61 protein-coding genes, 2 tRNA genes and 1 pseudogene (1 of these 64 cut by a window edge) are annotated in these 54,758 nt (G+C 53.8%); 34 read left to right on the forward strand and 30 right to left on the reverse strand.

Annotated features, from left to right (window positions below):
- Window positions 1-28 precede the first annotated feature (28 nt).
- Together OEZ10_01515 and OEZ10_01520 are read left to right on the forward strand one after the other, a co-directional pair.
- Window positions 29-985, forward strand: coding sequence for an E3 ubiquitin ligase family protein (locus OEZ10_01515; protein MDH5631653.1), 957 nt, complete (start codon window positions 29-31; stop codon window positions 983-985).
- 33 nt (window positions 986-1,018) lie between these two features.
- The gene (locus tag OEZ10_01520; protein ID MDH5631654.1) at window positions 1,019-1,306 is read left to right on the forward strand and encodes a hypothetical protein; all 288 of its coding nucleotides are present in this window, start codon (window positions 1,019-1,021) and stop codon (window positions 1,304-1,306) included.
- A gap of 55 nt (window positions 1,307-1,361) precedes the next feature.
- On the opposite strand, the gene OEZ10_01525 is transcribed toward OEZ10_01520, so the two are convergent.
- Both OEZ10_01525 and OEZ10_01530 read right to left on the reverse strand, forming a co-directional pair.
- Entirely contained in the window at window positions 1,362-2,648 is a 1,287-nt protein-coding gene (locus tag OEZ10_01525) for an HD-GYP domain-containing protein (GenBank protein ID MDH5631655.1), read from the reverse strand.
- 137 nt (window positions 2,649-2,785) lie between these two features.
- Window positions 2,786-3,985: an NnrS family protein gene (locus OEZ10_01530; protein MDH5631656.1), complete on the reverse strand. Its 1,200-nt coding sequence runs from the start codon at window positions 3,983-3,985 to the stop codon at window positions 2,786-2,788.
- Between the two features lie 423 nt (window positions 3,986-4,408).
- On the opposite strand from OEZ10_01530, the gene OEZ10_01535 reads away from it, so the two are divergent.
- The 3 genes from OEZ10_01535 (at window position 4,409) to OEZ10_01545 (ending at window position 9,067) form a co-directional block, all read left to right on the forward strand.
- Window positions 4,409-6,859, forward strand: a complete 2,451-nt coding sequence (locus OEZ10_01535; protein ID MDH5631657.1) for a transporter substrate-binding domain-containing protein — start codon at window positions 4,409-4,411, stop codon at window positions 6,857-6,859.
- Between the two features lie 24 nt (window positions 6,860-6,883).
- Window positions 6,884-7,264: a hypothetical protein gene (locus OEZ10_01540; GenBank protein ID MDH5631658.1), complete on the forward strand. Its 381-nt coding sequence runs from the start codon at window positions 6,884-6,886 to the stop codon at window positions 7,262-7,264.
- Window positions 7,265-7,354: 90 nt separating this feature from the next.
- Entirely contained in the window at window positions 7,355-9,067 is a 1,713-nt protein-coding gene (locus OEZ10_01545) for a glutamine--tRNA ligase/YqeY domain fusion protein (protein MDH5631659.1), read from the forward strand.
- A gap of 93 nt (window positions 9,068-9,160) precedes the next feature.
- Here OEZ10_01545 and OEZ10_01550 read toward each other — a convergent pair whose 3' ends face one another.
- Window positions 9,161-9,406 carry a hypothetical protein gene (locus OEZ10_01550; protein MDH5631660.1) on the reverse strand — a complete coding sequence of 82 codons (246 nt, stop codon included), beginning with the start codon at window positions 9,404-9,406 and terminating at the stop codon, window positions 9,161-9,163.
- A 307-nt stretch (window positions 9,407-9,713) separates the two neighbouring features.
- Here OEZ10_01550 and OEZ10_01555 point away from each other — a divergent pair, with 307 nt between their 5' ends.
- A complete protein-coding gene (locus OEZ10_01555) occupies window positions 9,714-10,076 on the forward strand; it encodes a hypothetical protein (protein MDH5631661.1) in 363 nt (120 codons plus the stop codon).
- Between the two features lie 49 nt (window positions 10,077-10,125).
- Here OEZ10_01555 and OEZ10_01560 read toward each other — a convergent pair whose 3' ends face one another.
- Together OEZ10_01560 and OEZ10_01565 are read right to left on the reverse strand one after the other, a co-directional pair.
- Window positions 10,126-11,919 (reverse strand): ATP-binding protein, encoded by a 1,794-nt coding sequence (locus OEZ10_01560; protein ID MDH5631662.1) that lies wholly within the window; start codon window positions 11,917-11,919, stop codon window positions 10,126-10,128.
- 61 nt (window positions 11,920-11,980) lie between these two features.
- Window positions 11,981-13,309, reverse strand: coding sequence for a DEAD/DEAH box helicase (locus OEZ10_01565; GenBank protein MDH5631663.1), 1,329 nt, complete (start codon window positions 13,307-13,309; stop codon window positions 11,981-11,983).
- Between the two features lie 484 nt (window positions 13,310-13,793).
- On the opposite strand from OEZ10_01565, the gene OEZ10_01570 reads away from it, so the two are divergent.
- Window positions 13,794-13,997 carry a cold-shock protein gene (locus OEZ10_01570; protein ID MDH5631664.1) on the forward strand — a complete coding sequence of 68 codons (204 nt, stop codon included), beginning with the start codon at window positions 13,794-13,796 and terminating at the stop codon, window positions 13,995-13,997.
- A 541-nt stretch (window positions 13,998-14,538) separates the two neighbouring features.
- On the opposite strand, the gene OEZ10_01575 is transcribed toward OEZ10_01570, so the two are convergent.
- The gene (locus OEZ10_01575) at window positions 14,539-14,694 is read right to left on the reverse strand and encodes a hypothetical protein (protein ID MDH5631665.1); all 156 of its coding nucleotides are present in this window, start codon (window positions 14,692-14,694) and stop codon (window positions 14,539-14,541) included.
- A 159-nt stretch (window positions 14,695-14,853) separates the two neighbouring features.
- Here OEZ10_01575 and OEZ10_01580 point away from each other — a divergent pair, with 159 nt between their 5' ends.
- From OEZ10_01580 to OEZ10_01595, 4 genes are all read left to right on the forward strand, one after another.
- Complete coding sequence (locus OEZ10_01580; protein ID MDH5631666.1) at window positions 14,854-15,261, forward strand: thioredoxin family protein; 408 nt, start codon at window positions 14,854-14,856, stop codon at window positions 15,259-15,261.
- A gap of 52 nt (window positions 15,262-15,313) precedes the next feature.
- Window positions 15,314-15,727 (forward strand): polymer-forming cytoskeletal protein, encoded by a 414-nt coding sequence (locus tag OEZ10_01585; protein MDH5631667.1) that lies wholly within the window; start codon window positions 15,314-15,316, stop codon window positions 15,725-15,727.
- An 89-nt stretch (window positions 15,728-15,816) separates the two neighbouring features.
- Window positions 15,817-16,908, forward strand: coding sequence for a hypothetical protein (locus tag OEZ10_01590; protein ID MDH5631668.1), 1,092 nt, complete (start codon window positions 15,817-15,819; stop codon window positions 16,906-16,908).
- Window positions 16,909-16,984: 76 nt separating this feature from the next.
- Window positions 16,985-17,416 (forward strand): DUF411 domain-containing protein, encoded by a 432-nt coding sequence (locus tag OEZ10_01595; protein MDH5631669.1) that lies wholly within the window; start codon window positions 16,985-16,987, stop codon window positions 17,414-17,416.
- 30 nt (window positions 17,417-17,446) lie between these two features.
- On the opposite strand, the gene OEZ10_01600 is transcribed toward OEZ10_01595, so the two are convergent.
- The 3 genes from OEZ10_01600 to OEZ10_01610 form a co-directional block, all read right to left on the reverse strand.
- Window positions 17,447-17,839: a hypothetical protein gene (locus OEZ10_01600; protein ID MDH5631670.1), complete on the reverse strand. Its 393-nt coding sequence runs from the start codon at window positions 17,837-17,839 to the stop codon at window positions 17,447-17,449.
- Window positions 17,840-18,160: 321 nt separating this feature from the next.
- Window positions 18,161-18,892, reverse strand: coding sequence for an SDR family NAD(P)-dependent oxidoreductase (locus tag OEZ10_01605; protein MDH5631671.1), 732 nt, complete (start codon window positions 18,890-18,892; stop codon window positions 18,161-18,163).
- Window positions 18,893-19,127: 235 nt separating this feature from the next.
- Window positions 19,128-20,024 carry a glycosyltransferase gene (locus OEZ10_01610; protein ID MDH5631672.1) on the reverse strand — a complete coding sequence of 299 codons (897 nt, stop codon included), beginning with the start codon at window positions 20,022-20,024 and terminating at the stop codon, window positions 19,128-19,130.
- 109 nt (window positions 20,025-20,133) lie between these two features.
- Between OEZ10_01610 and OEZ10_01615 the strand changes: the two genes are divergently transcribed.
- Together OEZ10_01615 and OEZ10_01620 are read left to right on the forward strand one after the other, a co-directional pair.
- A complete protein-coding gene (locus OEZ10_01615; GenBank protein ID MDH5631673.1) occupies window positions 20,134-20,616 on the forward strand; it encodes a YkgJ family cysteine cluster protein in 483 nt (160 codons plus the stop codon).
- A gap of 15 nt (window positions 20,617-20,631) precedes the next feature.
- Window positions 20,632-21,015, forward strand: a complete 384-nt coding sequence (locus tag OEZ10_01620) for an MbcA/ParS/Xre antitoxin family protein (GenBank protein ID MDH5631674.1) — start codon at window positions 20,632-20,634, stop codon at window positions 21,013-21,015.
- Window positions 21,016-21,023: 8 nt separating this feature from the next.
- Here the strand turns inward: OEZ10_01620 and OEZ10_01625 are convergent, their stop codons facing one another.
- Together OEZ10_01625 and yrfG are read right to left on the reverse strand one after the other, a co-directional pair.
- A complete protein-coding gene (locus OEZ10_01625; GenBank protein MDH5631675.1) occupies window positions 21,024-21,260 on the reverse strand; it encodes a hypothetical protein in 237 nt (78 codons plus the stop codon).
- A gap of 178 nt (window positions 21,261-21,438) precedes the next feature.
- The gene (yrfG, locus tag OEZ10_01630; protein MDH5631676.1) at window positions 21,439-22,092 is read right to left on the reverse strand and encodes a GMP/IMP nucleotidase; all 654 of its coding nucleotides are present in this window, start codon (window positions 22,090-22,092) and stop codon (window positions 21,439-21,441) included.
- Window positions 22,093-22,220: 128 nt separating this feature from the next.
- On the opposite strand from yrfG, the gene OEZ10_01635 reads away from it, so the two are divergent.
- Both OEZ10_01635 and OEZ10_01640 read left to right on the forward strand, forming a co-directional pair.
- A complete protein-coding gene (locus tag OEZ10_01635) occupies window positions 22,221-22,766 on the forward strand; it encodes a thioesterase family protein (protein ID MDH5631677.1) in 546 nt (181 codons plus the stop codon).
- 35 nt (window positions 22,767-22,801) lie between these two features.
- A complete protein-coding gene (locus OEZ10_01640) occupies window positions 22,802-23,695 on the forward strand; it encodes a sulfurtransferase (protein ID MDH5631678.1) in 894 nt (297 codons plus the stop codon).
- A gap of 15 nt (window positions 23,696-23,710) precedes the next feature.
- Here the strand turns inward: OEZ10_01640 and OEZ10_01645 are convergent, their stop codons facing one another.
- On the reverse strand, window positions 23,711-24,058 hold the full coding sequence (locus tag OEZ10_01645) for an STAS/SEC14 domain-containing protein (GenBank protein MDH5631679.1): 348 nt from the start codon (window positions 24,056-24,058) through the stop codon (window positions 23,711-23,713).
- 85 nt (window positions 24,059-24,143) lie between these two features.
- On the opposite strand from OEZ10_01645, the gene nudE reads away from it, so the two are divergent.
- From nudE to OEZ10_01660, 3 genes are read left to right on the forward strand one after another with little or no spacing between them, the layout of a single operon-like run.
- A complete protein-coding gene (nudE, locus tag OEZ10_01650; protein ID MDH5631680.1) occupies window positions 24,144-24,704 on the forward strand; it encodes an ADP compounds hydrolase NudE in 561 nt (186 codons plus the stop codon).
- Window positions 24,705-24,731: 27 nt separating this feature from the next.
- Window positions 24,732-25,562 carry a 3'(2'),5'-bisphosphate nucleotidase CysQ gene (cysQ, locus tag OEZ10_01655; GenBank protein ID MDH5631681.1) on the forward strand — a complete coding sequence of 277 codons (831 nt, stop codon included), beginning with the start codon at window positions 24,732-24,734 and terminating at the stop codon, window positions 25,560-25,562.
- The gene (locus OEZ10_01660; GenBank protein ID MDH5631682.1) at window positions 25,543-27,009 is read left to right on the forward strand and encodes an FGGY family carbohydrate kinase; all 1,467 of its coding nucleotides are present in this window, start codon (window positions 25,543-25,545) and stop codon (window positions 27,007-27,009) included. The genes cysQ and OEZ10_01660 overlap by 20 nt, the downstream gene beginning before the upstream one ends.
- A gap of 6 nt (window positions 27,010-27,015) precedes the next feature.
- On the opposite strand, the pseudogene OEZ10_01665 reads toward OEZ10_01660, so the two are convergent.
- From OEZ10_01665 to OEZ10_01675, 3 genes and pseudogenes are all read right to left on the reverse strand, one after another.
- Window positions 27,016-27,561, reverse strand: a pseudogene (locus OEZ10_01665) (DUF2238 domain-containing protein).
- Between the two features lie 159 nt (window positions 27,562-27,720).
- Window positions 27,721-28,887 carry an FAD-dependent oxidoreductase gene (locus OEZ10_01670; GenBank protein MDH5631683.1) on the reverse strand — a complete coding sequence of 389 codons (1,167 nt, stop codon included), beginning with the start codon at window positions 28,885-28,887 and terminating at the stop codon, window positions 27,721-27,723.
- A 31-nt stretch (window positions 28,888-28,918) separates the two neighbouring features.
- Window positions 28,919-29,653, reverse strand: coding sequence for a glycerophosphodiester phosphodiesterase family protein (locus OEZ10_01675; GenBank protein MDH5631684.1), 735 nt, complete (start codon window positions 29,651-29,653; stop codon window positions 28,919-28,921).
- A gap of 135 nt (window positions 29,654-29,788) precedes the next feature.
- Here OEZ10_01675 and OEZ10_01680 point away from each other — a divergent pair, with 135 nt between their 5' ends.
- Window positions 29,789-30,931, forward strand: coding sequence for a c-type cytochrome (locus tag OEZ10_01680; GenBank protein MDH5631685.1), 1,143 nt, complete (start codon window positions 29,789-29,791; stop codon window positions 30,929-30,931).
- 12 nt (window positions 30,932-30,943) lie between these two features.
- On the opposite strand, the gene OEZ10_01685 is transcribed toward OEZ10_01680, so the two are convergent.
- The 8 genes from OEZ10_01685 to OEZ10_01720 all read right to left on the reverse strand — a co-directional run bounded on the left by OEZ10_01685 (window position 30,944) and on the right by OEZ10_01720 (window position 35,926).
- Entirely contained in the window at window positions 30,944-31,525 is a 582-nt protein-coding gene (locus OEZ10_01685) for a c-type cytochrome (protein MDH5631686.1), read from the reverse strand.
- A 294-nt stretch (window positions 31,526-31,819) separates the two neighbouring features.
- Window positions 31,820-32,071 carry a hypothetical protein gene (locus OEZ10_01690; GenBank protein MDH5631687.1) on the reverse strand — a complete coding sequence of 84 codons (252 nt, stop codon included), beginning with the start codon at window positions 32,069-32,071 and terminating at the stop codon, window positions 31,820-31,822.
- Between the two features lie 30 nt (window positions 32,072-32,101).
- Window positions 32,102-32,177, reverse strand: a tRNA-Phe gene (locus tag OEZ10_01695).
- Between the two features lie 101 nt (window positions 32,178-32,278).
- Window positions 32,279-32,545 (reverse strand): oxidative damage protection protein, encoded by a 267-nt coding sequence (locus OEZ10_01700; protein ID MDH5631688.1) that lies wholly within the window; start codon window positions 32,543-32,545, stop codon window positions 32,279-32,281.
- On the reverse strand, window positions 32,538-33,599 hold the full coding sequence (gene mutY / locus OEZ10_01705) for an A/G-specific adenine glycosylase (protein ID MDH5631689.1): 1,062 nt from the start codon (window positions 33,597-33,599) through the stop codon (window positions 32,538-32,540). Before mutY ends, OEZ10_01700 begins: the two co-directional genes overlap by 8 nt.
- The gene (locus OEZ10_01710) at window positions 33,596-34,153 is read right to left on the reverse strand and encodes an SRPBCC family protein (protein ID MDH5631690.1); all 558 of its coding nucleotides are present in this window, start codon (window positions 34,151-34,153) and stop codon (window positions 33,596-33,598) included. Before OEZ10_01710 ends, mutY begins: the two co-directional genes overlap by 4 nt.
- Window positions 34,153-35,832, reverse strand: a complete 1,680-nt coding sequence (locus tag OEZ10_01715) for an AsmA family protein (protein MDH5631691.1) — start codon at window positions 35,830-35,832, stop codon at window positions 34,153-34,155. Before OEZ10_01715 ends, OEZ10_01710 begins: the two co-directional genes overlap by 1 nt.
- Window positions 35,833-35,852: 20 nt before the next feature.
- Window positions 35,853-35,926, reverse strand: a tRNA-Gly gene (locus OEZ10_01720).
- A gap of 59 nt (window positions 35,927-35,985) precedes the next feature.
- On the opposite strand from OEZ10_01720, the gene OEZ10_01725 reads away from it, so the two are divergent.
- From OEZ10_01725 to OEZ10_01765, 9 genes are all read left to right on the forward strand, one after another.
- On the forward strand, window positions 35,986-36,990 hold the full coding sequence (locus OEZ10_01725; protein MDH5631692.1) for a GGDEF domain-containing protein: 1,005 nt from the start codon (window positions 35,986-35,988) through the stop codon (window positions 36,988-36,990).
- Between the two features lie 87 nt (window positions 36,991-37,077).
- Window positions 37,078-37,278 (forward strand): sulfur carrier protein ThiS, encoded by a 201-nt coding sequence (thiS, locus tag OEZ10_01730; protein ID MDH5631693.1) that lies wholly within the window; start codon window positions 37,078-37,080, stop codon window positions 37,276-37,278.
- Between the two features lie 2 nt (window positions 37,279-37,280).
- Window positions 37,281-38,099, forward strand: coding sequence for a thiazole synthase (locus tag OEZ10_01735; protein MDH5631694.1), 819 nt, complete (start codon window positions 37,281-37,283; stop codon window positions 38,097-38,099).
- 9 nt (window positions 38,100-38,108) lie between these two features.
- Window positions 38,109-38,813 carry a tRNA (guanosine(46)-N7)-methyltransferase TrmB gene (trmB, locus tag OEZ10_01740; GenBank protein MDH5631695.1) on the forward strand — a complete coding sequence of 235 codons (705 nt, stop codon included), beginning with the start codon at window positions 38,109-38,111 and terminating at the stop codon, window positions 38,811-38,813.
- Window positions 38,814-39,010: 197 nt separating this feature from the next.
- Window positions 39,011-40,321 carry a diguanylate cyclase gene (locus tag OEZ10_01745; GenBank protein MDH5631696.1) on the forward strand — a complete coding sequence of 437 codons (1,311 nt, stop codon included), beginning with the start codon at window positions 39,011-39,013 and terminating at the stop codon, window positions 40,319-40,321.
- 114 nt (window positions 40,322-40,435) lie between these two features.
- Window positions 40,436-40,777, forward strand: coding sequence for a GIY-YIG nuclease family protein (locus OEZ10_01750; GenBank protein MDH5631697.1), 342 nt, complete (start codon window positions 40,436-40,438; stop codon window positions 40,775-40,777).
- The gene (locus tag OEZ10_01755; protein MDH5631698.1) at window positions 40,777-42,690 is read left to right on the forward strand and encodes an ATP-binding cassette domain-containing protein; all 1,914 of its coding nucleotides are present in this window, start codon (window positions 40,777-40,779) and stop codon (window positions 42,688-42,690) included. Before OEZ10_01750 ends, OEZ10_01755 begins: the two co-directional genes overlap by 1 nt.
- Before the next feature lies 1 nt (window position 42,691).
- Window positions 42,692-43,489: a ferritin-like domain-containing protein gene (locus tag OEZ10_01760; GenBank protein MDH5631699.1), complete on the forward strand. Its 798-nt coding sequence runs from the start codon at window positions 42,692-42,694 to the stop codon at window positions 43,487-43,489.
- Between the two features lie 174 nt (window positions 43,490-43,663).
- On the forward strand, window positions 43,664-44,044 hold the full coding sequence (locus OEZ10_01765) for a PilZ domain-containing protein (GenBank protein MDH5631700.1): 381 nt from the start codon (window positions 43,664-43,666) through the stop codon (window positions 44,042-44,044).
- A gap of 177 nt (window positions 44,045-44,221) precedes the next feature.
- On the opposite strand, the gene OEZ10_01770 is transcribed toward OEZ10_01765, so the two are convergent.
- From OEZ10_01770 to OEZ10_01785, 4 genes are read right to left on the reverse strand one after another with little or no spacing between them, the layout of a single operon-like run.
- Window positions 44,222-45,319 (reverse strand): hypothetical protein, encoded by a 1,098-nt coding sequence (locus OEZ10_01770; protein MDH5631701.1) that lies wholly within the window; start codon window positions 45,317-45,319, stop codon window positions 44,222-44,224.
- A 24-nt stretch (window positions 45,320-45,343) separates the two neighbouring features.
- Window positions 45,344-46,315: a hypothetical protein gene (locus OEZ10_01775; protein MDH5631702.1), complete on the reverse strand. Its 972-nt coding sequence runs from the start codon at window positions 46,313-46,315 to the stop codon at window positions 45,344-45,346.
- 26 nt (window positions 46,316-46,341) lie between these two features.
- Window positions 46,342-46,578, reverse strand: a complete 237-nt coding sequence (locus OEZ10_01780; GenBank protein ID MDH5631703.1) for a transcriptional antiterminator, Rof — start codon at window positions 46,576-46,578, stop codon at window positions 46,342-46,344.
- Window positions 46,568-46,756, reverse strand: a complete 189-nt coding sequence (locus OEZ10_01785) for a CPXCG motif-containing cysteine-rich protein (protein MDH5631704.1) — start codon at window positions 46,754-46,756, stop codon at window positions 46,568-46,570. The genes OEZ10_01780 and OEZ10_01785 overlap by 11 nt, the downstream gene beginning before the upstream one ends.
- A gap of 113 nt (window positions 46,757-46,869) precedes the next feature.
- On the opposite strand from OEZ10_01785, the gene lexA reads away from it, so the two are divergent.
- Together lexA and OEZ10_01795 are read left to right on the forward strand one after the other, a co-directional pair.
- Complete coding sequence (gene lexA / locus OEZ10_01790; GenBank protein MDH5631705.1) at window positions 46,870-47,466, forward strand: transcriptional repressor LexA; 597 nt, start codon at window positions 46,870-46,872, stop codon at window positions 47,464-47,466.
- A 64-nt stretch (window positions 47,467-47,530) separates the two neighbouring features.
- On the forward strand, window positions 47,531-48,508 hold the full coding sequence (locus OEZ10_01795) for a hypothetical protein (GenBank protein MDH5631706.1): 978 nt from the start codon (window positions 47,531-47,533) through the stop codon (window positions 48,506-48,508).
- On the opposite strand, the gene OEZ10_01800 is transcribed toward OEZ10_01795, so the two are convergent.
- Entirely contained in the window at window positions 48,451-49,269 is an 819-nt protein-coding gene (locus OEZ10_01800) for an undecaprenyl-diphosphate phosphatase (GenBank protein ID MDH5631707.1), read from the reverse strand. The two genes, OEZ10_01795 and OEZ10_01800, sit on opposite strands and share 58 nt — an antisense overlap.
- A gap of 164 nt (window positions 49,270-49,433) precedes the next feature.
- Between OEZ10_01800 and OEZ10_01805 the strand changes: the two genes are divergently transcribed.
- The 3 genes from OEZ10_01805 to OEZ10_01815 all read left to right on the forward strand — a co-directional run bounded on the left by OEZ10_01805 (window position 49,434) and on the right by OEZ10_01815 (window position 51,813).
- Window positions 49,434-50,168, forward strand: a complete 735-nt coding sequence (locus OEZ10_01805) for a DUF3108 domain-containing protein (GenBank protein MDH5631708.1) — start codon at window positions 49,434-49,436, stop codon at window positions 50,166-50,168.
- 104 nt (window positions 50,169-50,272) lie between these two features.
- Window positions 50,273-51,505, forward strand: a complete 1,233-nt coding sequence (locus OEZ10_01810; protein ID MDH5631709.1) for a flagellar hook-length control protein FliK — start codon at window positions 50,273-50,275, stop codon at window positions 51,503-51,505.
- Complete coding sequence (locus OEZ10_01815; protein ID MDH5631710.1) at window positions 51,502-51,813, forward strand: EscU/YscU/HrcU family type III secretion system export apparatus switch protein; 312 nt, start codon at window positions 51,502-51,504, stop codon at window positions 51,811-51,813. The genes OEZ10_01810 and OEZ10_01815 overlap by 4 nt, the downstream gene beginning before the upstream one ends.
- A 21-nt stretch (window positions 51,814-51,834) precedes the next feature.
- On the opposite strand, the gene OEZ10_01820 is transcribed toward OEZ10_01815, so the two are convergent.
- A complete protein-coding gene (locus OEZ10_01820) occupies window positions 51,835-52,716 on the reverse strand; it encodes a lysophospholipid acyltransferase family protein (protein MDH5631711.1) in 882 nt (293 codons plus the stop codon).
- Window positions 52,717-52,751: 35 nt separating this feature from the next.
- Window positions 52,752-54,239, reverse strand: a complete 1,488-nt coding sequence (locus OEZ10_01825; GenBank protein MDH5631712.1) for a radical SAM protein — start codon at window positions 54,237-54,239, stop codon at window positions 52,752-52,754.
- A 138-nt stretch (window positions 54,240-54,377) separates the two neighbouring features.
- Here OEZ10_01825 and OEZ10_01830 point away from each other — a divergent pair, with 138 nt between their 5' ends.
- Window positions 54,378-54,758 carry the beginning of a fatty acid desaturase gene (locus tag OEZ10_01830; GenBank protein MDH5631713.1) on the forward strand. It continues 633 nt past the right edge of the window, so only the first 381 of its 1,014 coding nucleotides appear in the window; the start codon lies at window positions 54,378-54,380; its stop codon lies beyond the right edge, outside the window.

Below are 54,758 nucleotides of genomic sequence, written 5' to 3' on the forward strand. Positions count from 1 at the left end.
CTTGCGCCGCCTATAGCAGAACAGCCGGATGCTTGAAGCGTTTATTCTGGCCCTTGAGCCTGGCGAGGCGGTAGCCGCGATGATCGTGGCAGCCGTTTTATCCGCAGTGACGGCGTACAGGAGCTACCGGAATATCCATAACGCTCGCCTGATTGAAGACCACCCTACCAGTACCGCCCGTTCGGCCCACCAGGGTTATGTAGAGCTTGAAGGAACCGGGCACTTTATTGACGATACAAGATTGCGCGCGCCGTATTCGGGCAAGGAATGTCTGTGGTATCGATATGTTGTCGAGGAGGCCGTACAAACCAGGAATGGACGGCGCTGGAAGGCGGTTGAGCGCGGCGAAAGTTCCGACACGTTTCTCTTGGTGGACTCAACAGGCCAGGTGGTTATTGATCCCGATGGCGCAGAGGTGGTGCCGGTTCAGCATCATCGATGGACTTCATCGCTGGGAATGAAATATGCGGTCGGGCATCAAAAGACACTGGCAGCTGTAGCGGGACTGCTGAGCCTGTCATCCGGCAGGTTTCGTTATACCGAGGAATACCTGTTTCCGGGAATGGCCGTCTATGCAATTGGCCTGCTGAAGAATTTGCAGTCCCATGTGGGCTCGATCTCGCTGCGTGACCGAGTTGCCGAGGTCCTGCGTCAATGGAAGCTCGATCAGCAACAGCTTGTCAATCGCTTCGATCTTGACGGAGACGGCAAAATAGATGACAAGGAATGGATGCTGGCCAGGCAGGAAGCACGACGGGAAGCGGCAAGAATTCAGCAGGAGGAGTTCAAGCAATACAATGACGGACTGAACATTATGATAAAGCCTGCGGAGACCAGGAGACCGTATATCATATCCGGCATACCGCCGCGCAAACTGGTATCCCGTTATCGCTGGCGTGGCGCATTTGCCCTGGCGGCATTTTTTGCATGCGGCGCGCTGGCAGTATACATTTTCAATTTGCGTGTAGCAGTGATGATCCAATAACCGGGCTCGCCCCGATCGGAGCAAGTTGCAGTGATGAAGTACAAGTGTAGTAGCGGGCTGGCCATATCGATAATTGTACTGTTGCCTGCCTGTTCTTCCATGTTACCCATGTCGGACCAGCAGCGTTGTGACAGCCTCATTGAAACAGCCTGGAATGAGCTGACTGAGGCCAGGTTGTCCAGCCTGAGTGAGGGCTGGCGCCTGACAAAAGCGTCAAAGTTTCTGGCGCAGGCCAAGGTCAGGCAGGAAACCGAGCGCTTTGAGTCCTGCGTGGAAAAGGCAAACATTGCGCGCGACCTGATTGCCGGCAAATCTGACTAGCTGGCTGCGGGCATGACCGACGATGCACCGTGGCCCGCCCGTGATGTAGTCGGGGCTAGAGTGTGACCAGGTGATCCATCGGGTTGATACTGTGCGTACCAACAGGCAGTACGCGATTGATCTTGATATCGTCTTCACCCAGTACTCGTGCCGACAGGTCGATAATGGATCGATGGGTTAATGGTGTCTTGTTGGCCGTCAGCACCAGGGCCACTTTGGGTTTGAGGCGACGTGACCGGTTGATAGTGACGACGACGCCAATGGCGCCGGTGCTGAGTTCGACCAGGCTGCCGATAGGGAATATGCCCATGCAGCGAATAAACTCTTCAATCAGTTCACCGTTAAAATCCTTGTCACGCCACTCGTACATTTTTTTCAATGCTTCCTCGGCAGACATGGGATCACCATAGGTTCGCTCACTGGTAACGGCATCGTATACATCCACGATTGCGCCAATCGAACCGAACAATGTAATGCGGTCTTCTATCAGCCTGTTGGGATAACCTGTGCCGTCCCAGCGTTCATGATGTTGCGTGGTAATTTCCTGGACTATTCCTGAAACACCGCCGGACTGCTCCAGAATGCGCAGGCTCCAGGCAATGTGGCTCTCCATGATCTTGAATTCCTTTTCGTCCAGCGGGCCGTTCTTGTCCAGGATCCTTGGGGGCAGCATCGCCATCCCAACGTCATGCAGCAAAAGGCCCATGCCCAGTTCAATCAGTTCGTCTCGTGGCAGCACCAGGTGCCGGCCAAAGGCCAGCCCGATAATTGCGCAACGTATGGAATGCAGCGCGGTGTATTCGCTCAGTTCCTTGAGCTGACTGAGACACATGAGCGCATCCGGGTTGCGCAGCACGCTGTCGGCCATGTTGGTAATGACTTTTCGCGCAGCTTCCAGGTTGATGGTTTTTCTGTTGCGTATGCTTTCAAGCGCAGCGCGAATGGCGACACGGGCATCGGACTCGATTTTTTTTGCCGTTGCCAGCTCTTCTTCAAAGCTTTTCTTGTCTACATATGGCTCGGTTTTTGGCAGGTTATACCGTTTTGGTTTGACCTTGGTCTCCGAGATCAGTTGATCAAACTTTTTGTTTAAGGTCTTTTCCTTTTCCTTGAGTACCTGCATCCGTTGCTGGAAACCGGAATTGGCTTGTGTTGGCGAGACATCTTCACCGAGTTCTATGTCAATATAAACATAGGTGCAACGTTTGCGAAGTTCGTTGATCTGGTTGTCGTTGGTGATCTTGAAGCCCTGGAACAGAAATGGAGTTTCAGTCCACGGGCGATCAAGCTCCGATATATACATGCCCGTGGTGACATCTTCGACCGGAATTTGTTTTTTCATTGTACTTGTTAGACCCCCAGTTACTGATTATTCCGTGCGCGCACCCGGCATTCCTGGCGTGGGCAGCATGACTTATCTTAGCCGAAATTCCGTCTCAAACCATCTATTGAGACAATATTTTAACAAAAATTTTACTGTTATCCGTGGCGCCCGTCTACGCGTGGCTTGATCAGGATGGGCATGTACATAGCACTAAAAATAGCAAAGGCCGTGATCCATAGAGCCTGGGAAATACCGATAAGCAGCAGGTACTGGCCGCTGAGGATTGCGGGCAATAGTGAGCGAGTAATTGCGCCGATCAGCAGCAGCGAAAATGCCAACGTCAGCAGGGGCCTGGACTCATAGATATCCCGACCGGTGTGACCAAGAGCGACGCGTGCCATCATGCCCAATGTAATCATGCCAATAGCGCCGTAGCTGAGCGCATGCAAGCCCAGATTGGGGTCCAGCCACACGGAAAGTGCGTGCAAGCTGAATCCGGCCGGAATCCAGCTGTAACCGACATATAACACCCATAGCATTGGTGTTTTGTGGATGCCGTGGGCATACCAGCCAAAAAGCCTGGTTCCGTGGGTGACTGCCAGCAGGCCGGCTGTTGTCATGGAGATTTCAACGTAATCACCCATTACCATCAAAATCCCGTGTAGCGGCATGAGGATCAGGTTGGTTATGTCCACCCAGCGCCAGTTTTTGACCAAAACCGGCGCTGGTGAGGCCGGGTTATAGAGACCTTTTTCGATAAAAAACGGGATAACCCGGCGACCCATCAAGGTGATTAACAATATTATAGTGTAGAGGCCTAAAGTGACGGCATCGCGACTGGTGCCATGGTTGGTGATCGTTGCCAGGTAAAACCAAAAATTGGCGCCGGTTAGTACGATCAGGCAAGCCCAGATGCCCAGTTGTTTCCATTGCCTGACGCGCGCGATCGGCCGAAAAACAGCCGCTACCAGAAGCAGGTCGAAACCGATATCCAAAAATGCCATAAGAATCAGCGCGTTTGAAACTGGCAATGCCGGCATTATCCGGGCCGCAGCCCAGGCAGCCGCCAAAATGAGCAGCCTCCAGCCATTCGTGGTCTGGACGCCGGTCCAGTTTTTTACCGCTGTCAGCAAAAAGCCGGCTATCACCGCGAAGCCGAAGCCGAAAACCATTTCATGACTATGCCATTGCGCGGGCGATAGCTTGATTGCCGGAAGATCGGTGCCCTGGTGATACAGCCATGCCCAGAAAATGACCGAAATGCAGGAGAATAATCCCGCCATCATAAAAAAAGGGCGAAATCCCAGGTGCAAAAAGGAGATTCGATACGGCTTTTGTTCGTCTATATTAAGCATAGTTCTCTGGTTCCCGGGAGCGGTGCTGATATTTTAGTCGTCTGCGCAATGGTTGGCGATGAGGAGCCGATCCGATCCGGGACACCGGTGCAAACGATTTTCATCGGCATCGGTTTAGTGGACTGAGCTCCGGTACAGCCAAAATCTTTAGTTATTATAAGGTAAAAACCGAAATATTTGGCGAGCACTTTGTGATGTTTGTTGACATTTGTTCACCGCATACCGTGTCGCAATCTTCGATCTCTTGCTAAAGTTGATGAAATCGGGGCCCGCGAGGTACCCAAAAAACATAATACAATTAAAATCCATCAAGGAACGGTTGAAGTGCGAGGTCGCGAACATTATTGCCTGAGCAGAGCCCGAAGGTCCTGGACTCTACGGGTAATCCGTAGCCTGCTGGTATTCGGGTTGCTGGTGTTTGGTTTGACGGAATCTGACCTGCTCAGGGCAGATCTTCAAATGGCGCGCGTCGCCTCATCCAATAACTTCCCCCCGGTAAACGTACTCGATAACAATAATAATCTGACCGGGTTTGGCGTCGAGCTTTCAGATGCTGTATTTGCGGAAATCGGGCTGCGTGTCAGTCGTCGTCATTCATCATCCTGGGTTCAGGTGCAGGACTGGCTGCAGAGCAACAGCGTTGATGTCATTCATGATGTAGGCTATTTGCGGGAGCGGGACGAGACGATGGATTTTTCGTCACCGATTCTGGAAATGCGTGAAACCATTTTTGTCCGGAACCGGCAACAAGGCATCGATAGCCTGAAGGATCTTGATGGCAAAACCGTAGCGTGCGTCAAGAATCATATCAGCCACTTGTACCTCAAGAACTATCCCGGCATAAAATGCAAAATCGTTGATACGCCACTGGCAGGTCTTTACGAGTTGATTCGTGGAGAAGTGGACGCGTACATCTACCCCGACGCCATTGTCTATTATTATCTTCAGGAGCTCGGGCTTGAGCGAAAAGTAAAGGTCGCCGGTAAAAGCTTGCGCACGCTTTGGTGGGGTATGGCGGTCAGGAGTGGAAACCGCGAGTTGCTGGAACGCATCAACCAGGGAATTGCCAGGACAAAGGATAGCGGTCGCTACCAGGAAATCTACCAGAAGTGGTTTGGCCGGGCGCCGTTTTCAGGTTATTCGAGAGAGCAGTATTTCAGCGCCCTGGGTATTGCTGTGGCTGTCACCCTGCCACTCGGCATTATCATGGCATTGCTGTTTTACAACCGACGATTGCGCCGGGCCAGGGACGAGCTTACCGAGGCAATCATGGAGCTGCGCAGGACACGGGTGGACCTGAACGAAGCATCCGGTCAGTTACAGGAACTTGCCGCAATGATTCCCGGTGCCTTGTACCAGGTAGTTGTGAAGTCGGATGGATCAAGCCAGTTGACCTTTATTACCGATGGCGTAACCCGGTTGACCGGGCTGCCACCGGCAACAATGATTGAGCAAAGCGAACTGGGGCGTTCGGCGATATATATTGATGATCAAATGCTGGTTGAGCAAACACTGCTGGAACATACAAGGACCGGGGAAGACTGGTCATTCGATTTTCGTTATACCAATGTTTTGACCGGAAAGGTTTCCTGGGCACGCACCACCGCTACCGCCCACACGAACGAACACGGGGAAACGGTCTGGAACGGAATTCTTCTGGATATTTCGGAACTCAAGTCTGCGCAAATCAAGCTGAAGTCAGCTTATGATGAAATGGAGCGCATAGTCGAAAGACGTACACAGCAGCTGTACGAAGCGAACGAACGGTTGCGCGAAGAGGTGCGCATCAGAAAGCAGGCGGAGCGCGAAGCAACTGACAATGCACAGCGAACCCGTGCCATCGTTGACAGCACCCTGGACGCCATTATCACTATCGACAGTCAAGGAATCATTCAGTCAGCCAACCAGACCACTGTTACAATGTTCGGGTACGAAATGAACGAATTGCTCGGTAGCAGTATCCATATCTTTATGGAAAGTGACTTTGCCGGGCATCATGACAGGTTTATCAAGGACTATCACGACTCCGGTGTATCCGAGATCATGCGCAATTCGCTGGAGATAAAGATGGTAACCAAGTCCGGAAACAAAATCCCGGTCGAAATCACGGTAACCGAAATGAGTCTTGATGACGGCGTCAATTTTGTCGGCGTGATAAAGGATATTCGTGAGCGCAAGCGCATTGAGAAGATGAAGGATGAATTCATCTCATCAGTCAGTCATGAGCTGCGGACGCCATTGACTTCCATCCAGGGTGCGCTGGGTATTATCAAGGGCGGGCTTGTGGGCGAGGTGCCCGAGGAATGGTCCGAGCTTCTGCGCATCGCTGATAACAACAGCGTCCGCCTCGGCAAGCTGGTGAATGATATTCTGGATATCGAGAAGCTGGAGCTTGGCAAGATCCGGTTTACATTCAACAAGGAAGATATTGTCGAGGTGGTCGGCCGGGCTATTGCTGACAATGCCATGTATGCCGATGTTCACGGGGTCGGCGTTTCATTTGAGCCGGCAGTGGAGCACGCCATGGTCAACCTGGATGCCGAGCGTTTTGGCCAGGCGCTGGCCAACCTGCTGAGCAATGCCGTCAAGTTCTCGAAAACAGGTACAATGGTCAGGGTGAGTGTTGCCTGTATTGATGAAAAGGTGAGAATTTCGGTCAGCGACAAGGGCCCTGGTATTTCGGAAGCCTTCAGATCGCGTGTGTTCCAGAAGTTTGCCCAGGCTGACGAAGTTTCTGCTTCGGGAATCGGTGGTACCGGTCTCGGGCTTAGCATCGTGAAGGCTATCGTCGAGAAGCACGGTGGCCAGGTAGGCTTTGACAGTGAAGTCGGCAAGGGCGCAACTTTCTACATCGAACTGAAACAGGTTGATTAGGGCCGACCCCCGGCGCATCGAATAATGAGCCACACACTGTATTCCATTGTCGAATCACCCGTTCACCCGAATTTCTCCATGCTGTATCGCAACCTGGGGCTGTCCGAGCGCCGTTTCAACTCCATGCGCAAGGCAATCAGTGGTCTTCGGCAGGCTGTGCCTGATTGGGTTGTGGCGGAGTTCTTTTACGGGTATGGCAATAATTATGCCGGCATCAACCTCAGTAACCTGGATGTGTTTCTGCGCAGCCTGCAAAAATACGCCCCGGCCGCAAAGGTTGTAGTGCTTGTGGACAAGGCGGAGCGTGTGTACGTGGACCGTCTTGCCGAACTGTTCCCATTGCACGCGGTGTTGATTCACCCGGTCCTCGAGCAGGACCTGGCGGCAATTCTGGTTTCCGCCTGATCGCGCAAGGATACGCATCGCCGGAACTCTGGGGTAGAATCCGTCTGCTAATGAATCAACCCGGCCCTGCAGCCCTTTCTACGGATTTTTATGAGCGACGACAAGAAAACCAATTTCATTCGCCAAATCATCGACGCCGATCTTGCCGCTGGCAAAAACGAAGGCAAGGTAGCCACGCGTTTTCCGCCCGAGCCCAATGGTTACCTGCACATCGGTCATGCCAAATCCATTGTCCTGAATTTTGGCGTTGCCAGGGATTATGATGGCACTTGCAACCTGCGTTTTGACGACACCAATCCAGGAAAGGAGGACGTGGAGTTTGTCGAGTCCATCAAGGCTGATGTCCACTGGCTCGGTTTTGACTGGAATGAACGACTGTATTTTGCCTCTGATTATTTCGAGCAGTTGCATGATTTTGCCGTGGAACTTATCAGAAAAGGAAAGGCCTATGTTGACGACCTCGGTGCCGAGGAAATCCGCCAGTACCGTGGCACACTGACGGAGTCTGGCAAGGACAGTCCCTACCGCAACCGCACGGCGGAGGAAAACCTGGATCTGTTTGCGCGCATGCGTGCCGGCGAATTTGCCGACGGCGAAAAGGTTCTGCGCGCGAAAATCGACATGAGCTCAGCCAACATTAATATGCGTGACCCGGTTATCTACCGGATTCGCCATGGCGTACATCATCACCAGACCGGCGCCGAATGGGTCATCTACCCGATGTACGATTTTACCCACTGCCTGTCAGATATGATTGAAGGCATCACTCACTCGTTGTGCACGCTGGAATTCGAGGATCATCGGCCACTGTACGACTGGGTGCTGGATGTGCTGGAGACCCCGTGTCATCCGCAGCAAATCGAGTTTTCGCGGCTGAACCTGGAATACACGGTCATGAGCAAACGCAGGCTTACCGAGTTGGTGGACGAAGGTTATGTAGAAGGCTGGGATGATCCGCGCATGCCGACCATCGCCGGTTTGCGCAGGCGCGGGTATACGCCGGCGTCGATTCGCGATTTCTGCGACCGCATTGGTATTACCAAGTCTGACAACATTGTCGAAATGGCGGTGCTGGAGGACTGTGTGCGTAACGATCTCAATGAAAACGCACCGCGGCGTATGGCGGTGTTGCATCCCTTGAAGGTTGTAATCAGCAATTATCCCGAGGACAAAATCGAGAACCTGAAAGCGCCAAACCATCCCCAGCGCGAGGACCTCGGCGAGCGCACCATTCCGTTTACCCGCGAAATCTATATCGATCGTGATGATTTCATGGAGCAGGCCCCCAACAAGAAATTCAAACGATTGGTAACAGGCGGAGAAGTGCGGCTGCGTAATGCTTATGTCATCCGTTGTGACGAGGTGGTTAAGGACGGCCAGGGTGAAATTATCGAGCTGCATTGCAGCTATGATCGGGATACCCTGGGTGCCAACCCCGAAAACCGGAAGATCAAGGGCGTAATCCACTGGGTGTCTTCAAGCCTGGGGGTGCCGGCCGAGATTCGTCTTTATGACCGGTTATTTGCCGTGGCCAATCCCGGCGCCAAGGGCGCTGACTATCGTCAACAGCTTAACCCGGATTCATTGCGCACCCTGACTCACTGTTTTGTCGAGCCAGCACTGGCTGACGCGGAACCGGGCGAGGGCTTCCAGTTTGAGCGTGAAGGCTATTTTTGTCTGGACCCGGTCCGGCAGGTGGGGCATGACTCGGGTTCCGATCGGGCACAAATGGCGGTTTTCAACCGAACCGTCACCTTGCGCGATACCTGGGCCAAGATCTCGGCCAAATCAGGGGACGAATAGGATCGGTTCAATACCGCCAGGCGATATTGCGGCAGCGGCACGTCGGTTCATGCATCGCGGACCCGGACAGGTTTCCGATAATCTTTTTTCTGATTATACCGAGACGTGACGATAGTTGGGGCGCAGCGCATCGGCCATGTCCAGCCGATCCGAGAAATACTGGGCAATTGCGCGGCCTTGTACCCGATCCAGGACCTGGTAGCGGTAATTCATGCCAAAATGCCCCGGTTTGCAAAACAAGGCCTGTACTTCGTCTATCTGGCTGGCAAGGCGGGTGTCGCACACCAGGTCGTATTGGTGTGACCCGGGGTCGTAGGCGTTGATGGTGACCATTAACATAGTTCTGTCCAAATCCGGTTTGACCAAAGTTTGCAATATTGTAAACAGAGGGGTTGAGACCTTTCTGAGTACATTTATAGTCTAATCTTAGACAATCTGCCGGCATTGTCGTCCAAAATGTCGACATCCTGTCTGTAATTTGTGTCCGGTCATCGACCATGACATGTCCCTGTCACGGGTTACAATCAGCTCTATCGACGGATAAAGAATTCCAGTGCCCGTCGCATGTTTTGAGCTGGTAGACTTCGCCGCCCTGACGTCCAGTAACCCTGCGGTCCCGAGACTGCGCTTTGACGGGAGTATGAATATGAGCAGCCAGAGTACAGAAACGAATCAGCAAGTACCGGCCGACAACGAGGTGCCGGCGTGCTCAACCGGTCGCAGCCTGGGCATAAAGTGCGCCGTGATTTCCTGGGTGGCACCGCTGCTGGCAGTGATCATGCTTTACATCGGGTTGCGCTTTCCGGTGCTGAGTGTATTCAATATTGTCGTTGTTGGTTTTGGTGTCATGGCAATGATCCGCTCGGTAAACCATATTCGCCGGTTTGGTGCCTGCGGCCTTGGCGGCCATATCGTCATTGGCGGTATTCTCAACGCCGCTATCCTGGTGCTGGTATTTATCTACGTATACACCTCGGGTGACCCCCTGGGTATTCGCGTGCCATCCTGACCGGTCCCGGGATCTGTATTGATAAAAAATGGCGCCCGTGGCGCCTTGTTTATGCGACTGGCAACGTAAAACTGAAGGTACTGCCTCGCCCCGGCGCGCTTTTGACTTCGATGGCGCCATCCATCAGTTCGAGCAGCCTCCGGGTAATGGATAGTCCGATTCCGTAACCGTCAACGCCGGAGTTCTCGGCACCGGCACGTTCGAATGGCTGGAACAGTTTTTCAAGTTGTTCTGGCTCCAGTCCGATACCGGTATCAATTACCGATACCTTTACCCGGCCGTCAGCAACCGATTCACATGTCAGTGTTACGGTTCCGCTGTTCCTGTTGTACTTGATTGCATTGGATATGAGATTGAGCAATACCTGTTTCAGACGAAACGGATCAGCCAGGCAGTTGATGCGGGAATCCGTAATGCGATTGTCGATTACCACGCTGTTTCTTGCGGCAAGGTTATCGTGAAGCATGATGCAGTTATTGACCAGCGTGATAAGTGACACAGTTTCCCTGTTGATCGTGATCTGGCCAGAATCAATTTGTGAAAGCTCCAGCACCTCGTTTACCAGCTGCAGAAGGTGTTCACCGGCCTGCAGAATTTCTTGAATCGACGACTGATGGTTATCGCCCATCATTTCGTCCATTTCCAGAAGCTGTGCGTAGCCAAGTACGGCATTGAGAGGTGTGCGTAACTCGTGACTCATGCGTGACAGGAATTCGGTTTTGGCGTTGTTGGCCTGTTCGAGCTGATTCTGCGCCTGGTTCAGTTTTTCAATAAACTGAATGCGCTCAATAACCGGGGCAAGGTGCGCCGCCATTTTTTGCATGATTCTCAACTGGCGTTCATCCGGTGGTCGCACCCCTTCGTTGCCGATGGTGCCCGTGCACAGCGTTCCGAAGTTCTTTCCCGCCAGGCGGATTGGAATATTGATTACAGTCCAGATATCCAGCGCCTTGACGATTGCCTTGTCCGTCCGCGGGTCTTCGTACATGTTGTCCACCACCAGTGGTACATCACTGTTGATAACGTCAACCATGAACGGATCACCGGATATTTGCAGAGTCGGGTAGCTGCTGGAAATATTGTCGGCAATCGTGCCACTGGCACTAATCAGCTTGACATAGTCATCCTCCTCGTTGGCGAGGATATACATAAGCGCATAGGAGTAGCCGACCTGTTTCTGCATGGCGTCTGATGTCGCCGCCAGTGCATCGTCGTAGCTTGTCACATTCTGCAGCCGCCTCGACCATTCAAGCAGGAAGCGATTTTCTTCCTCCAGTGCCTGCAATTGCTGTTCCGCTTCCATGGTTTTGCTGATATCCCAGCAGTAGCCGAGATAGCCAATAAACTCGCCGTCACTGTTGTATCGGGGAATGCCGGTATCCAGGATCCAGCCGTAACTGCCATCAGCACGACGTAACCTGAATTCCATCTGGAATTTCGCGCGCGCAGCAAATGCAGCGTTGCAAGCTTCAATGGCGCTGGTGAGATCGTCAGGATGAACGCATGTCGCCCAGGCGGTACCCAGTTGCTGTTCCATCGGCAGCCCGGTGTAGTCGAGCCATGCATTGTTAAACCAGATTCCGTCATTATTGGTATCGGAAATCCAGATCATTGCAGGCGCCGCGCAAGCCATATTGCGGAAGTCTTCGTCAGACAACTGTTTGCAAAATTCGCTGGCAAGTGAAGAAGAGGTAGTCAAGGTAATTATGGCTATGAATATTGTTGGACGAAATTCCCGTTTAGATAATAGGCAATAGTGCCCCGTATGTAACGCGCCCCATGTTAAACAATTGTTATCAACTGTTAAATAATCAGTATTCCCACAAATAAAACGCCGTAACACACCGTCGTGATCAGACGGGTGTTACGGCGTGAGCCAGTCAGTATTTCAGTGTCAGTAGTGGCTAGGCTGCCGAGCGGTTTTGCTGACCTGAAAACGTGCGACGTTTTTTGTTTCCAGTGGCGGCCTTGCCATCACCGCGCCTCGGTCGATAGCTGGAGCCTGTAGATTCCTGTTTGTCCCGGTACTGCGCTTTTTTCTTGAAGCCACCGGTATTGCGACGACGTTTCGCGGGGTCGGCGGCTTCGCGAACCGGCGCATGTTTGGGTTCAAATCCTTCCAGGGTGTCCGTCTGAATACGGGACTTGATCAGTTTTTCGATTTCCCTGAGACGAGAGAACTCGTGATTGCCAATCAGGGAAATCGCCGTTCCCTTCTTGCCGGCACGGCCGGTACGGCCAATGCGGTGGACATAGTTCTCAATATCATCCGGCAGTTCGTAGTTGACTACGTGCGAAAGCTGGTTGATATCGATACCGCGGGCGGCGACATCGGTCGCCACCAGGGTTCTGACCTTGTTCTTTTTGAACATGGCCAGTGCCCGGTTACGTTGACCCTGGCTCTTGTCACCATGAATGGCCGCGGCACGAATGCCCTTGCCGTCCAGTTGCTTGGCCAGTCGATCGGCGCCTCGCTTGGTGCGAGTAAATACCAGAACCTGTTCCAGGTCGTGCTGGTCGAACAGGTGTGCCAGCAAGTCGGTCTTGCGATCGTTGTCGACCTTGTAGGCGGTCTGGGTAATATTTTTTGCCGTGGCGTTGGGCTTGGCTACCGAGACTTCTTCCGGGTTGGACAAGTAACTGCCAGCCAGCCCGCGAATGGTGCTTGAGAAGGTGGCGGAAAAAAGCAGCGTCTGGCGTTTCTTGGGAATGGCGCGGAATATCCGCTCCATGGCCGGAGCAAAACCCATATCCAGCATGCGATCGGCTTCATCAAGAACGATAAATTCCACCGCTGACAGGTCAATGGAGCCGCGCTCAAGGTGATCGATAAGTCGTCCAGGTGTCGCCACCAGGATATCCACGCCACGGCGAAGTGCCTTGAACTGTGCTGTCATACTGACACCACCGTAAATCGGCGTTGATTGGATGGACAGGCCTCTGCCGTATTTGACAACGCTGTCGTTGACCTGGCCGGCCAGTTCCCGGGTTGGCGTCAGCACCAGGGCGCGTACCCTGGGCTTGCCCCTGGATTCGGTAGCAGACAGCAGGTCAAGCATCGGCAGGGTAAAGGCAGCGGTTTTGCCGGTACCGGTTTCGGCGCTGGCCATGACGTCTTTGCCTTTGAGGATAACCGGAATTGCTGCTGCCTGGATGGGTGACGCAGTGGTATAGCCGGCCTTGTGAATGGTCTGGAGAAGCTCGGCGCGAAGGCCAAGTGAATCAAATGACATAAGTACTCCTGATCACGTGACGTGATCGGTTGTTGCGCTGGCATTGGCCAGGGCAACCGGTTTTACGACGCAGCTGCGTCGTATTTGGACAATGCGGTGATGATCCCGGAAAGCTAGATGGACACATGAACCGCGCAGGGTTTGAAGCTACCCGCGACGGAGAGATTGGGGCTGAACTAGCAAAGTCGATCGTGTTGATCAGACCTGCATCAGTACCTGAAGTTCCACGAGGTAATTGGCGCTGTCGGTCGGTGTAGACCGGGCGCCTGACTGCAAACGCGCGCGGAGCCTAACACAGGGCGGCGTGAATCCCCAGTGCTTATTGTGTGTATGATGAAAAAAAGTTGGCCTTTTTAAAAATGGGGGTGTAGAGTGATGTTTGCTGCAGAGTCGCAGCGGCGTTTTGGTTTACCTTTTTTTGGCCCACCGAATCCACCGTTCTATCCTGCAGTGACAATTCTGTTTAATTATAAAGGTAAAGATCATGTCTACAGGTACAGTAAAGTGGTTCAATGAAGCCAAAGGTTTCGGCTTTATAGCCCAGGATGATGGTGGAGCAGACGTATTCGTTCATTTCAGCGCTATTCAGGGCGACGGCTTCAAGACCTTGTCTGAAGGGCAAAAGGTATCCTTCGATATTAATGAAGGACCTAAAGGCCCACAGGCGGCCAACGTCGTTCCTCAGTAAGCTGGTTCCGGGGTATCGATCTCCAGGAATGATTTTCAAAGCCCTGCCTCCCGGCAGGGCTTTGTTTTAGCTTCTACTCTTAAAGGCTGGGTTCCGTTGGGGTCCAGACCGTCGGTAGTCATTGCCATTTCTCATGGAATCTGAGCGATCTATGGCTGGTTGATAAAGATCCCAGTCGGGCAGGATTGTTTTTCCGGTCGGCACGTTGTCCGGGAACGCTTTTATTATTGGACGATTGTCAGAGAATACAATGTTATATCTGTCGCCTTGGTATTCTCTATTTCCCTGAATTGAACTTCCGGTCCTGACCCGGTTGTTTATCCGTGGGGAATGTCGGTGACTCGAAATATTGCATATCTGGTACAGGTTTCAATTTGCCAATCCAGGCCAGGTGATTCCACCGGGTTTCCAAAGCCGGCCAATCATGACGGCCACTGCCCGGATTTCTTTGTGCCTGGGGAGCAAGTCGCTGCGCAGCGTAAAAGCAGCCACCGGAACCCGCTCTGGCGGTTTTGGACAGTTTTCCTTGATCTACCCGTGGTCAATGCAGGAATCCGGGGTAAATCGACATGCGTATCAGTGACGTGGCAACGAGTCCCCCGGCAGCCATGTGATCGGCGAGTGCATACCAGTTGCCGCCGCTATGGCTGTTTTCGACCAAAGCTTGTCGGGAGTTCCAGTGCCCGGGCGCATACATATCAGTGTCCTGGTGCCTTAAAACCATCCTAAAAAGCGGGTAGAGGTATGATTTGGGTGCAGACAGGTCACGAAAAAGTCAGTATATTGATTCTCAGTTACACAGTCCCGGCAACAAAATTAGACGCCAGTCAAACAGGAGGAGCGGGTTGTGGAGAATATGGCGCTGATATTCGGCACGGCGTTGGTCATTTATCTGTTATGGCCAAAGATTCAGTCGTGTTTTTTGTTCCAGAAGCAGCGAGACCTTCCCATTCGTGGTCTTGAGGAAGTTGTCGGTCGGGACAAGGTCGATTCGACCATGCTGCTGTATTTTTACAGTCCCAACTGTGGGCCTTGTCGGAAAATGAGCCCCCGTATTGACAAGTTGTGTGCCGATGGTCTGCACATCCAGAAAATTAATGTGCTTGAGCATCGCGAATTTGCGGTCAAGGCCGGTGTCGTTGGCCTGCCTTCGGTTATGCTCGTGCAGCAGGGATTATTGAAACGCAAGATCCTGGGTTCGGCCTCGGAGCGTAGACTGCGTCACCTGCTTTCCAGTTCAGAAGATGTAACCCAGGCAGCCTGATACCCGGATTGCCTGCCAGGCTTATCCCTTAAAATTAACCAGTGAGCACCTTATGTTTGGTGGTGAGCAAAAACGCCGCTCCATGGATGATGTTGTCGCCTACTCGACACGCATTGGTCCGGATGCCCAATTCCAGGGAGAGTTTTCCGGTGCCGGTGACTATGCTGTTGCCGGTCATGTAAATGGCCAATGTCATATTGACGGTGTGTTGTATATTGAGCCCACGGGTAGTTGGCAGGGTGATATTCAGGCCGGTACCGTAGTTATCGCCGGAACGGTTAACGGCAATGTTCATGCAATTGAAAAACTTGTGCTGGAAAAGGGCGCCATTGTTAAGGCCAAGCTTACCGCCAAGGCCATTGCTATTAGTGAGGGCGCGTGCTACCAGGGCAAGATTTCCATGACTGGAACAAGTAATATTACTCGATTTTCGGAGAAACGATCATCAGGTCATAAAGAAGATTGATTGTGTCAATCAAGCAGCAGACGTGGGTTTGTTTCGCTGGCCGGAAACCTTACACTGTAGAGTCACCCAGATAACCCAGGCACACTTCATTGGACCCATTGCAGCTTGATGATATTCGTGAGCGCAACAACACCCGACTCCTGCCATTGCGTGAGCAGATTCGCGCCGGCCAGCACTGTGATCTGTTAATACCCTACGCCAAGGCTTACCTTGGGCTCTTCCTGAATCTTGATAACAGGCTGCCGCCAGATGAACGTCTTGCCAGCTTTGTTGACCAGGGTCTGCTGCCGGATATCTACCAAGGGTTTGAGGCATCCGTTGATGCAGCCTCGTTCCCGACGCCGGAGCAGTTCTCTTCACCGGGGCAGCCCGGCCAACTAGAACGTTGCTGGGTGTTGTTGGCCTGTTTCAGGCGCGGCATTGACCATCTGGGCGATGCGTTTTTTGATAGGGTTTCATCATCTGTACGCCAGAGTGCTTTTTGTTTTGTTATGACGCTCGAGCAGGGTGAGCGACCGGACTGGCCGGAGCGGTACCTGGTCAGGTATCAGCAAGAGGCCGAGCAGGCGCTGATGGCATCCTGGAAGGGCAGTCGAGCGGCCACGGCGGATGTTTTGCCGGGCATGGATTGGTATTTTGGCCAACCGGTGACCCCCAGCACCGAGCTCATATACTGGATTATGGCTAACTGGCGCCACCTGAGTTATGGCAACTGTTACGCATTGCTATACACGGCGTGCCGCTTTGGTGAGCCTGACCGGCTGGCGGAGTTGGCAGATGCCGCGTTGCAGGAAGACTTCCCGGTTCGTACCCGCATGCTATGGTGCGGAGTGGCCTTGGTGTCTGACCCGAGGCGTCATGCTCAGGCGCTGCAGGGCCTGTGCGGGTTTAACAAGGAAAAAATTGTTCCCTTGCTGGATTTCTGTGTATCCGTGCTGGAATTTATACCGGAGCCGGAACGGCGGGCGCGAATCAGTGCCGCGTTAATTCGTATTGCCGGCCCCAAGTTTCCGCCTTTCGATGACAGTGACCCCATTGTCGCCAAGCTGGCTTTGTTGTTGAGTGTCTTGGCGGACGGTCCGGTCACCGTAAAGCGGGAACTGATTGAGACCCTGGACAAGGTCAGGGTGCTGCGCGCCTATCGGCCAGCGTTGAGAAAAATCAACATTCCGGAAAAATGACCCCTTGATGACGTTTTTGCCCGAATCGACCGTTAACAGGATCGAATGGCAAAATTGTCGGGATTTGGAGAGCAAGATGAGAAAATTGACTTTATTCGTACTGGTGACCGCGATGCTGTTTGTATTGAGTCCCGGCCATGCTTCTGAGATTACCGTGTACAAGGCGGCCACATGTGGCTGTTGTAACAAGTGGGTGGATCACCTGGAGCGCGCCGGGTTCACGGTGAAGGCGCATAACGTGGTAGACGTGGTGGAGTACAAGATTCGCCATGGCGTGTCGCCGGAGCTGGGTTCATGCCATACGGCCCTGGTTGACGGTTATGTCATTGAGGGGCATGTGCCTGCCGATGATATCAAGCGATTGCTGAAGGAAAGGCCTGTCGCCACCGGCCTGGCGGTACCAGCCATGCCCATGGGGTCGCCGGGAATGGAAGGTCATCGCAAGGACGATTACGAGGTAGTGCTGTTCGGCCGCGATGGCAGCCGCAAGGTATTTGCCCGTCATTAGCAGTGCTGGCGGGTGATGATCGAGGCCGCCTCAGGCGGCTTCGTCGTTAATTTCCGGCAGTTCTGTATCTTCGTCGAAGAATGACCACAACAGGTGCGCCACCAGGTCCGAGGCGATGACTGTGTGCCTGTTCTTTCGCTCGAGCAATTCCAGCCGCAGTTTTTGTGCCAGCACGCCGTCGCCGGTCATATTGAAAATGATATCCACGCCCTGTCCCAGGTCGGCTAATTGCTTGATGTCGCTGAATACCGGAACACCATTTTGCTGAAAGCCCAGTGCCACCGGAGAGCTCAGGTTGTTGTGAACGGCGGCGACAATTTTGACTGGTCGCTGGTCAATCTGGATTTTTTCCAAAAGGTGCAGGGCAAAAATCTCTCCGGCTTCGCCCAGGCCGATAATGGCAACATTGATTATTTTCGCCATAATTTCCCCCTGTCGTTCCCAAATAACCGATTTGCTCAATGCCGTTCAGTGTGACAAAGCCTGGCCGGCCACTATTTGTGTAATTATGTAGGTAATTATAGACAGAAATATTTTGTCGCAAGTAAATGCAGGGGAAAAAACCGGTTTATCACCCGCGGGATACCGGCGTCACCTTTGGTCGCTGGCGCCCCGGGGTTTTGGTTGGTAACGGGTACACGAACAATATTGCCGTAGACCGCTGTCCTGTGCCCGTGTCTGCCAGGAAATCGCCGCAAAGCCGGTCAGCGACGCCAGGGCTCGATACTTCCCGGGACTATTGATTTACTCAATCGGCTTGCCTGTCTTGCGCACCCGGACCACTTGCGTCGATGGTGACAGGTTGATTTCGTCAAATACCGTCCCCGGTCTCGCTTGCAAGACCTCAAGCGCTGCTTCGGCGACGGCGCCAGGTTCAATAATGTTGCCTATATCGTGGCGGGTGTCGAGGTTGTGGATAAAGCCATTGCGTACCAGGCCGGGATTAATGATGGTGATACGAATGCCGGTATCGCTGCAGTCTTCTCTAAGCGCCTGGGCCAGGCCGCGCAGGGCAAACTTGCTGGCGTTGTAAATGGCGCCGCGTCGATCACCGTTTAACGTGGATTCCGAGCCGATAAAAATGATATTGCCGTAGCCCTGTTGTTTCAGTTGGGGCAGGAATTGTTTTACCACGTAGGCCTGGCTGGTGAAGTTACTGTCTATTGTTGAGCGAACCTGGTTCCAGCTGATCTGTTCCAGTGAGCCGATGTGTCCGGCATCGGCACACAGAATCATGGCCTCGATTTCCGGCAAGTCCCGGCCGACGCGTATCAGTGCTCCGGGGAGCGAATCGAGATCAGAAAAATTCACCGCGATCGGGTGGAAACGTCGCTCGTCAATACCGGCTCGGGGAAAGTCCGGATCCGTACCTACTACCGTGTAACCCTTCTCAAGCAACAACAGGCTGCAGGCTCGACCAACATCGGCACTGGCACCGGTAACGAGTACAACCTTGTTGGCAAGCCGATCAGCCATGGCATATCCGTTGCGAAAGTCACAAGTGAAACTAGGGTTGATTAATATGATGAAGAATAGACCTGGTTGCAACGATTTGCATGCGCAGAGTCGTCGCTTTTGTTGCAACCGGTCAAAATGCCCGTGATAGTGTCGGTAAACTGGTTGATGGTTCCGGTAGCCAGGCCGCATCGCCAAACCGGGATTGGTGATAAAGAATATCTAGCCTGGTGCAACGTTCCCGGTGCTGGCTATATCAATGTTTGCCGGAATGTTCGTATTCATCCATCCCGGGTTCGGAGTCGTCAGCATTGCCAAGGCGGTCAATGATGGATTGGTGGTACGCCAGCTCATGCCAACGTTTGTAGCGGGTTGCGTCGGAGATAATGGCGGAACATTTTTCATTCAGCGCTTTACGGGCGACGGCTTCCTGCGGTGCCGTCAGGGTTCCGGAGTCGATGATATTCACCAGTGAACGAACCTGCCGCAACTGCATGTTCTCCCCGGCCCCGGATTTTCCGTCGCCGGGATTATCAAATCGGTTGACTGCCGGTGCATCGATACAGGCAACCGGGTATGCCGAGCACAACCGGAGCCAAAAGTCGTATTCACTGCAGAGCGATGGGCTTTCATCGAAGCCGCCAAGCTGATCCAGCGCCGTGCGATGAATCATGGCTGTTGACAGGGATATCACTGGAGCCGAAAGGCAAAGGTCAAATATCATGCCTTGCGGTCCCTTGGTGGTATCAGCGAATGATGCCTGCCCGCCTTCCCTGATTGTTCTTTCGGTACCGTAAACTACGCGACAACCACGATCATGATTTGCAATACCCAGTTGCAGTTCAAGCTTGTTCGGCAGCCATTCGCTGCAGGCATCAAGAAATGCGATCCAGTTCCCGCGGGTCTTGCGAATACCGGTATTCAGTGCGGCCCCGGTACCGCGATGTTCACGGTAATAATAGTGCACCCCTGGATAGCGCAGCTGCATGATGTCTGGGGTGTGATCAGTGGAACCATCATCTATAACGACAATTTCATCTGCCGCCCGGGACTGTGCAAGCACAGAATCCAGTGCGCGCGGAAGCGTGTCGACGCTGTTATAGACGGGAATAATGACCGAAACGGATGGCATGGCAACCTGAAAAGGTTGCATTATAACCCGCGCCAATTTGCAATGCACTTTGACACCGGGATCTTTGTCGAAGTCGCGAACCCAATCCTGTTCTGGTAGCATTGCCCGACTTTTCCCGGCTTGAAAACTTATGGCACGCACATCCAGAAAAACTTCGGGCAAAACCGGTGCGGTTACCGGCAAGGTGCCGGTGCTTCGGGTGACGCCCGCATCCGGCATGACACCGGAAACCAAGTGCAGTTTCTGCGTCAATACGACCTGTTGTACCTATTATACGCAGGAACTGGATACGCCGAGATCCATGGAAGCTTTTGATACCATGTTGTGGCAGCTGTCTCACGAAAATACGCAAATCTACAAGGAAGATGGCGGCTGGTACTTGCTTGTCTACAATCGTTGCCGTCACGTATTGAAAGACGGACGTTGTGGTATCTATGAAAAAAGACCACAAATTTGCCGTGAACATTCCAACGACGACTGTGAGTTCAATACACCGTCAACGGCCAGTGATTTTGAGTTGTTGTTTGAATCCTGGGAATCCCTGGACAATTACTGTCGCAAGCGCTTCAAGAGCTGGGACAAACGATTTGAAAAGTGGGCTAAACAGGCCTGACGAGGAGCCTACTACATGGCAACACATATAACCCCGGAAGAGCAACAGGCCTTGGCAAAAATGCTGCTCAAGCTGCTGGATGACTGGAAATTGAGTTCGGAGCAGCAGATCAGCCTGCTCGGCATGCCTGATTCGACACGGATCAGGGCGTTGGCGCGTCACCGTGCCGGAGAACCTCTGCCTGATGATGGACAGTTACTGGCACGGACACAGCACCTGCTCGCGATAGAGCGGGCATTGCATACGAGCTTTCCAACCAATGTCGCGCTGGCCAATTTCTGGATCACCACCGAGAACCAGTATTTTGGTGGGCGCACGCCACTGGAAATCATGCTCGAAGAAGGCATGGACGGCATTGAGCGCGTTCGCGCCCACCTTGAGCACACTGATGGCTGGTGAACCCGGGTTCAGGCCTGGCTCTGGTGCTCGGCTGTTGTGTTGACCTGGTAGATATATTGCTGCCAGAGTTCAATTGGCAGGCGGTGACGTGATCCTCTTGGATAATCCAGTATCAGGTGATTAAGCTCACCGGCTTCATATACCAGCGCCTTGACCTTGAACAGTGCACCGGTTTTGTCCACGTACCAATTCCCCGGGATCGGTGACAGGCGCAACTGTCCCCGCGTCTTTTCTAATGTCGTCATATTCAATCCCAACCAACCAGAAATAAATTATGCTTTTTGTAAAAGTATTATAGCCAGAGATGGGCGAATAAAAACAAAGTGCGGACTAGGGTCTTTATCAGGTCACACTGAAGATAGCGTAGATAACTCCATGATTACTAATGTTTTGCAATCACATCATTATTATTGATGTAGCGAATTATTTTGGCGTTATCTCGTCAAAGGTATCAATAGCGGGATAGGCGCTGATGCGACGACTGCCCGCCCGGGAGTCGGGCGCATGAATACATAACAAGTGCCTGAAGCCATAGGCGCGGGCGGCATCCAGGACCGGAAGGCTGTCGTCCACCAGGAGTGTGCGTTCACTGTCAAACGCCTCAATCTCCTGAAACCGCACCCAGAAACCGGTGCCTTCCTTGGGCAGCCCCAGGTCGTGGGCGGTAATCAATCGGTCGAAATAACCGGCCAGTTGTGTCCGGTTCATCTTGATGTCCAGCACCTTGCCGTGAGCATTGGTAACCAGTACCACGCGTTTGTTCATGGCCCTCGCTGCTTTCAGGAAGTCGATAACATGCGGATGCACGGCGATCAGGTGGTTGACCTCCTGCTTGAGCAGCGGAATATCCAGCCCCAGTTGATCGCTCCAGTAGTCCACGCAATACCAGTTGAGCGTGCCTTCGTCTTCCTTGAACCGCGCATAGAGAAAGTCTTTTGACTGTTGCAGCGACAGGCTGTTGGCTTCAGCATAACGCCTTGGTACATGTTCCAGCCAGAAATGGTTGTCGTAGTGCAGGTCCAGCAGGGTGCCGTCCATATCAAGGAATATTTTGTCAATGTCAGGCCAGTGGATCACGGGTTCAGGTTTCTCGGTTAATGGCTGAAGTGGTTGAGCGTTGTCGCCGTGGACAAAAGTATATAGCCATGTCCATGTTGAGTATACTTGCCACCAGGATCATAGATTGAGCTGCCGAATAACCGACCATGAACCTGTACCTGCGCTTGTTGCGAATCCTGCTGAAAACTCCGTTTGCGCGATCAATGGATCTGTTTGCCACGGCAGACATCATGTTCCGGGTCTGGCCAACGGACTGTGATCTGAACATGCACATGAACAATGGCCGGTACCTGACTTTGATGGATCTTGGCCGTATCAATTTTATGGCCCGCGTGGGATTGCTGGCCAAACTGGTGCGTCGCCGCTGGTTTCCTGTTATTGCATCGGTGACTTCCAGTTACCTCAGGCCGTTGCCACCGTTCAGGCGTTTTCGTCTTGCCACCCGCCTGCTTGGTTGGGATGAAAAATATTTTTATATGGAACAGTGTTTCTACAGTAACGGGCGATTGTGCGCTAACATGATCGTAAAAGGGCTTATGCTCAATGCCGGACGGCCGGTGCCCAGTGAGCAAGTATTGGCGCTGTTGGATCCGGGCCTGCAATCACCGGATATAGCTGAGCTGAGACAGAAGATGTCGTTGCTTGCAAATCAGCAGCGCCATCTCAATAATTCAAATCCTGGTAACAACTAGTTTTTATTTCGTATGGCTCCAGGGAGGTTAACCTGATGCGAAAACTTGTACTGCTTTTATTGCTTGGATGGGTGTTTCCGGTGTGCTCGCAGGAGTCTGTACCGGTTATGGTCAGTACCGAGTGGCTCGCTGATCATGTGGCAGACAAGGATGTCGTGCTGGTCGACATGTCTTCCGAAGACACCCAGTACGCCAGGTTTCATTTGCCCGGCGCAATACGTCTTCCCTATTACACGCTGCTGCTGCGACCCAAAAAAGGTGAACAATTCTCCCGTCGCATATCCAACCGGGCGCTGGCCTATAATCTTGGCGTAATGGGAATCTCCCAGTCAGACCATGTAGTTATATATGATGATATGGGCGGCCTTGAAGCGGGTCGACTGTTCTGGCACCTGGAGCAGCTTGGCCATCCCCGTGTATCGGTACTGGATGGCGGACTGGTGAAATGGATACTGGAAGGACGCAAGGTGAGCAATGCTGATGCTAAACGATCCCCGGTCAATTACGGGCCGTTGACGCGATCCCGGGATAACGAAACGACCCTCGAGGATATTGACAGCATTGCCAAAAATCGTTCCGCCAGGATAGTGGATGTCAGATCCATGGAGGAGTATACGGGCGATGAAAAACGCAAACAGGGCGGTCATATCGCCGGTGCCGCGTGGTGGGAATGGGACCAGGCTCTAGATTTCAAGGGCGGATTTCGGTTAGTGCAGAATGAAACCCTAAGGCAACTCCTGGCGCAGAAAGGCATCGAAGACAAAACGCAACCGCTGGTCACCTATTGTCAGTCAGGACACCGTGCTGCCCATACCTACCTGGTATTACGTCACCTTGGATTCGAAAATGTCAGGCTATATCCAAATTCCATGAAGGAGTACGGCAGCGTGCGTGGAAAGAAACTGGTGCGTGGCGGAAAACCCGGGTAACCGGCCGGTTCCGGATCAGTCTGATTCCATCCAGGTCAGCGCTTCTTCGGCGTCAGCGAAAATGCTTATCTCGGCGTCGGTGAAGGCGCCGTTAATCCAGCCTGCCCAGGACAGCCACTGATTCTGGGTTACAATGGCAATGCGCTGAAAATCATGCGCGTGATTGCTGATGAACTTGATGTCCTCCCAGGCAACATCCAGCGTGAAGCCTGACATCATGGTCAGATCCAGCAGCAGCTTGATGCGGCGACTTATACGCAGTTCTTCATCAATGGCCTGTTCAAGCTCCTGGTAATCCTGAAGCGTCATTTCGCCAAAGACGTTAGCCTGAATGTAGTCGGTGTTATTTTCTGTTGTAATCATGCTATTACGCCTGACCGTGGTTCAGCTTCCGCAAGTATGGCAATAGAAATGCCTTGGGTCTATAGTGGCGTAAACAGGACTGGCCATGTCAGATGATAATGAGAAAGCCTTGCCCCGCATTCACGGGGTGAAGCCGGTGTGTAACAGCAGGTTGTTCCATGTGGAGCAGGTGCAGCTGGAGTTCTCCAACGGCCAGCAATGCAGCTATGAACGTGTACACAGTGGCGGCGGGGCCGTGCTGATTGTCGCCATGCCTGATGACGACCATGTTTTCCTGGTTCGGGAATATGCTGTCGGTACCGAGCGTTATGAACTGGGCTTCCCCAAGGGTCGTATGGAGCCTGATGAATCTCCGGTCCACGCAGCCCGGCGCGAACTTGCTGAAGAGGTGGGATTTTCGGCGCGTCGCCTGGACTACCTGCAGTCCCTCACCGTGGCGCCTGGATATTTTTCTCACCTGACGCACCTGGTGCTGGCACGTGATCTTTACCCTGATACGGCAGAGGGTGATGAGCCTGAACCGCTGGAGGTAGTAAAATGGCGGCTATCGGAATTGCCGGAGTTGCTTGAGCGGGAAGACTTTTCCGAAGCCCGAAGTATTGCCGCGTTATTTCTGGTCAGGCAGTATCTGGAAAAACAGAATTAGAGTTTTGGCAGAGAGGCGGGTATTGATATGCGTTTGAAATTTCCTGATGTATGCGAGGTTTTGGCGGATGAAGTGGCACGGATCGCTGAAGGCGCAGGAAAAAGAATCAGGGATATTTATCAGCAGGAGTTTGATGTTGAACACAAGGAGGATGGGTCGCCTCTGACCATGGCTGACCATGCCGCTAACGATTTCATTATCGAATCACTGAACAAGCTTGGCCTGGGGTTCCCGATATTATCCGAAGAGTCCAGCAGCATTCCTTATGAACAACGTTCTGGCTGGGAGACGTTCTGGCTGGTTGATCCGCTCGATGGAACAAAGGAGTTTGTCAATCGCAATGGAGAGTTCACGGTCAATATTGCCCTGATCAACCACGGGCGCCCGGTTATTGGTGTGGTTCATGTGCCGGTTAGTGGCGTGACCTATACCGGATGCGAAAATGGTGGCGCGTTCAGGATTGATCCGCTGGGTTCTGCAATCGAGATCCGGGCCGGGAACTTCCGCGGCGGTCCGGCGCGTGTAGTGGGGAGTCGATCCCATGCCGGCGAGAGACTGAAAACATTTATTGAGCGCTACTCAGCAGCATACGCGCAGGCCGAACTGGTCAGCATGGGAAGTTCGCTGAAATTATGCCTGGTAGCCGAGGGTGAGGCAGATGTTTATCCACGCTTCGGGCCAACATCGGAATGGGATACCGCTGCCGCGCATGCAGTCGTATCGGCTGCCGGTGGCAGGGTTATTGATCTTGACGGAAATGACCTGGTCTATAACAAGCCTGATATTCTTAATCCGTTTTTCCTCGTAGTTGATCAGGGCGATTTTGACTGGTCACCCTATGCCTCAAATGGTGCCTGACTATTTTCATGTAAATGATTTGTATATTGCCATAGACCAGGGCGGCCATAGCTCACGTGCGCTGGTATTTGATTTTCATGGCAAACTGGTAGCAGAAGGCAAGGCAGCAGTTGGCAGTCAGCAACCGGCAGAGGACAGGGTTGAGCAGGATGCCGACGAAATGGTCGCCTCGATTGAATCTGCCATTCACCAGGTGGCGCAACAACTGGGTGACGATGTCAGCCGGATTGCCGCAGCCGGTTTTGCCACCCAGCGATCTAGCATTGCCTGCTGGGATCGTCGTACCGGCAAGCCGCTTTGCCCCATTATCAGTTGGCAGGACCGGCGCGCCGACAAGTGGCTGCAGCAGTTCTCCGAGCAGCGTGAAACCATTCATCGCATCACCGGGCTTTTTCTTTCAGCCCATTATGGCGCCAGCAAGTTACGCTGGTGTCTCGATTATTTGCCACGGGTCAGGCAGGCCGCAGAAGCCGGCAGCCTGGCATTTGGACCAATGGCGTCTTTCCTGTTATTTCGCCTGCTGTCCAACAAGCCGTTCCTGGTTGATCCGGCCAATGCATCACGTACCTTGCTGTGGTCTCTAAAGACCCGTAACTGGGATGACCAGTTACTGGAGTTATTCGGAATACCTCGGCAGGTATTGCCGGTTTGTGTGCCAACCCGCCACGATTTTGGCAGCCTGCGTGTCGGCAATCATTCAGTACCGGTCACTATTGTTAATGGTGACCAATCAGCGTCTTTGTTCGCCTATGGAAAAATCCAGCCAGACACCGCTTACGTCAATATGGGTACCGGCGCTTTTGTCTCGAGACCGCAGGGCCAGCTTCCCAAAAACAATCGACGCCTGCTCACGAGCGTGATTTATGAAAAGGATGATGAGGTCATATATGTTACCGAGGGAACAGTGAATGGCGCTGCCAGCGCGCTGGACCTGGTCAAGCGACAGTCGGGTCTTAAAGATACTCGTGAACTGTTGCCGCAATGGCTGGAGCAGTGCGATTCGCCACCCTTGTATATGAATGGTGTCGGAGGTCTTGGGTCGCCTTTCTGGCAGGCGCATTTTGACAGTTGCTTCATTGGCGAGGGAACCAGGCAAGAGCGACTGGTGGCTGCCGTGGAGAGCATCGTGTTCCTGCTAGAGGCCAACCTGACAGAAATGACCAGGCTGGCCTCGCCTCCCCAGCAAATCCAGATTACCGGCGGCTTGTCGCAACTGGACGGCTTATGTCAACGCCTTGCGGATATCGCCGGTTTACCTGTTTATCGGCCAAAAGAATATGAGGCGACCGCCCGTGGCCTCGCCTACCTGCTGGCGGAATCCCCCGAGGCCTGGCCGGAACCCGGTATCGGAAGGTGGTTTAAGCCACAGGACAATGCGCCATTGAGAAAGCGTCATGCAGACTGGGCGCGTCAAATGATCTTGCGCCTGCGTATTGAGGAAGTGTAAGGACAGCTACTGGTCGACGCGGTTGTGAAATGACTGGTGCAAAATCATCATGGTTACAGCGCCAAGCAATGCATAAAACAAATCCTTTTGCGCATCACATAGGTCATTCTGTGTAATGGATCTTGCGCAGGCATCTTCGGGCAGATAGCAGAGCAGTTCCATGGCGAACCATTCCGGTATTTCATACCAGCAGCCGATGGCGGTAATAAACAGAAAAGCCATCATGTAGCTGAGTCTCCTGGTTAGCCCCTGGTGACAGAATATTTCAAAGAAGACAGCAAACATCATCAGGCCAAACAGGAAATGAATAAACTGGTCGTAGCAGTTTCATGCGCAACCAGGCCAGTCCGAAAGCCAGTCAAGCCAGGCCATGGTGCTGTAAGTGAAATGGGCGCCGAAAAGGTGAGGCATGACAAATGCCGTCATGCCCAGAAACGTGGCGTTGCTGAATCTGTGTTGCTTGCCCAGCGACAACGCCAGCGGAAACAGGACAACAACAAGGAAATTTCCCAGTAGCCATATCCCGCGATCAACCGGATCAATGGCAAGCATGAAACAGAACAACAGCAACACGGCAATCAGTGTTATCTTGAACCTGTTGTTGCCAAAGGATTCCGCGCCGCTACCGGTCATGCCATGTCCGACTGCGTGTCAACCGGACAATAGCCCGTTATTGAGCCGATCAGCCAGCCAGCGCAATTACAGGGAAAGCTACAAATGAAGATGGCGGGTATCCTGCGCCTTGGCGGCAGCCGGAAGCCATGGCCTGAGTGCATCTATAACCTTTTGTGCAGTCGCGCGATACCCGGTTAGTTTTCCGCCAACAATGGTAATCATGCCGGGCAACTGATCATTGCGATGCAGTATGGTTTCGCGCGGGCGGTGAAATGCGTTGCCCTGTGTTGCCGGCAGTACGCGTACGCCGGCAAAACTGTCGATGACAGTGGTATTGATTCCCGGCAGTACGCGCCGCGCGGCGGCGAGAAGGTATTCAACTTCATCCGTGTCTGCCTGTACCGTGGCTGGATCATTGTGGAACGGTTTTTCAGTTGTGCCAATCAATGTTGCGTCATTCCAGGGCATAATAAAGATGACGCGACCATCTTCAGCTTCGACATAGAAAATATATTTCCGCGCCGGTTCCGCAACCAGGACGTGGCTGCCTTTGACAAGCTCCATGGCCACTGCTTGCGGTTGCGGCTGGCAACCGGCGAGCACGGTATTGAGCCAAGGGCCGGCCGCGTTAACCAGGGCTGCTGATGTAATCGTTTGAAGCTCGCCATGCTGGCGATAACTGATTCGAAACATTTTATCGAACCTTGCCTGAACAAATGTTGCCGGGCATAACAGCCTGGCGCTTAGGGATTCGGCGGATTGCATGACCTTGCGGGTCAATACGGTGTCATCGGTCTGGCCATCGAAATAGCGATATACCGCGAGAAGCCCGTCGGTATTGAGACCGCTGAGTGTGGGCCATTGAGACCGGGCAATGCGCTGGAATCGCGTGGATGGCCGCAAAAGCCCTAGTAGTGCGTACAGGGAAAGCCCGAGGCCGATCAGCCATGGTGGTCGCCGATTGTCCCGGTAGACCGGGATATAAAATGGCACAAGCCTGACCAGGTCCGGGGCGTTGTTCAGCAACAGCTGTCGCTCACGAAGCGATTCCGCCACCAGCCGGAATTGCAGACTTTCCAGGTAACGCAATCCGCCATGAACAAGTTTGCTGGATCGGCTTGATGTGGCGGAAGCAACAGCGGATTGTTCCAGTACCAGGGTCCGGTAGCCGGCTGCCGCCGCGGCCTGGGCGCACCCGGCGCCGTGAATACCGGCACCAACAATAACCACGTCGTAATCAGTCTGATGGCTGGCCTGGCTCATGTTCGGGGTAATCCATGATCCCGATGCGGGGTTATACTGATGACACGGTATCAACCATGTCGCGGATTTCAAAGGTTTCCACCAGGTCAATACCTCTATCCATCAGCCTGATAGCCAATTGGGTGTCAGTTGTTTCATAAACCGCGGTCTTGATTCCCGGAATGATTAGTTTGCCAAATCGTGGCAGGGTCGCGTAATCACAAAAAAAATATTGCGGCGCTAGTGATCTTACAGCCGCTGACTCATGACCCTTCCAGTCATCTATGACAGCGCCGACCTGGCTCCAGCCAAGTTTCCTGGCATGGGCCAGTGCATCGAGTGAGTAGGAGATGAGCACGCATTGGCGCTCGGCCGGTTGAATGACATCAATGATTGTTTTAACAACGGTATCAACGCCAAACTGCTCAAGACTGATGCGCTTGATTTCGACAAACGCCGTGAGCGCCGGCTGTTTTCGCAACCAGGAAACAAATTCATCAAGACGCGTAATCGGGTTCTGGGCGTACCGGTAACCAAACCGGTCGAAGTATCCCGCTTTGAATTGCGAAAGCCGGGCTATTGTATAGTCTCCGATCTTGCCATCGTGCCCGCACAGGCGCAGCATGTCACGATCATGAAACAGGACCGGTATCCTGTCGGCGCTCAGTTGCACGTCAAGTTCAACGAAGCGCGCACCGGCAGCTACAGCGGCCTGGTAGCCGATCAAGGTATTTTCCGGAAACGCATTGGGGTAGCCGCGATGGGCAACAAGTCTGTTTTGACGCATGTTATCAATGTAGCACGAACGGCTTGATTTCAACCATTGGATTTCCCTTGCCCTGGTAACCCGGTAATCTGTATTTGCACGTTTTGTTTTGCAGGGCTCAGATAGTGATGCAGGGAAAATAATGGAGAAGACGCTATGAACCCGGGGGTCTTGAAACGAGGCAGGGGATCAAGCCGAATTGGGCAGGCCATGTTCGTGTTGGCGCTCATGTCCGCACTCGCCGCCTGTGGCGGGGAGTTGCCATCGGCTGAACTGCCGACCGACACCCCGGAGCTGAAAGCGTTGGGCCAGGCCATTTATTTTGATACCAGTCTGTCCAGTCCGCCGGGACAGTCTTGCGCAAGCTGTCATGCCGATAATGCGGGTTTCGCCGATCCGAACCGGAATCTGCCGGTCTCCGAAGGTGTAATCAGCGGACGATTTGGCAATCGCAATTCACCAACTACATCCTACGCGGCATTTATACCGCCGTTCCAGCTAGTGAACGATATTGGCGGTGATTTCTACATCGGTGGCCAGTTTATGGATGGTCGCGCCTCGACACTTGAAGATCAGGCCAAGGCACCGTTTCTTAATCCACTGGAAATGAATAACCCGGACAAAGCCAGTGTTGTGCTGGCTGTGAGCCGGGCAAATTATGCTGCTGATTTCCGGGTGCTGTTTGGTGACAACATCTTCAACAATGTTGACCGGGCCTATGATCGTATTGCCGAGGCCATTGCGGCATTCGAGCGCAGCACTTTTTTTTCGCCTTTCAGCTCGAAGTTTGATGCGTTCCAGCGGGGCGTTGTCATGTTAACTGCCAGCGAATTGCGCGGATCGCTGTTGTTCATTGGCAAGGCCGAGTGCGCCCGTTGCCATGAGTCTCCAGCGGGCGGAGCCGATGTGGGCTCCGATTTCCGGTACCATAATATAGGCGTGCCGCCCAATCCGAATAACCCGTTTTTATACCTGGGACCGGAATTCAATCCCGAAGGCATGAGCTTTGTTGATATGGGGCTTGGCGGGGTGCTTGGACTGGCATCGGAGAATGGCAAGTTCCGCACCCCGACCATGCGCAACATCGCGTTAACCCCGCCGTATATGCACAACGGCGTGTTCGATACGCTGGAACAGGTTATCCAGTTCTATAATCGGCGCGATGTTGATGGCGTTGTTCCGGAAGTTGCTGACAACATTGATAACATCGACAACATTGGCGAACTGGGTTTGACGGATGCCGAGGTCCAGGATTTGATTGCGTTTCTCAATACCATGACTGACGGCTTTACCCGTTAGGGCAGCATAACCTTACTGCGACAGTTGGCCTATGTAGTTGGCCAGCGCCGCAATATCTGTTTCGCTGAATCCTTCAACCATGCCGCTCATGACTGGCGAGATGCGGTTACGATCGTTGTCACGAAAATCCAGCAGCACGCGTTTGATGTAGTTGATCTTCTGCCCGGCTATGCGGGCAAACCCCTTTTGCCCGACGCCATCTTCACCGTGACAGCTGGTGCAGCGATTCTGGTAAAGGCGCTTGCCTTTTGAGAGCAAGGCCGGGTTGGTTTTTTGTCGGTATGGCTTGACCGCCGCGTTGGCGTAATACACGGCCAGTGCCAGTTTCTCATCGTCTGACAGCTGTGAAGCAAGTTGTTGCATGACAGTGGTGTAGTCCTGGCGTTCGCTGAGCGCGAAGTAATTGATTTGCTGCAACAGGTAAACCGGATTTTGCCCGGCCAGATTGGGCACATCAGGTTTGCTGCTGTTTCCATCCTGGCCATGACAATTGGCACAAAAGAACGCCTTGTCCCGTCCTTGTTCTATAATTTTTTTCCGGTTTTCTTCGCTGCTGTGGGCCAAGTCTACCCGGGCCTCCAGTGCAGCCAGCATTTTCGTGGTATCAGTTTCTGCAACTACAGGGGCCGGAGTCAGAAATGTAAAACAGAGGGTCCAAGGCAATATATGTTGCGCCAGTTTGAATCGATCTCTCATGGGTCGCGCTCCCGTTTTGTGTTCTCGGTTTTTAAACTCTTGTCCATTTGCCCCCGCGCCGAAGTTTGCTGGATATCGGCGGGCAATTTCTTGATTTATATTAAATTTACATCAATTTGGCGGGAATCAGCAGATGTACGACAGGTATAAATGAACTGAAAAGACGACTTCATTTAAATTTTTTGAAGCACGCTAGCTACCGCAGCCACCACCGTTTTTCTCGTAGACAGCCATTATGTCCCGGAGTTCGGCAATGACGTGTTGGCGCTCTTCTTCACTCAAGTGATGGAGGTCTTCGGTCAACTCGCCGTGGTCAAAATCGGCAATGGTCTTGCGCACGACGCTGCACCCCATTTCACAAAATTGCTCGACTTTTTCGTCGATGCCGGGGTAATGGGAAATTTTTTGGGGGTGCTGCTTTAACCGGTACTGGGAAGAGGACATAACCTTGGCCGTTAAAGTCAAAATGAAAAGTGGTGGCCAGGGACAGAATCGAACTGCCGACACGGGGATTTTCAATCCCCTGCTCTACCAACTGAGCTACCTGGCCACAGGGTCATTCAGTGGCGGGCGATTATAAGGGAAGTTTGCTGCAGATTGAAAGCCCGCCAGCCAAATTCTCCCCGGCCCGTCCTGGCAGGCGAATAAGCCCTATTCGGGGGTAAAGGCGTCCGGGGTGGTTGAGCCTCCGCCAAAAAAGAATTTCTCCATCTCCGTTTCGAGAAATTCCCGGGATTTCGGGTCAATCGGGCTCAGCCGGTACTCGTTGATCAGAATGGTTTGTTGGCCTAACCACTGGCCCCAGGCCTCTTTGGATACGTTGTCCCAAATGCGTTGACCCAGTTCGCCCGGGTAGACAGATCGTTCCAGGCCTTCGGCTTCTTTGCCCAATTTTACGCAGTTAACCATTCTATTCATGTTGCGACTCCTTCAGGCTGTCCAGCAGCTGTTTGACGGGCGCCGCCAGACCGAGGGTCGGCGGTTGGCGCAGGTTATACCAGACCATGCCGGGTGGCTCCATAACCCGGGCCGGCTCTCCCGTCAGTTGTGCGGGAATCACGGTGATGTGTAGCCGAAAATGGCTGAAACTGTGGCTGATTGGCTCCAGGGCGGTACCGGTCTCGACCCGGATGCCCAGGTTCCGTGAACACCATTGATCAGGAGCAGAATCGACCGCGATCTCGGGCAGACTCCACAGGCCGCCCCAGATTCCTGTTGGCGGCCGCTGTTGCAACAGCACCATACCGTCCTTGTCCCGAATTACCAGCATCGTGGTGGATTTTTCAGGAAGGGTTTTTCGCGGCTTGCGCCCGGGATAGTTGTGAGTTGCTGCCAATTTCCGGGCCTCGCAGCCCCGGTGCTGCGGACATCTGTCGCAATCCGGCTGGTTGCGTCGGCAGAGGGTAGCGCCGAGATCCATAATGGCCTGGGTGTATTTCTCGATGTCCGCGTCCGGCGTATGCTGCTCCGCCAGCTGCCACAGCCGGGTTTCCACTTTTTTGTCCCCGGGCCAACCCTCGACGGCGTGGTAGCGTGCCAATACCCGTTTGACGTTGCCATCGAGAATCGCGTGGCGTTGACCCCGGCTGAATGCCAGGATGGCGCCGGCCGTGGACCGACCAATGCCGGGCAATGCCTGGACCGTATCGATGTTGCCAGGGAACTGACCACCGTGTTGGGCCTGGATGATGCGCGCAGCCTTGTGCAGGTTGCGCCCGCGGGCGTAATAGCCGAGCCCGGTCCATAAGTGCAGCACTTCGTCCTGTTCGGCGTCAGCCAGGCTGGCGATATCCGGGAACCGTTCCATGAACCGTTGATAGTATGGAATGACCGTATTCACCTGGGTTTGCTGCAGCATGATCTCCGATACCCAGATCCCGTAGGCGTCACGACGCTGCTGCCAGGGCAGGTCCTTGCGGCCGTGCTGGTCAAACCATTGCAGCAGCTGTTGACTGAAACTGTCGCGACTCATAATTGTTGTTCCGGGTTACGGGCAATCTGCTCAAGTCGCTGTGTGCTTCGTCTCAATTCTTTTTGGATGCCGGATTTGACCAGCCACGGTCCAAAGATCGGGGGAATGTAGAACGCGGGTTCCAGCACGGCGTCGTAGGTCAGCAGCGTGCGTGGTCCGCTGGCCTGGATCTGCCACAGTTCGCGGGCATAACGAAAATCCTGTCGATCCAGGCTGATCATGGTCAGCAACTTTCCGGGAGCCGTGCGCGTCACCGTCTGGATCTTGGTCATAGACTGGCAAAACAAGAGGTAGCAGGTATTCAATTCCAGTTTCAGCAGTGTTGTATTGGTGTCGGGACGATCCAGGATGTTGACCTGTTTGACAAACCCGGACCACTGCGGCCAGCGCTGGTAGCTGTCCATCAGCGCACTGATTCGTTCGTATGGCGCATCAATAATCGTGCTGAAGCGTATATGGAAGCGTCCGTTGCGATGTTGCACATCGGTAGTTACCAGTGTTGTGGCACCGGCAACCGATGTGAGCAGTACAGCAAGCAGCAGTGATAGACGCATTACTGCCCGAACAGGCGTTTTAATGCTTCTTTCTTCAGTCTCTTTTGCGCTTTCTTGGTGGCTTCCTTCTTTATCATCTTTGTCGCCTCCTTGCGGTCAATCATGTAACGCGGATCAGACAATGGCTTCTTGATTCGTAGCGGTATGCCGCTGCCGACTGGTTTGTCGTCACGCATGCCAACAACGTTCAATGCGATATTGATGTCGTCATATCCAGGGCTGATGGTGCCGGAACCGGTAATGCGTGAATCCTTGCGAGCGATGAGCAGGTCATTGGTGGTGCCGATGCCCTTGTTGAACTGCAGCGAGCCGCTGACGGTGTCATAAACAGCCTTGGCCTTGACCGGCTTTTCCGATACTTCCTTGCCCTTGAGGGTGTCGTAAAGTTTTTGCAGTTTCTGGGCTGTGCCCAGAAAATCCATATCATTGAAACTGCTGTCACCCAGGTTGAAGCTGACATTGCCATCAAGATTCTTCAGCAGCGGGTCTACATCACCGCCACGGGTGTTAATGGCGAGCTTGATATCACCGTTACCCTTGAAGTGATGATAGACTTTCAGGTCGCGCAGTAACTGGCCGATGTCCACACCTTTCATTGACTGATCCAGGCGAATCACCGGATCGTTACCTCTCAGGTCTACCGACGCCGTGCCTTTCATCTGGCCATTGCTGATGCGCGTGCTGAAGGGCTTGAGTGACAGCTGGTCGTTGGCAAAGTGCACACCCGCATCGGTATCAGTAATGTTGATGCCGGCTACGCGCACTTGCTTGACGCGAATTTTGCCGTCAATGATTGCGCCGTTGCCTTCCTGTTTGCCGGCCTTGGCCTTGACGGGTTTGCTCGCAGCCGGTTTGCCTGCCGCCGGTTGAGATGCAGCATCTGCCTGCGTGTAGCGATCCACATCCAGGGTATCAAGCTCGAGGTCAAACTGGATGCGACTGGTTTTGCCATCCTGGATGTTGATGGAGCCGGTCATGCTGCTCTGATCCAGTTTCAGGTTTAACGGCTTGATTTGGTATTGATCCGACTTGCCAAGATCTACGGTAAACGCACCTTTGAGTGGAACGCTGTGTGCCACATCCGGGGTTGTCAGCGTGGTGTCAAAGCTCATGTGTATGGGTTTGCCGGGGGCATCGTTGTTTGCTGTAAATGTATGAAGGTCCAGTTGTCCCAGTTCCGGCTTTTCGGCCCAGTTTAAAACCCCTTTGTTTATCTTGATTTGGCGCACACCAATAAGCATCGGCTTGCCATTTTTCTCGCCGTCAGCGGCCTTGGATGTTGGTTTGGCCGTGTCTTTCGCGGATGATTCCGGGAATTTCGCTAAAATCAAGTTAATTACGGGCTGGTCGATAAGAAAGGAGTTGATAACCAGTTCACCGGAAACCAGGCGCCAGATATCAACCTGGCCGGCGAGCCGATTGATGGTCAGCCAGTCTCGTTGTTTGCCCAGGCTGCGTAGCCGAATCTTGTCAATGCGAATGGCCAGACGTGGAAAGAATTCCAGCTGGGTGTCGCCGTCAATATGCAGTTGCTGGCCGGTTTGGGCTGCCAGTTCATCGTTGAGGCGCTTTTGAATGGTTTTGGCATCAATCAGGAATACGGCTGCAGCGACCAGTACAGCCGTCAATGCAAGCAGGATGACCAGGGAATACAGAATGCGTCGACCAGTTGATTTCATAATTGCCTTCCGATTGCTGTTGGAGCGGGTGATGGGAATCGAACCCACGTCTTCAGCTTGGGAAGCTGAGGTTCTGCCATTGAACAACACCCGCGATGAAAACAATGATAGCGTGCCGGTATGGGTGGCGCTAGCACAGCGATGAGCAGGAGCATGACGGATTCAACCCTGCTGACACTCGAAGAGCAACTCCAGGCGTTGGCAAGATTATCGGGCCAACACCGGGAGGTGCCCTTGATTCGCAGTTTGCTGGAGATCCTGGGTTTGCTGGCGCCGGTCAGCGGCGTCAAGTACTACCAGCTCGCCAATGCGCTGGGTGATCATGAATTTGGTCGCCACAATGTTGCCAGTGCCTGGGTGTACGATGCGCTTGATCCTCCCACCATGGGCCAGCCGCTCAAATCCTTGCCGTCCCTGTCAGAGGCAACGGTCAGCGGCGAACGCCGACAGATGCGTTCGTCCGGTGGCCACAGTCTGGACGTGATCCCGGTGCGTGGCAGTCGCTATATCGTTGGCCTGCTTGTTCTGGACTGGCGTGAAGTCGACCCGTCCATGCATAACTTTGTTCATTCATTGATCATGCTGTGTGGCAATATGCTGACCCTGATCTTCAGCAAGGAACGCGAGGCCTTGACCAGCCTGTATAACCGGCAATCCTTTGAGGAGCGCTTGCACGCCTTGCTCGACTACGTGGGCGCCAGCAACGAAGAGCTGAAAGTCTGTTTTGCCCTGATCGATATTGATGATTTTGCCGGTGTTAACGAAAAGCTGGGACACCTTTTGGGTGACGAGGTGCTGGTGCATGTGTCGCAGGTAATGAACCGGTCATTTCGTTTTTATGACTTGCTGTGCCGGTTTGGTGGTGGCCAGTTTGTTGCGGTCATGCGTGATACAGATATTGACGGCGCAGCTTGTGTTGTCGAACGCTTTCGCACCACGATCGAGGCCTACCATTTTCCGCAGGTGGGCAAAAAAACAGTGAGTGTTGGCCTGGTACAGGTGTGTGCCCACGAGTTAATGCCATCCATACTGGACCGGGCGCGCGCCGCTCTGTCAGCAGCACATGAGGCCGGCGGCAACCAGGTCGAAGTGTTTCAGCCATCCATTCGAGTAAATATTCCACAAGCAGCCGTGGGTGGTGACGTGGAGCTATTCTGACCCGGTCCCAAATCGGGCCCTTGGCCCGGCCCCGACAATCCCCTATAGTATGGCGCTTTCCTGACTGCAGCAGCCATCCTGATCGTCATGCAAATTTTCCTCAATGGTGAGTCCTTCAACGTCGACGCGCCGCATACCGTTGCCGCGCTTATTGACCAGCTTGGCTATACGGGCAAGCGCGTGGCGGTGGAGGTGAACAAGGAGATCGTGCCCAGGGGAGAGCATGCCGGGCATCAGTTACGGGATTCGGACAAGGTAGAAGTAGTGGCCGCAATCGGCGGAGGATAAACATGAGCGCACCAGCCAAGCCAGTAAAACAGGACACAACCGCCGGTGAAGATTCACTGGTAATCGACGGCAAATCCTACCGATCCAGGTTGCTGGTGGGAACCGGCAAATACGACAACTTCGAGCAGGCTCGCGATGCGATCCAGGCCAGTGGCGCCCAAATTGTCACCATGGCCGTGCGTCGCACCAACCTGGGCCAGGACGACGGCCCGAACCTGCTGGACGTGATTTCGCCCAAGGATTACACCTACCTGCCCAATACGGCCGGCTGTTACAGCGCCGAGGACGCGGTGCGCACCTGCCGCCTGGCGCGGGAACTGCTGGATGGCCACGATCTGGTGAAGCTGGAAGTACTGGGCGATGAAAAAACCCTGTACCCGGATATCGCCGAAACCATGAAAGCCGCGGAAACCCTCATCAAGGAAGGTTTCAAAATCATGGTCTATACCAATGATGACCCGGTGGCGGCCAAACGCCTGGAAGACCTGGGCTGCGTCGCGGTCATGCCGCTGGCGGCACCCATCGGTTCCGGTCTCGGAATTCGCAACCCCTACAACATCCTGACCATAGTCGAAAATGCCAATGTCCCTATCCTGGTGGATGCTGGTGTTGGTACCGCGTCTGACGCTGCCATCGCCATGGAACTGGGTTGTGACGGAATCCTTATGCAGACCGCCATTGCCGGAGCACAGAACCCGGTGCTGATGGCATCAGCCATGAAAAAAGCAGTTGAAGCCGGCCGCGAGGCATATCGCGCCGGACGTATTCCGCGCAAGCGTTTCGCCACGGCCTCGTCCCCGGTCGATGGCGCATTCTTCTAGATTGTCGTGATGACTGTATCTTCCGGCGGCGAAACGGATCATCGTCGCAGTATTCGCAGTTTTGTTATTCGCGCTGGACGACTGACACGTGCCCAACAGCGGGCACTGGATGAACTATGGCCGCGTTTTGGCGTGGAATTTGATGCCCGACCGCTGGATCTGGATGTCCTGTTTGACCGCAGTGCGCCACGGGTGCTGGAAATCGGGTTTGGTGACGGGTATTCGCTGGCAAAGATGGCGGCAGACGAGCCGGACAAGGATTTCCTCGGTATTGAGGTGCATCCACCGGGGGTCGGCAGCTTGCTGATTCAGATCGAGGAGCATGGATTACCCAATTTGCGGGTAATGAAACACGACGCCGTGGACGTGCTGGAGAAAAGCTTGCCCGCAGCCGGGTTCGACCGGGTGCAGATTTATTTTGCCGATCCCTGGCCCAAGAAAAAACATCAAAAACGTCGCATTATTCAGTCGGTATTTGTTGAGCGCCTGGTCCATGCCATGAAGCCCGGCGCCTTATTGCACCTGGCCACGGATTGGCAGGATTACGCGGAACATATGCGCGACGTGGTCAATGCGGCGGTCGGCCTGAAGAATCTTTCGCCCTCCGGGGATTTTGTTGCCAGGCCTGCATGGCGCCCACAAACCAAGTTCGAAACTCGTGGTCAGCGCCTGGGGCACGGTGTCTGGGATTTGCTTTTTGAGCGCGTCGACTAGTCAAACCGACCGATCCGGCTATACTGAAATCAATAAAAATCCATAATTTTTGTATCAAAGTAACGTACGCGGGGGTGTCGTCCGAGCGTAAGATTTGGCGTGAGCGGGACTGCTGAAGCAGGTTTTCAGGGTTCTGCAGGCTGATTATGATCTTCGCATGGGTAAATAATTTCCCGAAATCAGACGATAAACCTGAAATGAAAAAAGCGCTGTTTAACTACAATCAATCCCTGTCTCGACGATTCACGTTGGCGGCAGTATTCATGTCGGCGCCCCTGATCGTGCTCGTGGTGATGCAATTTAACGTGTTCAATGCCGCCATTGACCAGTTTAATCGTGTGATTGATCACGAGACCCATGAGAAGAGCCGCATTCGCCAGTTGCAGCGTCTGATCAACAAGGCAGTGATGGCGCCCAATGATTACCTGGTTCATGGGCGCAAGCAGGAGCGCGAGGTCTACCGGCAAGCGACAGCAGCTATACATGATATCTTTGACGAACTCGAGACTTTTGTATCACTGCACGATCACGATTCGAAGCCGATTGATATTGCCCGAAAATACTGGATAGCAACGGATAAAAAGGCCAAGTTGATCCTGGCAGCTGACCGTCCCCTTGGCAACATCAACCTCGCCAACGAGATGGAATTGCTGGATCGGTCAGCTGAGCTGGCTGACTGGGCGCTGGATCGCATCTTTGACCAGATAACCGAGGGCGTGAAGCTGGAAATGGAGCGGGCTGAACGCCTTCAGCTCATCATGACCGGACTGATACTGGGCGGTACCAGTCTCAGTGCTGTATTGATCCTCTGGCTCAATACAATGTTGTCGCGGGCTGTTGTAAACCCGGTGTGCTGTATTGAAAGCGCGGCGAAAAGAGTCGGAGCCGGCGATCTGGGTGTGCGGCTGAACTGGCAACGCAGCGATGAGCTGGGTGACCTGGCAAAATCCTTTGATCATATGACGCTGCAACTCAAACTGGCCTATGACAGGCTCGAAGCAGTGACACGGATGGACAGCCTGACGGGTGTTTGCAACCGTCGTGAGTTTGACCGGGTTTTGCATGCAGAGCTGAGTCGCGCTGAGCGATTTGACAAAAACCTGTGCCTGTTGATGATGGATCTCGATAATTTCAAGGAAATCAATGATCGTTACGGGCACGTTGCCGGGGACAGGGTGTTGCAACGTGTTGCTGCAGAAATTGGTGAAACCATACGGGATATTGATTCATTGGCACGCTACGGCGGCGAGGAGTTTGCCCTGATCCTGCCGGAATCAGATATCGACGGTGCCAGCGCGTTGGCTGAACGAATACGCGAACTGGTGGAAGAGATGGGCTTCAGCACTGAGCGGGGGGAAAGTATTGCTCTGTCTGTCAGCATTGGTGTTGCCGTCTTTCCGATGCATGCCACGAGTGATGTGGACCTGGTTGTTGCGGCTGACCGGGCGCTGTATCGCGCCAAGCGCAATGGCCGCAACCGCGTGGAGTTGCCGCGGTCGGGCGATTGATCGATACACTTGATTGACTTATAGTGGCGCCAACCGGGTCGCGTGTCGGCGCGATGGTTCCCGTCCTGGTCTGCCATGCATTCAGGTTTTTCCACATACCAGCTGTTTATCCTCGTGAACAAACCCGTCGTGTTTGATGCCGGTGCGCTGACCGCAGTGGAGCTCGCGGCGGGATATTACGTGTACACCGGCAGCGCCAGGCGCAATATTGTTTTGAGGCTGGCGCGGCATTTATCCGCAGACAAGAAACTGCACTGGCACATTGATTACCTGCTGGCTCGTGATGGTGTGAATATTGTTGATGCCAGATTTTACCAAACTTCAGAATGTGAATTGAATGCCATGACACAAGGTGAATTTCCGATATCAGGGTTTGGTGCCAGCGACTGCGTTGCCGGTTGCATCAGCCACTTGTGTTACCAGGGCAATGCCAGCCATTACCCGGAGGTGAAGTAATGGCGTTGATCAGTGGTGAAGGCTTGTCACTAAATTATGGCCCGCATATCGTATTTGATGCCATTAATTTTGCTATTGAGCCGGGTGAACGCATTTGTCTTGTTGGCCGCAACGGTGAAGGCAAATCAACCTTGCTGAAATTGCTGGCACATGAAATTGAACCCGATGACGGTATTGTCCGCTACCAGGATGGCATCCAGGTAACACGCCTGACCCAGGAGGTACCGGAAGCCAGTGATGAGACGGTGTTCCGTTATGTCGGCCAGGCTTTTGGCGACAAGTCTGAATTGATGCAGAAGTACCATGAGGTTGTGCATACGGTGACGGAAACCGGTGGTGCCCAGGGGCTTGAGGAGATGGCGCGTCTCCAGGCAGAACTGGAACACGCTGATGCCTGGTCAGTTCAGCAGCGGGTGGAAGCGCTGCTGAGTCGTCTCGGTCTTGATGCCGATGCATCGATGACATCGTTGTCCGGTGGCTGGCGTCGTCGTGTGGCGCTGGCGCGTGCGCTGGCGCTGGAACCGGAAGTGTTGTTGCTCGACGAGCCCACCAACCATCTTGATATCGATGCCATTGCCTGGCTGGAATCGACCATTGAGCGCTTTAATGGCACGGTTGTATTTGTCACTCACGACCGTGCCTTTGTCGACAGGTTGGCTACCCGTATTCTCGAGCTGGATCGCGGACACCTGAACAGTTATCCCGGCAGCTATGCCGAATACCAGCAGCGCAAGCAGAAACAGCTTGAAGATGAAGCCACGGTCAACGCCGAGTTTGACAAGAAGCTGGCCAAGGAAGAGGTGTGGATACGCCAGGGTATAAAAGCCAGGCGTACGCGCAACGAGGGTCGTGTCAGGGCGCTGAAGAAACTTCGCGAAGAACGCCGCGAGCGGCGCGAGCGTTCAGGCAATGTCAGTATGAAACTTGACCAGGGCGTTCGTTCCGGCGCCCGTGTTATCGAGGCCAGGAATATCAGTTTTGCCCGTGACAGCAACGCGATAGTCAGCAATTTTTCCATCGACATTATGCGCGGTGACCGTATTGGCCTGGTCGGTGCCAATGGTTGTGGCAAGACCACGCTGATCAAGCTGTTGCTGAAGCAGCTGGCGCCGGACAGTGGCGAGGTAAATCATGGCAGCCGGTTGCAGGTGGCCTACTATGACCAGTTACGTGAACACCTGGAACCTGAAAAATCAGTCATGGACAATCTTGAGTACGGTTCCGAGTTTGTCGAGGTGGCGGGTCAGCGTCGACATGTATTGAGTTATCTTCAGGACTTCATGTTTGCACCAGACCGTGCACGATCACCGTTGAAAAATCTTTCCGGTGGCGAGCGCAACCGGTTGTTGCTGGCGCGGCTGTTCCTGCGCCCGGCCAACTTGCTGGTGCTGGATGAACCCACCAATGATCTTGATGTCGAGACACTGGAACTGCTTGAAAGCCTGCTGATGGATTACGAGGGCACGCTGGTGGTGGTCAGTCATGACCGGCAGTTCCTGGATAATGTCGCCACCAGCCTGCTGATCTTCACCGGCAACGGCCAGGTCGAGGAGCATATTGGGGGCTACAGTGACTGGCAGCGCCACCATTCCGACCGGGTTAAGCAGCAGCGCCAGGCAAAGTCTGAAGCCAAACCGGCAACAAGCAGTAATGAGAAAGCTCAGGCTGATTCCGGCAAGACCGGCAAGCGCAAACTCAGTTACAAGGAGCAGCGCGAGCTGGAGGAACTGCCAAGGCTCATCGAGAGACTGGAGACGCGCCAGCAGGAATTAACAATGATGATGAGTGCGGCGGATTTCTACCAGGGCGACAAGCAGGCCATTGTTGAGGTTACCCAGGAAGTCAGCGAAACCGAACACAAGCTGGTCGAAGCCTATGCCCGCTGGGAAGCGCTTGAAGCCGTGGGGAGCTGAGATGTCATCCTTGTATGAGCTTGCCCATGAAGCGCTTGCGCAGCGTGATATAAAAACCAAGCTAGAAGCAACGCATGAGCTGGAGCGCGCATGGCTGGCTGGCGAGCTTGACCGGACTGATGACAAGGCGTTGTTACCCTGCGATGCCGGCAGGCCGGCCAGGCCTGAGCGGGTGAACCCGACCGCGGTGCCGCGGCGCGGCCTTGGAACAGATGAAGGCCGAGCAGCATTTATTCATGCGCTGGCCCACATAGAATTCAATGCCATCAATCTTGCGCTGGATGCTGTTTACCGGTTTCGTGACCTGCCTGATGAATATTATGGCGACTGGATACGGGTGGCGCGCGAAGAGGCGGAGCACTATGTGTTGCTGCGTGGCCGACTCGTGGAACTTGGCCATGATTATGGTGATTTCCCGGCTCATGGCGGTTTATGGGACATGGCCCGGCGTACCGCTGACGATGTGTTGATGCGCATGGCGCTGGTGCCAAGACTGCTCGAAGCGCGCGGCCTGGATGTAACGCCGGGTATGATCAAGCGCCTGGAGTCCGTTGGTGATGACAAAACTGTTGAAATACTTGAGCTGATTTATCGCGAGGAACTTGGCCATGTTGAAATCGGTACCCGCTGGTTCAACTTTGCCTGCGAACAGCGCGAGCTTGATCCGCAACAAACCTATATTTCCATTATCGAATCTCATGCGAGCGAACGGATTCGCAAACCCATTAATATTGATGCACGGCGCAAGGCCGGTTTTACCGATACAGAGCTCGCTTTCCTCGACAAAACATCTGGTTGATCAGGCCCGTTTCAAGTGACAGATTGTGTCACCAGTTTGCATTGTGGTAATTGCGGTTAAAGAATTGTCAATACATGATTACATAATGTTGTTTCCCCAAGCTTATGTGTCAGAATTGATGCCTAGTCAGCAAACAGTTGCCATGGGGTGCGACGTCATTGTCGTAGTTGTAATGTGAGAAACAGAAGAACCCTGTTAACAGACGAAAGAATCAACCCGAGAAGAAACGTAGATTTTGATGGTTTCGTCTGTCGTGGCCGCGAGATTCCCAGGCGCTGTTATATTAAGAGCATCAGTTTTGGTTCCGTTGCCCTGAAATTCAGCGGTGAGGGTAAACTGCTTATTGGTGACGAAGTAGAGGTGCGCATCACCGATATAACCAACGCTGACATGGGTGTTGTCAGGCTGAAAGGTGTGGTAGTCAATTCCCGGGATGAGTTGTACGGCATTCGTTTTTCCCGTCTTGAGCTCGGACAGTATGATGCCGTGCTACGCATGGTGTTTGCCACCGGTGATAACCTGCTCGCGCTGCCGAAACTGGCAGCAAACTTTTAACGCGTCGGCGCAGCCCAGAAAATCCGCGCGATTGCCGGCTGAATTTTCCGCGTTCGACAAATCATTCGGGCCGGGTCTTGTGGGGCGCATCCAGTGATGAGGACGCTTGGTCAGGATGGAACGATGGCGCCGGGCGCCATCGCCTGCTGAGTTTGTTCCGCTGGCGTACCAGCCGGCTCAGTTCTCCGCTTTCATTTGCGAAACCTGCCAGCCCGACACATTCTTGCTGAATTCAAAGTGTCGATTGACCATTTTGCCGCCGGTCAGGTACTGCATGAGCAGTTCACCCTTGCCCGGGCGATGGCCAGGCGTAAATCGCACATCGCTATAGGCGACCTTGCTGATGGATTTGCCTGGTTCCTTGGCCAGCATGTATTTCAGGGCAACGTACATCAAGGTTTCGTCGGCATCACCGGTCAGTACCGGTTGGCCGCCAATCTTGCGAAAGCCGGTCGTGATCGCTTTGAAGCCGCCCTTGATTTCAACAGGGCCGGCATTAACAGCCATGGCCACCGCGAGACTTTCCCCGTTCAGATCACCAAACTTGATGGCCACGGCCGTATTCGCATTGCGAGACACTTCCGTGCCGCCGGATCCGGGCGTGTTGTTTCGCACCACCAGCGTTGCCCGGTCAAAACTCTTGCCCACCGGCACTTCCCAGTTGTCATGACCGAAATCGATAATGATTTCCGTATGGCTGCTGCCGGCCGGGCCCTGTCTCAGGGTAACAATGCCTTTTTCATAGCCTATAAAGTCCGGATCAAATGTTTTTCCATCAAGCTTGCTGACCAGTGAGCCCGGCCTGGCGTCCGCGTTATTGGTTGTTGCAGGTGCTGCAGTCTTTACTTCCGGGGCAGCAGCGCGTTTGCGCGGAGCCGGTGCGGGCTGGGATGTCGGAGCCGGTTCGCCAAGACCGACCATTTCCAGAATTGGGGCAATGTCCAGTGCCAGGCCACCGTTCAAGGCAAAGTATCCGCCACCCAGTGCGACCAGCAACAGCAGCAAAAGGGCTGCCCGCTTGTTTTGACCACTGTTTTTGCGGGTAACGGGCTTGGGTTTTTTGTCCCCGCCACCCAGCCCGAACAAGCCACGTTTTTTTGGCTTGTCGACTGCGGTATTGCCAACCGTGCTGTCGCCGCCAATATCGAGCATTTCTTCAGAGGGTGCATCGAGATCGCCGTCATCGAAGTTGGGCATGGCGACCGTGTACTCAGCGTTACTCGAAGCTGATTTTTTCTTGAACCTGGAGAACAGGTTTTTAAAAGGAATTTCCATAGCCATAGCTCTCTAAATAGTCCTTTAGCGTGAATGTGGCAAGTCCGACGACTGCTTCAGGGTCGGTGTATCCGGTGAATTGGTCGGGCTGATGGGCAGGCAGTCGTTGTTGCCGGCGAAACTGACCAGCCCGGCATACTTGTTTTTTACCAGGGCCAGGTGTGCATTTTTGGTGGCGGAATCAGTGGTTGACGGATATACCAGGTGCAATTGCCTGGTTCCGGAGCGATAGGCCAGCCTGCCAATTTCGTTTGCTGTCAGCACCGGCTGGCTTGTTTGTTTTTCGGAATGCGGCTTTGCCAGCAGCAAGCCGGTTCCTGATGCCAGGGTTTCGAGTTTTTCCGATACGTTCGCGCTGTCATCTACCAGGGTGACGCTGTTGTTGTCTGTGCCTAGCCGCCAGCTAAGGGTTGGCATAAAGCGATTGTCACTGTCGGTTGCCTGCAGTTGATACTCCGGGTCGTTGAGGACGCTGAACAGGTTTTCCCCCGGCTTGCCCGGTCGCTGTCCCGGCCGCTTGCCGGAGCCGGCGTTGTGGGCCTTGAGTTTATAGCCCTGGTAGCCGAGAGGGCTGATGACATCCCCAAGGTGTCGCCAGGCTCCGCGTTTCTGATCAAACAGGGTGCGCACAAAATTTACGGTAGAAGGCATGTACTTGTTTCCATCCGGGCCGAACACTGACAGGGTTTCGCGCCGGCCGCTGGCCTGGGAGGCGGCGACAAAAATCGGCAAGTCGTTGCTGCGGCTGGCATCGAGGCGAGTAAATAGTATCGTCTTCAGGTCATGAATATTGGCCCCGGACTGAAGAAAGCCGTGGTAGCTGCCGGAGCCTGGATTGATCAAGACACGTACTCGCCCGTTGACCCAGAGCTGATAGGAATAATTCTGGGGCACTGCTGATTGGCTTGTCGGACTGATGTTTATGACTTCCAGTGCACTGCGATAGCGGTCACCACATTGACTTGCCAGCGTAACCTGGCCGACCGGAATAGACAAAAAACAAAACAGCAGCGTACGCCGGGTCAGCGTACGTCGAGTTGGATAATTCTGTCCAGTCGGATGCAATAGCGCGTCTCGTTATTATCAGTTGCCAGCAGGAACTCTTCACCATTACGGGTTTGCAGGTCTACGGGCGTTATCATTGTAACGTGTTTTCGTCCGGCTTCCAGCCAGCCTAGCTGCAGGCATCGGCGTTGCATGATGGCCAGTTCCAGCTCGGAGTGAAAACTGCAGGAAACGGGTTGGTAATCAGTCGTCATGGCGACGGATTTCGATTCGCAGCAATTCGTCCCGGCCGTTGACCAGGGTAGTGTAATGAATGGTCCGACAGCAAACCTTGCAGTCTTCGCGATATTCTTCGCTACCGGCTGACACGTCAATATTGCTTTCGAAGCGCTCGCCGCAATAGGGGCAGCGCACAGTCTGGCTCACGATCATGATAACTAGCGTAGCAGAGGTCCGGCCAATGTCTTGTTGGTGACGCCAATTTTTGTGCTTGCATCGGCGCGGCTTCCGGTCTATTCTGCATGAGAACATAGTGAGAACATCTTATGCTATCCGATCGTCAGCGCCAGATTTACCAGTTTATTCGAGACCACGTGGCTCGTTTTGGTGTAGCGCCTAAATTGCGCGAGATTGGTGATCATGTCGGCATCAATTCCCGCGGCACGGTGCATCGTCACGTTAAGGCGCTGGAGCAGGCAGGATTGATTGAGATCGATGCGGAGCAGTCCAGGGGTATTCAGTTGCTGGACCAGGAGGAGCAGCCTGCCGGTTTGCCATTGCTGGGCCGAATCGCTGCAGGTTGCCCGATTGAGGCCATTGCCGGCCAGGAACGCATCGACCTGGGCGGCTTTTTTATGGGTGCCGGTCGGTATGTATTGAAAGTGCAGGGTGATTCCATGATTGATGATGGCATTCTGGATGGTGACATGGTCGTCGTGCGCCATTGTGATCGTGCCGAAAATGGCGCAATTGTCGTCGCCCTGATCGACAACGAGGAAGCGACCCTGAAGCGAATTTATCGTAACGACGACGGCACGGTGACGTTACAGCCTGCCAATTCTGCGATGGCGCCCATGCGTTACTCGGGCGACCGGGTAACACTGCAAGGTGTTGTGGTTGGCCAATTTCGCGCCTACGACTGAAGTGGAGGTGTACAAAATGCGTAAGTTGCCTGGAATCAAATTTCACCGGAGCCGGGACAGGGAAATGGAATCACTGGCCTGTTATTGGCCAACAGCCTTGTTGTGCATCCCCGGCTGCGATTACGCGCAGCTGCTGAAACTGTTACCGGCAGCTCGCGAGAACCTGGGCGTCAGTGTCTGGCCTGCACCCCATCAAAGCGTTGCCACTGATGTCATTATTGATATCACCCATTGGCAGGCACCGCTGGGCGGCGCATTTGCAGCTGCCTGGGCGTTGCTGGACCAGTTAAAACATTGTGCGCCATCACTAAGTTGGCGCGCCGGGCTGGGCCCCGGAGTCACCGCCGCGCGGTTTGCTGCCCGGAATGCCGGAAACGGCGATCTGGTTGATATCCCGCCGTGGGAGCTGGGCAATGTTATTGCGTTCGTGCCGCTGTCCGAGTTTATCGACAGCTTGCCGTTACGCCTGGCATCGGCTTTTCGTCGTGATGGCGTGCGTAACTGCGGCGATGTGCTGGAATTCCGGACTGGAGACTGGCTGGATTGTTATGGTGCGACCGGTAATGAAGTGCGGCGCTGTTGCCTGGGCCTGGATTATCTTGAAGCCTCGATATTGCCCGGTGCTGATACCGTGCAGCCGGAACATGGAATGCCGGTTAGCCGAAAGTCGTTGATGTTACCGGTGAACGCTACAAGTTTCAGGGCGCTCAGCGCTTATATGCGGGTACTGTGTGTACGATTGTCCCGGGAATTGAAACAGGCAAGCCAGAAGACTGCCCGGATTGAAGTCGAGCTTTGGTCCCGTGGCGCCCAGCCGGTTTGGGCGTTTGGTGTAAGCCTGGGTATGCCGGGTAACCAGGCCGCAGATTTGTATACGGTATTGCAAGCGGGCTTGCGCCGAATGAAGCAGACCGAATCAGTGTCCTGCATGCGCATGACGGCCGGCCAGCTCAGCCACGAAGCCGGCCAGATGAATATGCTTGATCAGCTTTTGGCTGGCCAGAAAATCCAGAACAGTACAGCACCCAGTATCAATCGATAGACTACAAATGGTGTCATGCCAATTCGATTCAGAAATTTCAGGAACCAGTGAATGCATAGATAGGCGCTTATGCCGGATAGCAAGATACCGGAAATAATTGCCATCCAGTCAACCGGACCGGTTTGTTTGACCAGGTCAAGCAGTTTCAGGCCGCCGGCCGCAGTGATAGTGGGTATCGATAGCAGAAACGAAAATCGGGCAGCAGCTTGTCGATCCAGTCCCAGTAACAAGCCGGCGGTAATGGTAATGCCTGAACGCGATGTGCCTGGAATCAGGGCGACAGCCTGGGCTATGCCAATCAATAGATAGTCCTTCAATCCAAGCTGTGTCTCGTCTCTTTGACCTTTTCCGCGTCGATCCGCCCAGGCCAGGGCAACGCCAAACACAATAGTTGTCGCTGCGATAACCAGTGGTGAGCGCAAATGGTTTTCGACAACCCCGTTAACCAAGAATCCGGCAACCGCGACAGGAACGGTGGCAATTATCACGCCCCATGCCAGCTGGCTGTGGACAGTGGATTGGCGATTACCGGTGAAGCCGGTAGAGCCAAGCCAGTCACGGGTCATGAGCCACACTTCGCGGCGCATATAAAGTACAACCGCTGAAAGCGTGCCAACATGAACGGCGACATCAAATGCCAGGCCCTGATCCTGCCAGCCGAGCAAGACAGGTACGAGAATCAGGTGTGCCGAGCTTGATATGGGCAGAAATTCGGTAATACCCTGGACGATGGCCAGAACCAGTATATTGATAAATTCCAATGGCTTGTTTCCGACAGGCTGTGGCTGCAATGGACCCGGAAGCCTGGAGTTGCAGCAATGAACAATCCAGAATCGTTTGAAGTGTGCGTTGACCGGGGTTGTCAGTCAACACCAAAGGCCTCTACTATCGTTTGCTGACAAGTCATACCCCGGGATGAATCATAGTGACCAGCTTTGGCGTATATCAGTACCAAGCAAGCGGCCTGTTGGTCGCGGCCCTGTTATTGTTTTCAACGTCGATGCAGGCCGATGAGCCGCAGCCGTTTTCAGTAACCTACAAAGTGTATCGCAGTGGTTTTGAAGTCGGCACAACGCGCTACAAGCTGATGCGTGATGCTGAATTCTATATCTACGATGCCAAGGCAAGGCCGGCAGGTATAGCCGTCGTACTTGGTCTTGACAAGGCCATGGAGATCACCCGGCTGCAACAACAAAACGGCCAGTTAAGGCCGATGCAATATGAATACAGCATTGAAGGTGAGGACCAGTCGCGACGGCAAATCAGTTTTGACTGGGAACAGATGGTGGCGACGGTGATCAAGCCGGACAAGACGCGAACCATCCGGTTAACGCCAGACACCCTGACGCCTTTGGCCATGCAGCTCGTGGTAATGCAGGATATGCAGGTCGGGCAACTCAAGCCGTCCTACACAGTTATCGGCAACAAGCGGCTGGAACACTACCGGGTCAGAAAACTGGGCACCGAACCGGTGGTTACCGGCATCGGGCGCCTGCAAACCGTGTTGATCGAAGGGTCGCATACACGCAAGGGTGTGACCCGAACCATGCGCCTGTGGTGTGCGCCGGACCTCGCCTATCTACCGGTGAAAGTAGAGCAGGACAGGGACGAATCCAGTTTCACCCTGGAACTGGTGGCCGTCGAGGGCCTGGGCAAATAGGGTCGTCGCTGTCGTAAAGTCGGAGCTTTGACCCGGGCATTTCCGGATTAAAGTTGCCCGCAAAATGTGTCGATAAGTTGACGGAAAACCGTTAGCTGAAAAAGATGCAGATCAATCCTAACCCGGGCCTCAGGCCGACCATATTGACCGGACAACTACCTGGTACCCAGGTGTGGCAACCCGGTGAAATCATCAAGGCATTGGCATTGAATGATGTAGCCAAGGGTACCGCACGTTTCCGTCACAATACGCTGGTATTTGAGGCACAGTTGGACCGGCCCATGGCCAAGGGCGAAACTGCCCAATTCCGCGTCCTGAAAGGTGGCGAAAAACCGGTGTTGCAGTACCTGCAGCCGCAAACCGAACCGGTTTCCACGGCCATAAACCGCGCCATGATGCAGCAAAAACCGTTGGCGCCGGTGCTGGCGCGAATCGTGGCCTACACCGCTTCTGTACCAGAGCAGGACGCGTCATTGCCTGCTGAAGTGGTGCGAACCATGAAAGGGCTGGCGTCGGCACTACCGGGGCTGGACCAGTTGACCAGGCCCGATACGTTGCGGCAGGCGCTCAGCCAATCCGGAACCCTGCTCGAAAGTCATTTGCGTGTGTTGGCGGAGCAGCGCTCCGGAATACAGGGCAAAGCGCCGGTACCGCCGAGCACGGCGATCGTCGAAGGCGACCTGAAAGCCGGGTTGTTAAAGTTATTGGCGTCAATTCGACCAGTGCAGCAGCAGTTGCCCATCGGTGTCGGCGGTGTGCCGCATGCCACTTTTGGCAATGCATCGACGGAATATGCGCCCCAGCCGCCGGTTGGCAGGACTGTCTTGCGCGCCGGCCGGGAACCGGTCGCAGAGCTATTGCCCGGCCAGAAACCGGTCATGCCGGATTTGATGAAAGATGTTACCGCCGCCCTTGGACGAATCAATATACTGCAATTGTTCAGTGGCCATGCTGATGCTGCCGTACAAACCTGGTGGACGGAATTGCCGTTTGTAAATGCCAGCCATGTCGAGGTATTGCCATTGGTAATCGAGCAGGATAGCAGTCATGTGACGGGCGGAGACGGCAAGCATCGCTGGACAGTCAACCTGGGGTTTGATCTGGACGGGATTGGTGCACTGTATGCACGCATAGCCATGGTAGAGACCCAGGTGTCTGTTCAGTTCTGGGCCGAGCGTGAGGAGTCAGTAGACAAAGTGAACAGCTTCTTGTCGACCTTGCGAAGCGACATTGAATCGGACGGGTTGTCGATATCAATTTTGCATTGTGATCACGGGCAACCGTCCCAAACATTAACCAGTGCCTTGCCAGACCAGACCCTGGAGTTGCGCGCATGAGCAACAAGCTTGATGTTTACAGCAAGACTTCGGCAGTCGCTTTGCATTATTCCGGCCTCGGCGCGCCGATAGTAACCGCCAAGGGCGAGGGTTTGATTGCAGAAAAAATTCTCGAAATTGCCCGGGCCAACAACGTACCATTGCATGAAGACCGGGAACTGGTGAAGCTGTTGTCCAATATTGAACTGGGGGCGGAAATACCCGAACAGCTGTACCAGGTTGTAGCCCGGGTAATCGCTTTTGCCTACAGCATCAGCGGAAAGCAGCCGCCGTTACCGGAGCCGGCCCGGCCTGTTGATGATGCGTGATCGATGAAGTGGCCAAAGCGCCTAATGCGTGTATAGCTTGGCCTCACCTTCCGGCCGTGTACGAAATCGCTTGTAACACCATAAGTACTGTTCGGGTTTCTGGCGTATGCATTGCTCGACATGATAGTTTAACGAGGCAAGAGAAGCCGATACATTGCTATCGGTAACAAGCTTGTCAGTTTCCTTGAGATGAATAATATAGCCGCGTCCGAATGACAGTCGTTCCGCCCAGGCACACAACACCACGGCGCCGGTTTTGTTGGCAAGCCGTGACAGCAACACCATAGTGTTCGCCTGTATGCCGAAAAAAGGGGCAAATTTCCCTTGCCCCCGGCTCGGGTCCTGGTCGGGTAATATGGCGGTCAGTTCGCCGTTGGAAATACGCTTGAACAGCGTACGAACACCCCGGGCATCGGTGCGAACAACCCTTCCGCCCAGGCGAGTCCGGCCCTGTATCATGGTTTTATCAAGACCGGCAATCGGGGGTGGCAGGTACAGGCAGGTCATCGGGTAGCGAGCCGACATGTGCAGCCCGATGATCTCCCACATGCCGAGATGGGGCGCCGCAAGAATCACCCCTTTGCCCCGGGCATAGGCATCAACAAGCAATTGTTCGTTGACGACACCCTTGACCAGTTTCAGTACGCGCTTGCTGCCGCGCATCCACATGGCCGAACTTTCCAGTGCACCCTTGGTTGTTTCTACCAGGCTTCGACGGACCAGTTGCCAGTGGTCCCAGCCGCCCAGTTCAGGAAAGCACAGCTTGATGTTGACTATCGTCGTGCTGCGCCGCCTGTTCGGAACAAGAAAAAACAGCGTACCGAGCAGGTAACCTGCAGCATGAATAACCGGAAGTGGCATTAACGCCAGCATCCGCAAGATCAGCTTGATGACTGCTGCCATGTTTACCGGGCCACCGTTGGCACAAAATTGGCTGTCTAGTTTACACCATCAAGATTGGTTTCATCGGCCTTGATCAGCAGGCCCTTGCGACCGCTGAGTATGCTGCGAACCTTGGCAGCCGCAAAACCGGCGCCAAATCGAAGCAGCCTGGCCATATGGTTGGGATGTTGCAGCGTCATTTTCAGATAGTGGTGCCCAACCTGTCGACGCTTGTAGAACGATGTCAGTACCTCCTGGTACTTGCGGTCCAGTTCTTCAACCGTAAATCCCTCCGGTGCCCAGACAAAGTTCATGCCGTTCATTTTTTCCCAGTGGTCGTCACGAATATTGGTGCCGTACAGGTCACGGTATATGGGTGAGCCGGGATAGGGGGTGAACTTGGTCAGGTTCATGATGGTCATGGGAATGCGGCGAACAAAATCCTTGGTCTTTTCAATGGTCTCATTGGTTTCACCGGGGTAGCCAAGCATGAACAGGCCTTTGGTGCGAATGCCGGCCTCCGCGGTCCATTTGACCGCCTGTTCGGACTTTTCAATTTCCGCAGACTTGTCCATCTGCTTCAGCATTTCATTGGAACCGGTTTCGAGTCCAAAGCTTATTTCCCAGCAGCCGGCCTGTTTCATCAGGCCGAGCACGTCCGGCTTGACCGTATCGACGCGGGCGGTACATGACCAGGTCATCTTCAGGCCGCTGTCTATAATCATGTTGCACAGTTCGGTGACACGAACCTTGCTGGCAAGAAACAGGTCATCAACAAACATGATATGGCGAACGCCGTATCTACTGTTGAGATGTTGCATCATCTCGAAAACCTTCTCGGGCGAATAATGGCGCACCCTGTTGCCGAACGTGGACGTATCGCAAAAACGGCAATGGAACGGGCAACCACGGGAAGCGGCGATCGTTGCTACCGGGCCCTTTGGAAAATCGTAGATAGCCGGTTTGTAGGCATGAGGGAAGTCGGGCAGCAAGTCCCAGGCGGGAAACGGTAATTCGTCGAGAATCTTGTTAATGGTTTTCCCGGGCGTGGTTTTGATAAATGGACCGTCGCGGTAAATGATGCCGGGAACTTCGCGAATTGAGCCGCCGGCGTCAAGCGCGGTAAGCAAGTCCATGAGAATTTTCTCGCCCTCACCGTTGACTGCGTAGTCAAACTCCTTGAATCGTTCCATGGTTTCATTGCCCATGGATGAAATATGTGGTCCGCCAACGATAATGATGGTCTCGGGCAGCGCCTGCTTGACCAGCCTGGCGATAGTAACGGCGTTCCAGACACCAACAGTGAACAGGGTAATCCCGACATACTTGGGCGCCTGCCTGGTAATCTTTTCGGCAACGGCTTCCGGCGTATAGCCGAAAATGTCCGATTCGATGATCGACGGGCTGTAACCGTGCTCCCTGACTTCGGCGGCGAGATGCAGCAAGCCGAGAGAGGGTGAGTTATTGGTAATGTGTTTGACAAATTCGTAGCCTGCGGCCACGCGCTCGTAAGGCGGGTTTACAAATACTATCTCTTTGCCCATTTTAACGGTACCACGTTTCCAATCACGGAAACTCTGTAAGGTCTTGTAATATAAGGCGAATACTGACCCCCCGTATGCGGAAAGTCAATTTTTACCACTCCTGCGTTATTATAGCCGCCATTCATAAAGGAGGAACAAATGGCAGTTGCAGGTGTATTAAAACCCAACCAGCAAATAATACCCGATCTCTACAACCTGGTGAAAATCCTGACCCTGTTTGCCATCATCGGCGCGTGTTTTGTTGCCGGTCATCTGGGCGCCCTGGAGATGGAAAGTCGGTGGCCCGGTGGACCGGGTAGCATTGCCTGGGTAGTCAAGTGGCACTGGCTGCTACTTACCGGTACCGGTGCCAGTATAGCCGTAATCGGCTTGGGGATCCTGGCTCATGATGCGGTACACAAGGTGCTATTCAGTCGCCTGTGGCTGAACGAGTGGCTTGGCGGATATATTTCGGCCATGGCGTTGTTGCCGTTTCACAGTAATCGACAGTTTCACCTGGCGCACCACAGTTACGCCCAC

This window comes from Gammaproteobacteria bacterium (assembly GCA_029880545.1).
GTDB lineage: Bacteria > Pseudomonadota > Gammaproteobacteria > Acidiferrobacterales > SZUA-150 > JAOUOD01.

Excerpts from the sequence above, each read along its gene's own strand:
- OEZ10_01620 (MDH5631674.1), top strand. The coding sequence starts at position 20,632 with ATGGCAACACATATAACCCCGGAAGAGCAACAGGCCTTGGCAAAAATG.
- OEZ10_01595 (MDH5631669.1), top strand. The coding sequence starts at position 16,985 with ATGAGAAAATTGACTTTATTCGTACTGGTGACCGCGATGCTGTTTGTA.
- trmB (MDH5631695.1), top strand. The coding sequence starts at position 38,109 with ATGACTGTATCTTCCGGCGGCGAAACGGATCATCGTCGCAGTATTCGC.
- OEZ10_01670 (MDH5631683.1), bottom strand. The coding sequence starts at position 28,887 with ATGAGCCAGGCCAGCCATCAGACTGATTACGACGTGGTTATTGTTGGT.
- OEZ10_01635 (MDH5631677.1), top strand. The coding sequence starts at position 22,221 with ATGAACCTGTACCTGCGCTTGTTGCGAATCCTGCTGAAAACTCCGTTT.
- OEZ10_01540 (MDH5631658.1), top strand. The coding sequence starts at position 6,884 with ATGAGCCACACACTGTATTCCATTGTCGAATCACCCGTTCACCCGAAT.
- OEZ10_01690 (MDH5631687.1), bottom strand. The coding sequence starts at position 32,071 with ATGTCCTCTTCCCAGTACCGGTTAAAGCAGCACCCCCAAAAAATTTCC.
- OEZ10_01645 (MDH5631679.1), bottom strand. The coding sequence starts at position 24,058 with ATGATTACAACAGAAAATAACACCGACTACATTCAGGCTAACGTCTTT.
- OEZ10_01520 (MDH5631654.1), top strand. The coding sequence starts at position 1,019 with ATGAAGTACAAGTGTAGTAGCGGGCTGGCCATATCGATAATTGTACTG.
- OEZ10_01600 (MDH5631670.1), bottom strand. The coding sequence starts at position 17,839 with ATGGCGAAAATAATCAATGTTGCCATTATCGGCCTGGGCGAAGCCGGA.
- OEZ10_01715 (MDH5631691.1), bottom strand. The coding sequence starts at position 35,832 with ATGAAATCAACTGGTCGACGCATTCTGTATTCCCTGGTCATCCTGCTT.
- OEZ10_01565 (MDH5631663.1), bottom strand. The coding sequence starts at position 13,309 with ATGTCATTTGATTCACTTGGCCTTCGCGCCGAGCTTCTCCAGACCATT.
- thiS (MDH5631693.1), top strand. The coding sequence starts at position 37,078 with ATGCAAATTTTCCTCAATGGTGAGTCCTTCAACGTCGACGCGCCGCAT.
- OEZ10_01745 (MDH5631696.1), top strand. The coding sequence starts at position 39,011 with ATGAAAAAAGCGCTGTTTAACTACAATCAATCCCTGTCTCGACGATTC.
- OEZ10_01755 (MDH5631698.1), top strand. The coding sequence starts at position 40,777 with ATGGCGTTGATCAGTGGTGAAGGCTTGTCACTAAATTATGGCCCGCAT.
- OEZ10_01810 (MDH5631709.1), top strand. The coding sequence starts at position 50,273 with ATGCAGATCAATCCTAACCCGGGCCTCAGGCCGACCATATTGACCGGA.
- OEZ10_01525 (MDH5631655.1), bottom strand. The coding sequence starts at position 2,648 with ATGAAAAAACAAATTCCGGTCGAAGATGTCACCACGGGCATGTATATA.
- OEZ10_01675 (MDH5631684.1), bottom strand. The coding sequence starts at position 29,653 with ATGCGTCAAAACAGACTTGTTGCCCATCGCGGCTACCCCAATGCGTTT.
- mutY (MDH5631689.1), bottom strand. The coding sequence starts at position 33,599 with ATGAGTCGCGACAGTTTCAGTCAACAGCTGCTGCAATGGTTTGACCAG.
- OEZ10_01570 (MDH5631664.1), top strand. The coding sequence starts at position 13,794 with ATGTCTACAGGTACAGTAAAGTGGTTCAATGAAGCCAAAGGTTTCGGC.
- OEZ10_01795 (MDH5631706.1), top strand. The coding sequence starts at position 47,531 with ATGGAATCACTGGCCTGTTATTGGCCAACAGCCTTGTTGTGCATCCCC.
- OEZ10_01685 (MDH5631686.1), bottom strand. The coding sequence starts at position 31,525 with ATGCTGGCTGCACTGGAGGCCCGGGTAGACTTGGCCCACAGCAGCGAA.
- OEZ10_01580 (MDH5631666.1), top strand. The coding sequence starts at position 14,854 with ATGGCGCTGATATTCGGCACGGCGTTGGTCATTTATCTGTTATGGCCA.
- OEZ10_01820 (MDH5631711.1), bottom strand. The coding sequence starts at position 52,716 with ATGGCAGCAGTCATCAAGCTGATCTTGCGGATGCTGGCGTTAATGCCA.
- OEZ10_01780 (MDH5631703.1), bottom strand. The coding sequence starts at position 46,578 with ATGACGACTGATTACCAACCCGTTTCCTGCAGTTTTCACTCCGAGCTG.
- OEZ10_01555 (MDH5631661.1), top strand. The coding sequence starts at position 9,714 with ATGAGCAGCCAGAGTACAGAAACGAATCAGCAAGTACCGGCCGACAAC.
- OEZ10_01660 (MDH5631682.1), top strand. The coding sequence starts at position 25,543 with ATGCCTCAAATGGTGCCTGACTATTTTCATGTAAATGATTTGTATATT.
- OEZ10_01545 (MDH5631659.1), top strand. The coding sequence starts at position 7,355 with ATGAGCGACGACAAGAAAACCAATTTCATTCGCCAAATCATCGACGCC.
- nudE (MDH5631680.1), top strand. The coding sequence starts at position 24,144 with ATGTCAGATGATAATGAGAAAGCCTTGCCCCGCATTCACGGGGTGAAG.
- OEZ10_01575 (MDH5631665.1), bottom strand. The coding sequence starts at position 14,694 with ATGTATGCGCCCGGGCACTGGAACTCCCGACAAGCTTTGGTCGAAAAC.
- cysQ (MDH5631681.1), top strand. The coding sequence starts at position 24,732 with ATGCGTTTGAAATTTCCTGATGTATGCGAGGTTTTGGCGGATGAAGTG.
- OEZ10_01605 (MDH5631671.1), bottom strand. The coding sequence starts at position 18,892 with ATGGCTGATCGGCTTGCCAACAAGGTTGTACTCGTTACCGGTGCCAGT.
- OEZ10_01785 (MDH5631704.1), bottom strand. The coding sequence starts at position 46,756 with ATGATCGTGAGCCAGACTGTGCGCTGCCCCTATTGCGGCGAGCGCTTC.
- OEZ10_01770 (MDH5631701.1), bottom strand. The coding sequence starts at position 45,319 with ATGGAAATTCCTTTTAAAAACCTGTTCTCCAGGTTCAAGAAAAAATCA.
- OEZ10_01515 (MDH5631653.1), top strand. The coding sequence starts at position 29 with ATGCTTGAAGCGTTTATTCTGGCCCTTGAGCCTGGCGAGGCGGTAGCC.
- OEZ10_01680 (MDH5631685.1), top strand. The coding sequence starts at position 29,789 with ATGAACCCGGGGGTCTTGAAACGAGGCAGGGGATCAAGCCGAATTGGG.
- OEZ10_01825 (MDH5631712.1), bottom strand. The coding sequence starts at position 54,239 with ATGGGCAAAGAGATAGTATTTGTAAACCCGCCTTACGAGCGCGTGGCC.
- OEZ10_01815 (MDH5631710.1), top strand. The coding sequence starts at position 51,502 with ATGAGCAACAAGCTTGATGTTTACAGCAAGACTTCGGCAGTCGCTTTG.
- OEZ10_01710 (MDH5631690.1), bottom strand. The coding sequence starts at position 34,153 with ATGCGTCTATCACTGCTGCTTGCTGTACTGCTCACATCGGTTGCCGGT.
- OEZ10_01735 (MDH5631694.1), top strand. The coding sequence starts at position 37,281 with ATGAGCGCACCAGCCAAGCCAGTAAAACAGGACACAACCGCCGGTGAA.
- OEZ10_01530 (MDH5631656.1), bottom strand. The coding sequence starts at position 3,985 with ATGCTTAATATAGACGAACAAAAGCCGTATCGAATCTCCTTTTTGCAC.
- OEZ10_01760 (MDH5631699.1), top strand. The coding sequence starts at position 42,692 with ATGTCATCCTTGTATGAGCTTGCCCATGAAGCGCTTGCGCAGCGTGAT.
- lexA (MDH5631705.1), top strand. The coding sequence starts at position 46,870 with ATGCTATCCGATCGTCAGCGCCAGATTTACCAGTTTATTCGAGACCAC.
- OEZ10_01610 (MDH5631672.1), bottom strand. The coding sequence starts at position 20,024 with ATGCAACCTTTTCAGGTTGCCATGCCATCCGTTTCGGTCATTATTCCC.
- OEZ10_01550 (MDH5631660.1), bottom strand. The coding sequence starts at position 9,406 with ATGTTAATGGTCACCATCAACGCCTACGACCCCGGGTCACACCAATAC.
- OEZ10_01700 (MDH5631688.1), bottom strand. The coding sequence starts at position 32,545 with ATGAATAGAATGGTTAACTGCGTAAAATTGGGCAAAGAAGCCGAAGGC.
- OEZ10_01725 (MDH5631692.1), top strand. The coding sequence starts at position 35,986 with ATGACGGATTCAACCCTGCTGACACTCGAAGAGCAACTCCAGGCGTTG.
- OEZ10_01615 (MDH5631673.1), top strand. The coding sequence starts at position 20,134 with ATGGCACGCACATCCAGAAAAACTTCGGGCAAAACCGGTGCGGTTACC.
- OEZ10_01640 (MDH5631678.1), top strand. The coding sequence starts at position 22,802 with ATGCGAAAACTTGTACTGCTTTTATTGCTTGGATGGGTGTTTCCGGTG.
- OEZ10_01625 (MDH5631675.1), bottom strand. The coding sequence starts at position 21,260 with ATGACGACATTAGAAAAGACGCGGGGACAGTTGCGCCTGTCACCGATC.
- OEZ10_01585 (MDH5631667.1), top strand. The coding sequence starts at position 15,314 with ATGTTTGGTGGTGAGCAAAAACGCCGCTCCATGGATGATGTTGTCGCC.